Genomic DNA, 54772 nt, shown 5'->3' on the forward strand with positions numbered 1-54772 from the left:
GCACCGATCACCAGCGCGTGGCCGGCCAGGATCCGGGCCTGCCCCTCGACGCCGATCTCGTCGAGCAGGATGTGCCGCGAATAGCGCAGCAGCTGTTCGTCATTCATGCGGCAAGCATAGCGCCGCACCCAGGGCGTGCCGCAAAGAAAAAGACCCGCCGGCCACAGGGCTGACGGGTCTCCTGGCGAGGGCCGGGATGCGGCTTATTCGCCGGTCTTGGCCTCGGCCTTGCGCTCGGTGGCTGTCTTGGAGACGACCACCGGCTTGCCCTTGAGCTGGTTGAGGGCCTGCTGCAGCGGGAAGTCCTCGGCCGAACCGAACTCGGGCAGGGGCTTGATCGAGTCCTTGTTCTTGGCGTACTCGGCTTCCAGCTTGGCGCGGGCTTCCTCGCGGGCCTTGGCGCGGGCCTCGTCCTTGTCCTCGGGGCCGTTCTGCAGGTGCTTCTCGAGGTCGGCCTCGCGCATGCGCAGGGCGGCGAAGACGTTGCCCTCGGCGGTCTCGTCCAGCATGACGTCGGGCACGATGCCCTTGGCCTGGATGGAGCGGCCGCTGGGGGTGTAGTAGCGCGCGGTGGTGATCTTCAGGGCCGTCTCGGGGCTCAGCTGGCGCACGGTCTGCACCGAGCCCTTGCCGAAGGTCTGGGCGCCCATGATGACGGCGCGCTTGTGGTCCTGCAGGGCGCCGGCCACGATCTCGCTGGCGGAGGCGGAGCCTTCATTGACCAGCACCACCATGGGGATGCTCTTGAGCGCGTCGGGCAGCTTCTTCAGCGGGTCGGAGCCGCCGCGGCGCTGGTAGTACTCGGGGTTGGCCTTGAAGCTGGCCTTGGACTCGGCGATCTGGCCGTTGGTCGAGACCACCTCCACGTCCTTGGGCAGGAAGGCCGCGGACACCGCCACGGCACCTTCCAGCAGGCCGCCCGGGTCATTGCGCAGGTCCAGCACCAGGCCCTTGAGCTTGGGGTCCTGCTTGTAGATTTCCTCGAGCTTCTTGACGAAGTCGTCCACCGTGCGGTCCTGGAACTGGCTCAGACGCAGCCAGGCATAGCCGGGCTCGATGACCTTGCCGCGCACGCTGACCACCTTGATCTCCTCGCGCGTGATGGTCACGGGGAAGGAGCGGTTCTCCAGCTTGCGGAAGATGGTCAGCTGCACCTTGGTGGCGGGCTCGCCGCGCATGCGCTTGACGGCCTGGTCCAGGGTGAGACCCTTGACGGCGGTCTCGTCGATGCGGGTGATCAGGTCGCCGCTCTTGAGGCCGGCCCGGAAGGCGGGCGAGCCTTCGATGGGGGAGACGATCTTGACCAGGCCGTCTTCCATGCCGATCTCGATGCCCACGCCCACGAAGCGGCCGGTCGTGCCTTCACGGAACTCCTTGAAGCTCTTCTTGTCGAAGAACTGCGAATGCGGGTCCAGGCCGGAGACCATGCCGGCGATGGCGTCATTGATCAGCTTCTTTTCGTCGACGGGCTCGACGTAATCGGACTTGACCATGCCGAACACGGCGGCCAGCTGCTGCATCTCTTCGAGGGGCAGCGGCGAAAGGCTGCTCCTGGCGTTCGCCTGCAACTGCATGGTGGTCAATGCACCTGCCACGGCCCCCAGGGCCACCCATCCGGCGACTTTCAGTTTGGCACTCATGATGCGAGTGTTTCCTATCGGTGAGATCCAGTCATTTCGCCGTCATTTCACAGACGGCATCCCAAGTGAGGGGACGCTTTAAGTATAGGTCCCGCCCCCCGTGCCACGGCACGATGAGCAGGGCCCGAAGCGCCCAGATCAGGGGTTTATGCCGCCCCCTGCCGTGGGGTGCGCGCGACGCCTCGCCGTGCAGGGGCCCGGTCGAGCCGGGCAGTGCTGGATTCCAAGCAGTTCAGGACCATCGTGTGCTCCATCGGCGGCCATGAGTTGGCGGCTTGGCGTCCATAGTGCGCCTGCGGTGGGCGCTGTGCGGAAAGTCAGGGGCGGCGGATTGTTGAAAATCACACGACGCGGCGGCGGGTGCATGCCTCTGATCTGCACTCCAAGCTGTGTGGCCGCCCGGCCCACTCTCAGCTCAGCAGCCCATGCCCATCCCCGTCCTCGCCAGCGATCGCCTGTCTCTGGTCCCGTCAGACGCCTCCTGCGCGCCCGCCTACGAGCGCTTCTTCACGGACGCCAGCGCGTCGGACGGCTACGGCGGTGCGCCGCTGGCGGCAGAGGCCGCGAGGGCGCGGCTGGAGGCCGACCGGCAGGCCTGGGCGCTCCATGGCTTCGGCCTGTGGGTGATCCGCCATGAAGGCCGGCCGGTGGGAGCCTGCGGCTTTGCGCAGAAGCCGGGCTGGCCCCGGGAGCTCACCGGGTGGCTGCTGCCGGCGCATCGAGGGCAGGGCCTGGCCCGCGAAGCGTCGCGGATCGCCATCGGCCAGGCCTACGCCATCGTCGGCGGGCCCAGCGTCGAGACCTGCATGAAGGATTCCAACGCCGCGGCCCGTGCGCTGGCGCTGAGTCTGGGAGGCATCAGAATCGGCAGGCCCGTCTTCGCCGACGGGCTGGCCCGGGACCTGTTCCGGCTGCCGCGCGGTGCCCACGCTGGCCGCGCTCTGCTCGAGCGCACCTGCTCAAGGCGTTAGCCTGTGAGCGAGGCCCGTCGCAGTCAGGGGCATGCCCGCAGGCGCTGCCGCCTTGCAGAAACCTCGGGGAACCCGGAAATTTCCGGTTTTTACTGATCCGGTGTATATTCAACGGATGCCGGACAGCGCCGCATCCCTCAGTGGCGAGCTATTCCTCCAGTCCGGTGCGTGCGACGCCAGTCGCCCCTTTGACCGCAGAGCTTCGGTCAACTGAGCCAAGTAGCTCACTCAGGCATTCAACAACGCCTGCGTCTCTCAAACTGATTGATCCCCATTTCAACAGCTATTCCCATGGGCCAATACGTCGTCTTGCCCTCGACACACTCGACTGACTGCGGTCGCTTCAGAGCCGCTGTTGCGGTTCGGCGGATTCAAGGTGGCGACGGCTCACCCAGAACGCACGCCCTCGACAAGACTTTCGCTTCCCGAGAAGCCGCCAAAGTCATTGCGGTCACCCAAGGGTGGTTTCAAACGCCAATGCCCAACGCTGCGGCATTCTGATGCGTGATCGCAAATCAATGCGATTCATCAGACCGCTTATTCAGATTCAAAGTCTGCTTGCACACATCGAGACGATGTGAATCAACCATCCGAAAGGTATTCCAATGACCAGCAAGATTTACGTGGGAAATCTCCCTTACTCCGTCACGGACGAGACGCTCAAAAGCAACTTCCGCGAATTTGGTGAAGTCGCCTCGGCCAAGGTTTTGATGGACCAAGATACCGGTCAGTCCAAAGGCTTTGGCTTTGTGCAGATGGCAACCGCCGAGTGTGCGCAAGCGGCCATCAAAGGTCTGAACGGCCTTTCCGTTGAGGGCCGCGCCATTGTTGTGAACCTGGCTCGCCCTCGTGAGGATCGCGGCGCCGCGAAGTCGGCTGGCCCGGCTGAATTCCGCGCAAGCAAGCGTCAAGATGTTGGCTATGGGAATGGCGGGTTCGGCGGCGGTCGATACTGATTCAAGCATCGAATAGCCGTTTTCTATTGCCCATGACCGTGACTCGGCATTGAGTGCCAGTGCGGGACTCAGGGTTGCCGGCTTGCTGCCATACGCTGAGTGAAAACCCAAGCGATGGATGGCAGTCGTTGGCTTTTGCCGCGGCAAGGAACTGGCGAACCGTTTTTCAGTCAATAGAGCCACCGCCCTTGAATGTGGCGGCTGGCCTGCTCTCACGAAATCGCGAGCTATCGTGATGATGTTCCATTTCTGGTTTTTAAATGCAAAGGCATGCCCCTTTTGGGGCGGTCGAAGGTGCTGCAAATAAACTTGCACAGCTGGCGTTTTTAGGACTACTATGGCTTCGCTGATATGCACAAGACCGTCCGCTCTCAGGACTTTCCACTTGGTCCGGCCTTCTGCCAGGACCCCAGTTGAATCCCCAGAAGATTTTCTTGGCGTCTCTTCGCTGAGTGCAATTTCGCGCTTTGCAACTTGAAAGGAAATCAATATGACGACTCAAACTGGAACCGTGAAGTGGTTCAACGAAGGCAAGGGTTTTGGCTTCATCACGCCGGATGACGGTGGCAAGGACCTCTTTGCTCACTTCAAGGAAATTCAGGGTGGCGGCTTCAAGACGCTCAACGAAAACCAGCGCGTGGAGTTCGAGGTGACTCAGGGCCAAAAGGGTCCGCAGGCATCACGCATTCGCTGCGTGAGCTGAGCATCGCTCACCCAAGGATGCGGCCAGGCCAACTGGCTGCGTCGATGAAAGCGCGGCTATGCCGCGTTTTTTTTTGCCCATCTGGAGCGTGCTTTGAAAAACCTTCAAGAAGCCACGGAGCGAATCTGCGAACTGAAAGGCGGCATGGTGGCATTGGATGCCCTGTTGCCTGCCGTCATTGATTCCCTCTCGGCAGCCGGGCTGCTGAGGCTGTCAGCTTCGTTCGATGCACACGCGGAAACCGCGCGGACGCTCATGCTTCATTCAGAGATGTCAGATATCGTCCTCGCCGCCTTTGAGCGGGAGGTCGCCCGGCATCATGCGGTTTTGCAGCGAGGTCTGCGGATGACACCCGCGCCCCCGAAGGTCGCGTCCATCGATCCCATGTGGCTCGCCGTGACGCCCCTGGAGGCCTTTCGGGGCACACAGCGCCTCTCCAGGGGCAGTGCCTTCTTCTATCGGAAGGGCGACGCGCTGTTCCTCGTCAGCACGCAATCGGCGTTTGCGGGGCGTTGCGGGCAGCCCGTGGCTGATCGCCTCGAAATAGAGGTGGCCATGGATGCGCACGATGCCAATTTGCGGGCGCGCTGTTCACTCCCACTCCTGTCGGAGGGGCTGCCCCGTTGGCATGCGGTTCAAGATCAGGCCGGGCCGACCCCTGTGGCAGCATTGCCGATCGCGAGCACTGATCTGCCGGAACCTGCGGTCATCCTGGCATTCGACGAGACGCACATCGCAGATTTTGGCGAGGACATTGCCATCGGCGACGTGATCTCGATGATTGGCTTTCCAGAGAGCCTTTCGCATGCGCCTCATGCGGTGCCGATCGCAAGATCAGGTGCCATTGCCTCGCCCCACACGTGGTCCTTTCAGGGCCGCGCCTGTTTTCTGACGGACGTGGTGTCAAGCGCTGGCTGTGGCGGTGCAGCCGTCGTGCGTCGGCGCGCGATCAGCCGCTCGGCTTCAGCTCCGCTCGCCTGGCAGCTGCTCGCAATTCATTCGGGTGAGCCCTTGGAGGGGGCTGAGGCGGGTGCGTCTGGCGCTGATGCCAGGCTTTATCGCGCGTGGTCCGCACAGTCTCTGCGCGAACTCCAGTGGCCGTGATGCTGGACGGGTGAAAGACTCGCGTGGTGCTTGGCGGGCAGCCTTCAAGCTGACCTCCGCAGAGCCCGCCAGGGCCTGGCGACTTTCCTTGCCTGCGGTCTTCAACGCGTGGCTGACACGCGAGCTCAAGTGCATGGAGCTCCCGCGCAAGCGACGAGCGCAGGGGTTCTCGGCCCCTATCTGTGCGGCAAGAGCTCATGAATCCGGTTGGCTGGCTGCAACGGCATCGTTCCAGTACGTCGCACAGGTACGCATACGGGTCATGCCCGTTGGTGGGTAGGGTCCAAGGTTCTCTGGCTTGCTCTACATACTGGCTCAGCTATTGCAGCGGGCCACGACGAAGTGAGGCGAAGTCCGGAAGGCCTTGATTCGATCACCGAGGTGAACATGGTCAAACTTCGAACCCATGCGATCCATCTCGTCTGCGCAATCCGCCAAGAACTGGGCCATCGCCCGAAGTTCGGCAGCGGATGCCACCAAGGTGATCTCGGCTAAGGCCGACGGAACGATGTTCTCAGGCAGGGGATCCGTGTGCTCATACCCAAAAAGTCGCATGCGTTCTTTCCTTCGTGCTCGCTTACGCCGCGTAGATCAAGCTCGATACCCACTGAGTAAAGCGACCGCATGGCAAGCATAGAGATGCCCTGCCAGACATCGAAGCCTCGGTGCCGACATAGAACAAGCATCCTACGAATCGGTCAGACGCAGGCGTGGCGGATCAACGCAGCTTGCGAATCGCCATATTGGCGGCATTGATGCTGAAAGCCCTGGCGTCGAAGGGTCCCCCCCACCAACGCCAGTAGTCCGCCTGCTGCTCATGCTGCGGGTTGTGCATGGCCTCCAGGAAGTCCATGTAGCCCGGCGGCCCGCCCACGTCCTCCGGCGGACAGGCATTCTCGCCAGCCAGGCACATGGCCCAGTCGTTGCGGCCTTCCTGGATCGGTAGCCGTTCCTCGACCGTGATGCGGTGATCCCAGCCATCGCCGAAGTCGTAGCTGTAGAGGAACTCGTGGACCTGCTCGCCGAGCACCGCACCGACGGTGAACTTGCGTTCGTCAAGGACGTCACTGCTGCCCCAGTTGTCATCGGGCATGCCGTAGCGCCGCTGCTCGATCTGCCACTCGTGCAGGTGGCTGTTGGTCCAGCCCATGGCCGCCTGGACGAGGCGGTCCAGCTTGGCGAGCTTGACGGTGTCGGGCACGACGATGCGCCGCCAGATCAGCGGCTCGATGTGCTGCAGCTCGATGCGCAGTTGGTATGCGAACTGGGGCTTTGCGCGCTGGAACTTGGTGCTCATCCGCCAAGTGTCGCAGCACTGCTGTGCCACCGATGTGGCAGCAACCCGGCAATGCGGCTGGCCGGCTGCGTGGGCAGCCGCTCCAACACATCACGGATGTAGGCATAGGGCTCAAGCCCGTTGAGCTTGGCCGAGTGGACCAGGCTCATCACGGTCGCCGCACCATGGTGCGCTCTCCGGCGGCCCTCAGGCTTACCTCCGTAGAGCTCCCCAAGGCAAGACGCTTTTCTTTCCCCTCAAATCGGTACTTCAGGAACCAGCGCGTTGACCTTGACGCACTGACCTTCAGGTACAGGCCGTGGCGTCAGAGAAGCGTGCCTGCTACTTGTCAGCCGGGCAGCTTGCGTTGTTGCAGGCGGTAGTCGTCAGCATTGGGGGAGCAATCTCCGATGAGTCGGAGAGGTGGACTTCTGTTCCCCTGCCTGTTCCCCCGCTTTTGATGAGCTGTAAAGCGTCCGATTGACACGCCCTGAAATGACAAAACCCTCTAAGTCCTTGATGCACTTAGAGGGTCTGCAATGGGGCGACATCGGATGAAATGCCAACGTGGTCCCCCGACAGGGATAGAAAAGTCCTACTAAGCGGATGTCAGGCAAAGCGCATCGAGCAAACGGCGCGTTCATGTTCCCCGGATTGTTCCCCGGTAGGCGTGGTTCAGTCATGAGCGGTGCAAATTGGAATCAGTGGCGTTTTTCCCGTCGAGTCGGCTTGACCCACCGATAGCATCGACTCGGGAGGTGCCTGAATGTCCAATTTCTTTACTCGCCAGGCCGCACGCTTCAACAACGAGATGGCGCGCTCCTGCGGTGCGCTGATCGGGATCGCCCAGGGCATCCTGGCCGACAGCATGCTCAATGACGCAGAGATCGTGTTCCTGTCCAACTGGCTGGAGGCCAATGAGTCGATTGCCAGCGCTTGGCCCGGCAACGTGATCTATGAGCAGGTCCGGGCGATCCTTGCCGACGGCCGGGTGACAGAGGAAGAGCGAGCCCACCTCTTTGACGTGCTGCAGCGCCTCGTAGGTGGGGCCCTGGACGACGTAGCCAATGCGCCCCAAGTCACAGAGCTGGCAATCGACGAAGTGAACGGGCTCGAAGTCCCAGGCCGACGCTTCTGCCTGACGGGTGACTTTGCCTACGGTGCCCGGGGCCAGTGTGAGCGCCTGATCGAGGAGCGAGGCGGTGAAGTCTCATCCTCCGTCTCGAAGAAGGTCCACTATGTGGTGGTGGGTGGCCTGGGCAGCCCGGAGTGGAAGCATGGGAGCTTCGGCACCAAGATCGCCAGGGCCATGGAACTCAAGCAACAGGGCGTGCCGCTTCTGATCGTCCATGAGGATGCCTGGGTGGCTTCGATCAGGGCATAGCGGGCGGGGCCACGGGTCTGCTTTGATTTGCTGAATATTCAAACAATCAAAGATCGCCTAAGTGGTTGTCCTGAAAGAGAAATATTTCCCCATTTGCTGCTGAATTCAATTCATAGGGGGAAAATTTTCTGCGCGTGGGTAACCCAGCGGTCAGGAGAAGCGACTGCCTTAGACTTTCGATGCCCCCCTACCCTGTGACGTGCCCACAGGTCCGGCCTGGTCGGTCTCGGGGTCAGTCCAATTCTGGGCATACCCGGGACATCGGCTGAATTCCCAGCACATGTGCAGGTGCCAATGCCTCGTCCAGGCCCCCCACCGCGTCGTGAGTCATCAGGAGACGCCTCGCACAAGGGAGCCGGGGGGGGCTCAGTTTTGAGCAGGCCGTGTCAATTCCGGGGATGAGTCCCTCGCGCGCGTGCGCGCGCTCAACGGCTGGCGGTCCCGGCGCTGCATCTTGGGCGTTTTTCCGGGTTAGCGTTGCAGCGATAGGCACATCCCGGTCATTCGCAGGGCGCTGCCAACTTTTTGCCCCCCTGAGGTGCATCCAGAACTGGATACACCCAATGGAGCGTCGTAGTGCCGGCACATAGGATTCGGCACATTCAGGAATCAGGGAGCGTGCAGATGGGACCTATTGACAAGGCGACCGCATGGTCACTTGGCCTGTGGTTGGTCACGGTTGGGCTTATCGCAGAACAGCACTCTCCATGGCTGTGCAAGCTTGGTCCATCAGAATGGGCCGCGTGGGTACAGGCGCTCGGGTCAATTGCCGCAATCTCCGCATCCCTGGCAGTTGGCCGCAATCAAGCGGAAGCCGTTCGCTGGGATCGGGAGCGAACTCAAGCAAGTGAAGAGTACGAGAGAGGGGCTGCGTTGCTGGCTCATTTGACATTCATCACAGGAGAAGCAAATGCAGTCGTCGAGACGATCAGGCGCATGAATTCGGCCGGCCTTCCTCGCAGTGATCCGGGATTGCGAACTCTGCTCAGATGCAATCAAACGCTGGTTGAACTACTGACAACTCCACTTGGCCCGGTCGAAGTGATAGCGCTCAGCAAGGTACGGTTTCCGATTGCTCAACTCATCGAAATTGCCGAGGGGCTGGCTGATTCGGCCAGGACGGGGACAAACTCCACTAGAGTCACCAAGGCCTTAGACGTCTACCAGCGCAATGCCGAAGCTGCCTTCGAGTCTCTGAAGGCTCACACGGAGAAGGCTTATCAGAGAACTTTGGGCGCCCGTGCCGTATAGCTATCGAGGTGGCGCCGTACAGCAGGTCTCTCGCCCTGCGTCCGAGGAGCCTCCCCTCCGCGGGAGCGGAGAGCGGTGTCTGCCATGGGTCCGAAAGGGCCAGCCCGGCATGAGAACCCGGGCCAGCAAGCGGCGCAAGCTATGGCAGGCAGTCTCGCCTGCGCCGCAATCTCGTCAGGCCTTGATGCCGGTGATCACGGCGAAGGCCGCCGGGTACAGCACCGCGAAGTCAGCGCGGCAGTGGCACATGAAGGCCAGCTGGCCGTTGCCGGCGAAGACCTCGGACAGCAGTTGTACGCTGAGGCTCTCGCGCAGCATGAGTGCCATCTTGGTGAAGTCGCCCAAATAGATCTCGGTGCAGTCGTTCGAGGTGCCCACGGTCAGGTTCGTGGGGATCTGCCTGGTACTGAGCATCGGCAGATCGGCGATCAGCGAAGGGCGGCTGAGGGGCTGCCCCGTGCTGTCGGCCAGGCCGGCGAACTTCACCAAGCTGCGCGGCGCCATGATGGCCGCGGTGGGCATCGGCGCATCGGCATTCAGCAGGGCCTGCACTGCGCTGAGCAGGTTGGCATAGCTGGTAGGCGAAGCGCCATTGGCGCCGTTGGTGATCGACTGGATGCCGGACGTGTTCAGGATGCCGCGCGGCTGGGGCGCAGTGCCAGTGCCGCGTAGGCCGGCCCGGTCCAGCTCCTTGGCCATGGCCTGGCCGATGGCCGTCAGCAGTGCCTGCTCGATGTTCGGCGAATCGGCCAGCAGCTCACGGCTGATCTTGAAGAAGAAGCTCAGCGACTGGGGCACCACCTGAGATGCAGAGAACACCGGATCAGACTCAGCCACCGCGCCGTTCTCAGCTCGCCAGGCCGCAGTCGGGACACCGCTCACGATGGCCGTGGTGTAGCTCTTGGCGCCATCGTTCAGCGGGACCACCGGCATGCCGGCCTGCAGCAGCGAGCTCGCTGGCACCAGGGCGCTGAGGATTTGAGGCATGACCACGCTAGGCAGAGTGAAGCCGCCCGAGGTGTTGGTGCCTTCGCTCAGTGCATTCCGGACCGCGGGTGTGGTGGGCATGTTCGCCACGCCGCGGAAGAAGTCGCCGAGCGAGATGCTCTCGCTGCGAGAGTTGGCGGCCTTGCCGCGGTAGTACCCATCAATGTCAGCCGCATTGCGCAGGACCTTCATCGGCTGCCCCTTGGCATTGCACCAACCGGTCGAGTCCTTGCCTCCCCGGCCCTCGAGCTGCTCGATGCCATCCAGCATCGATTCAATCGATGCGACCACCGTGGTTGCATGGCTGATTGCGAGCGACTCGTCCTCGGTCATCTCGCGGACACCCATGTCCTCGACCAGACGGTTGAGCGCGCGACGCATGGTCTTGCGCTTCTCATGCAGTTCGGCATCGGTGCCGCCTGCGCGAATTTCGCCGGCTCCGGGTTGGCCCAGCTTCGCGCAGATGGCGCGCCAGGCGTTGTGGGCCCTGACCTCTTTCAGTGCTTCGGGATTGATGTTTCGTTCCATGGTGAAACCTTTCAATGGGGCCTGGCGCAAAAGCGAAAGCGCGCGCAAGCCGGGTTGTGATTACCTGCTCGACGCGCGCTCACCCGTGGGGTTCACCGCAATCCGCCCCGGCAGAATCAGACCGTTGGTCTTTAATCGCGCGGGATGAGCGCGAGTCTATCATCAGTGTTTTGCGTTGTGCAACAGCTCGGCCGCTTCGCGCTCGGCCAACATGCTGTCGCGCAGCCGGTGGATGACCATCTGGGCCACCATCAGACCGAGGAGCCGCGCACCCTCGGGCCTGCCTGCCTGGGTCAGTGCTGAGACAGAGCCCAGCAGCTTGGGCACAAGGTCAGACTTGAATGAAGGCGGCAGACCGCCGTCCAACGCGTCAGAGAGAAAGGCTCGGACCGTTTCGAGGTCTTGCTCGTGCGGGTTCTTCGTGGCTTGGTCGTTCGTCATCGTGTTTCCTTCAGAGAGCCCTGGCGGGCGGATTGGGCGACCTGCTGCAGGTGCTGGATCAAGTCGGGCAGCAGGTTCTCGGGGGTATTGAGGACATCGCGGGCCATGTCGTCCCGGGCTTCGTCGGTGTCGCCGTGCAGGTCACAGACCACCGCCGCGGCAGTCAGGGCCTCCGCCGTCAGTCGTGACTCAGCCAGGAACTGGCCAATGGCTTCGCGGTGCGGGCGGAGCATGGGCAACAGCACGTCGATGGCCGACCTGGGGCCGGACGCCATGACCGCACCGGACCCGTCCAGCGACAGGCGGACGCCGCGGGCGTTGGCCCGCAGGATCAGATGGGCCGGCGTCACAGCAGCACCTCTTCTTCGGTGTCGAGCTCCGAAGGGAGCGCCGAAGAGTGTGAAGAGCGCATGTTTCTTTGTTTGCTCCCTTCGCTCCCTTCGTGCTCCCTTGGGGAACTCAGCGCCCAGATCCAGCCTCCTCGCAGACCGTCTTTGCGCTTCTCCACACCGATGCGATTCGACGCTCGCTTGGTCTGATCCCAGGAGTACCCGGCGCCGTCAGCGTCGGCCCTGATGGCCTGCACCGGCAATGGCCCGTCTGCCAGCAAGGCTCGGAGGAACGACTCGACGTCTTGCGCCTCGCCATCGTTGTTGTCGGCCTCCACCTCAGCCAGGAGCTCGCGGGCGGTGCCTGCGATGGCCGCACCCCAGCTGATGATCGAGGCCTGGATGCCTGGCAGGGCGTCCAGCTGCTGATGCTCGATGCTGTACTCAAAGCCACCTTCGTCCGGGCCGATGTTGGACTTGGACCGCACCAGGATCCGCCGGTCCTTGTCGTCGCTGTCGCCCTGAACCTTGGCCGCGCACAGCACCACCCGGGCCACCGCGCCGAAGGCCATGGAGCCCACCACGCGCTCGGTCGGGTCGCGGCCGGCCGATCCCTTGCTGAAGTGCGAGATGCCCAGCACAGCTGCCCGAATGGCTGCGCCCAGGTCCACGATGGGCTGCAGAGCTCTGCGAACCTCGGTGGCCTTGTGGCTGTCGCCGGCCACCGCGGAAACCACGGGATCCACCACCAGAAGGCGCACATCACCGATGCGTTCAGCCTCGGCAATCAGCTGCTGCATGTCACGCGCCGGGTCGAAGGGGTGGGCCTCGCCATCCACGCGAGTGGCGGTGATGAAGTAGACGCGGGATGCATCGGCGCCCATGGCGAGCAGGCGCGGCAACAGGGTGTCTGCCGGATCGTCCTCGCCGCTCCAGACCAAGACCTTTCCAGCAGAGCAGCGGCTGCCATCTGGCCAGCGTCCGCCACAGGTGACGGTGGCCGCCATGGCCAGGGCCAGCGTGGTCTTTCCCTGCCCCGGCGCGCCTGCCAGGATGTGCAGCTTGCCCAACGCCAGCCAGTCCTTCCAGAGCCACGCAATGGGCTCGGGGCGCAGATCCGCGCCGCATGTCAGCACCACCCCATCGGTGAGCTGGACGGGGAGTTGGCGCACCGGCGGCGTGTGAATCGCTTCGTCGCTCATGCGCGAACCTCCCTGTAGAGGTTTTCGATGCGGTTGCAGGCCTGGGCCAGGCGCTGGCGATCTCGATCGGACAGGGGCACGCCATTGGCCAGGTTGCCCGCAGCAATGGCGGCGAACTCGGCTTCGAACTTGAGCGCGCGCAGAGCCTCTCCGGCAGAAAGCAGGCCCCGGTGCCAGCGCTGCGCGGGATGATGGGGAGCGTTGAGACGCTCGGGGAAAAGGTCGGAGATGTCCAGGCCCAGGGCCGAGCAGATGGCTGCGGGATCACAGCCGCCAGCGAAGCACTTCAGCAGCACCGTGCCGGAGTCGGCCTCAGCCACGGAGAGAGCCACACTGCGCTCGGATGTCTTGCAGGCAGGGCATGGGCCACGCCATCCGTTGCCGTTGCAGCGCATCCGGCCGTGCGCACTGAGAAACATGTCGAGGGCGCTCATGCGTCACCGCCGATGCGCTGCAGGAACTGGCGCACGCCGCTCAGGTCGCTGAAGTGGGCCGTGCGGTCCCAGCGGGAGACGAGGAAACCACCGCATGAGAGCTCATGCAGGCTGAAGCCTTTGAGAGCAAGCATGGCCTGCAGGGTGGCGAACGCCTTCAAGTCCAGCTCCGCCTGGACAGCTTCAATGGCCGGGGCGCTCATTGGGCCGCCCGTTGAGCTTGGATCCAGGCCCGGACATCGGCGGCCTGCCAGCGGGTGCAGCGCGTGCTCAGACGCACTGGAGCTGGAAAGGCGCCGGCAGCAAGCCGGCGATAGATCGAGGCCCTGGAAAGGCCAGTGGCCAGGGATACGGTGCTGATTCTCAGCAGCGCGTCCTTCATCTGCAGGAGGTCAGGGGCAGGGCCCTGGGTGTTGATAGCTTCTGCGCTCATATTCGCCTACGTGGTTCAACGTGAGGCGAATGGTTGAGCGTCAGGGAATATCGGTCACTGCAAGGAAATCGCGCAGTTTTTGAGAGTAATGCTCTGGCTTGTCGCGCACCGAACGTGCCAAGCGCTGTCGGTCCGTTGACAGCATGGGGGCCGGCCTCACTTTGGCGAGCTTTCTGCAGACTGCCCAGACGGCTGGCTCTGACAAGCCAAGACCATCTGCAACTGCACGGACTGCTTCAGACTTTGTGGTGACGCTTGCCAGCTCTGACACCGCGCACAGCACCTGCACATCGCGGTCTAGAGTGTCCCCAGCAGGGCGGCCGCGTCGCTTTTCGTAGCCAATTTGGGCTAGCGCTTCGTCAATGGATCCGCCGTGGTTTACCGCGTCGTTCAAGGACAGCAGCGCGTCGCCCAGCCAGTGTTCCAATGCCGGCGAAAGGGCGTGGCCTTCACTGACCTGCGTGGATGCAAGGAGTAGGGCGGCTTTGCGCGATTCAGGATCGCCATCAAGGGCGCCGGCAAGGATCTCCCGCTCGTGTTCGGTTGATTGAGAAAGCAGTAGCGGAGCCAGTGCTTTGAAGCGTTCGAATGCCATGCCGTGCGCCCGTGACTGCAGAGTCTCAAGGCGAGACGTGATGTCCAAGCACCGTTGACTTCAGGCCTGCCTCGAAGATCAGGCGGACGCGTTGCTCTGAAAGTGCTTGGCGTCTTACAGCAGCCTCATTCATGGCGTTGCCCCTTTGCTGACAGCTTGTTGAGCAGTGCGGCTTTGAACTTCATTGCGGACGGATTGCGACGGCGCTCTTTGGACCAGTCAGTCGGTGCGACAGCTGCATCTCGAATGCAGTTCTTTCGCTCGATTGCAATCCATGGGTTGATGACCTCACCGCTTCCCGTAATCGTGATGTACAGCCTCATAGGCTTGTATTCATGGGCCGGCTCTCGCCTCAGTGCTTCCGCGATGCGGCTATTTATCAGGCCCTTCATTCCTTACTCCTCTGGGCAGCTGCGCGCTCCGCCGTGTAGTTGACTGGCGCCGGCCGGTCCAACATCTCTTCCTCTCTCGCCTTGACGTAATTCTTGTGCCACACGTGCCGTTCATCAGAAGGAGGGAAGCAACCACGCCAAAGCGATGTTGCGACCCATTTATCCGAGCTCAGATCGCATGCTTCTACGTCGGCCTGCAAAAGCGAGCGCGCTGTACAGCGCTTCAGCAGCGCACCGAGGAGAGGGTGAAGGTTGCTGGTCAACCTGGGCAATTTCGGAAGCCGCGCATCTGCGTAGTGAGCAAGGTCCAGCGCCCTTTGGGCCGCCCGCACTGCCGCCTGCTTGTCCTGGGCACTCTTATGCGACATGAGCCACCTCCGGCACCGCTTCGCCAGCCATCGGCCTCACCGCTGCCTCAATCCGGCGGGCGCAGGCGATGATTGCTTCAGCAAGGGGGAACACCTCGGGAGCAGCTGTGCTCTCAATCAGGATGTCCGCGATCTTGGTAATGGACTCGGACATGATGTGCGCCTCAAGCATCGCGGAGCTTGCACGCTTCATCCAGTCGGCGGGCACACTAGCCGCTGGCAGTACAGTCTGGGGAGCCATATTCACCTCTCCAATAGGTCGGTTGTGGTCAGGGCCTGGACAAAGTTGCCGCGATGTCCAGGCCCGAATTGCCTGATGCCGTCAGGCACGGTGTTAGGCGGCCTTGAAGGGCACCACCTGTCCGCCGGCTTTGATGCGGTCCAGGTAGTCGGCCCAGACCTGCATCAATTGCTTGCGCTTTTCCATGAACTCGGCACGGTCGTAGGCGGCGCCCAGCGGGCCAGACTTCGAGTGCGCGAGCTGCGCCTCGATCACGTCCGGGTCAATGCCAGCGATGTGCTCGACCATGATGGTGCGCGCCATGGCGCGGAAGCCGTGGGCGGTCATCTGGTCCGAGGAATAGCCGAGGCCGCGCAGCGCGGCATTGATGGTGTTCTCGCTCATGGGCTTCTGCCCAGTTCTCAGGCTGGGGAACACCAAGCGCCCATGGCCGGTGAGCTTCGCCAGGTCGCGCAGGATGGCCACAGCCTGGGTGGCCAAAGGCACGAAGTGAGGGCGACCGTTGACCTTGCCAGCCTTGGTGCGCTTCATCGCCTCCGAAGGGATCGTCAGCAGGGCCTTGTCTAGGTCGATCCAGGCCCATTCAAGGGATCGGATGTTGCCGGGGCGCTGGAATAGCAGGGCTGACAGTTGCAGGGCGGCGCGGGTGCTGGGTTGTCCGCTGTAGCCTTCAATGGCGCGGAGCAGCTCGCCGGCGCGGGCTGGCTCGAGCACCGCGGCCATGTGCTTGACCGTGTGAGTCTTGAAGGCGCCCACCAGATCCCGGGCGGGATCAGAGTCGCACTTGCCGGTGCGGATGCCATGGCGGAAGACCTGGCCGGCGAACTCGCGAAGGTCGCGCACCAACTGGGTCGCGCCGCGGGACTCCACCCGGCGGAGTGCCTCCAGCAGCAGGGGGGCGCTGATGTCGCGTAACGGCAGGGCGCCGATCCAGGGGAAGAGGTCCTTCTCGCAGCAGCGCAGCCATTGGGCCGAGTGCGTGTCGCTCCAGTCCTCGGCCTTCAATGCGTGGTACTCACGGGCCACTGCCTCAAAGGTGACGGCGCTGGAGGCGGCCGCAGCCAGCTTCTTGACCCGCCGGGCCTGGACGGGATTGGCCCCAGCCTGGCGCTCCTTGCGGGCATCGTCGCGTGCCAGGCGAGCGGCTTTCAGACTCACGTCCGGGTAGCTGCCCAGCGCCAGGCGGGACTCCTTGCCGTCGGGGTAGAACTTCCAGAACCACCGCTTGCTGCCCGATGGCGAGACCTCCAGGTACAGGCCGGCGGAGTCCGTCAGCCGGCGGCGCTTCTGGTCAGGTGGGCATGTGGCGTTCTTGCAGGCGACCTCAGTCAGCATGACTGTCTCCGGGCTCAGGCTCCCGAGGCGCCGGGGAACAAATCACCCGCTTCGCCCCAACAACCTTGTTTGTTCCCCGGAATGTTCCCCGGTGCAGCCCGAGATGTAAAGAGACGTCCTGAGGCGCTCAGACATGAAAAAAGCCGCTAAGTGCTTGATTCACTTGGCGGCTTCGGACGTTGTGAGATGTCATGATATTTTGAAATGGTCCCCCCGACAGGAATCGAACCTGTATCTGCCGCTTAGGAGGCGGCCGTTCTATCCATTGAACTACGGGGAGCACCGGCCCGCGCCGCGTGAGGCGGTGAGCGAAGCGGCGCGGATTGTCGCATGAGTGCGAGGGGGGGCCGGCGAGACCCTCGGCCAGGCCTCACTGCCAGCGCCACTGCCAGATCAGGTCCAGGGCGCTGTCCTCGCCGCTCTGGGCACGCAGGGTGAAGCGCTGGGCAATGCGGTAGATCAGCTGCCAGCTGCCGGTCGTGGCGTTCAGCCCCCGTTCATAGCCCAGGTAGACACGCTTGGAGAGCTGCTTGCCCACACGGACGATGGCACCGCGGGTGTCGTCCTGGGCCCCCTGGGACACGGACAGCTCGTCCAGCCCCAGGTTCTTCATCAGCTTGCCCGAGGCCGATTCGCCCTCGCCGCTGAGCAGGGCCAGGGCGGCTCGCTGCAGGAGGGCGGTGTCGGCTCGACCCAGCTCGTCGGGGCCACGGCCCAGCAGCAGCCAGGAGAGCTTGTCGGTCTCGGGCAGCTCGGGTTCCGAGAAGAGCTTGATGCGCGGATTGATGGCGGTGCCGCCCACGGTCACGCCTACGCGGATGTCGGTGTTGGGCCGCACGGCCAGCACGTCCAGGCGGGGGTTGTCCAGCACGCCGGTGAAGAGGATCTCGCCCTTTTCCACGGTCAGCTTCTGGCCGTAGGCGTCGTAGGTGCCGCCCTCGGCACGCACGGTCCCGACGAGGCTGGGCTTGCCGTCCCGGTGCTGCAGCTTGAGCTGGCCCGTCAGCCGGGTGTCCAGGCCACGGCCACGCAATTTCATCTGCTCGCCCAGGTCGAGGTCCAGCTGAACGGCAATCTTCATCGGCGGGCTTTCGTGCCGCGCCGCCACGGGGGCCGCGACAGGGCGGCGCACGCGCACGTCCTCGTCCAGCGTGGGCGCGTCGCCCTTGCTGAAGTCGAACAGGCCTTCGTCGACGCGGAAGGCGCCCTGCACGTCCACGCTGGCCGGCGTCAGGTGCAGCTTGCCCTGGCCGCTGGCGATGATGCGGCGGTCCACGCGGGTCAGCAGGCCGAACTTCTCGGCCTGGAGGTCCAGGCGCAGGTCGGGCTGCGCGCCCAGGTGGGCCTCGCCGCTGAGCCGGAGCTCGCCGTCGGCGGCATGGGCGCTGAACTGCTGCAGCCGCGCCTGGCTGCCCTCGAGGGACAGCTGGAAACGGGTGTCCCGCACGTCCACGCCCAGCAGCGGGTTGCGCACGGCGAGGCCCTCGCCCTGGGCCAGGCCGCGCAGCTGCGGGTCGCGCAGGGTGCCGCCCAGCATGAAGCCCGCGGTCATGGCGCCGCTGACCCGCCAGCCGGCGGGGATCCAGCCGCCCCAGGTGGCGAGGTTGGCGACATTAGCCTGCACCGTGCCCTCCAGCGGCGCATCCAGCGGCGGCAGCAGGGCCTGCGGGTCGGTGCGCGTGATGAGGGCGCCGCCCAGGCCGCCGAGGTTGGTGCCCGCCAGGGCCTGGGTCAGGGACCACAGGCCCTGCCGCGCCTGCAGGCGCAGGCCGAAATCGGTGAGGCCCAGTCGCTGCACGCCGCGGTCTTCGGTCACGCTGAGGTCGCCGCTCTGGCGCTTCAGCTCGAAGCTGAGGAGGGTGCCCTGGCGGGTATCCAGCTGCAGATGGCCGTCGACCAGCAGGTCGCCGCCCCAACCGAAATCGGGCTGGGCCTTGGCCAGCAGGGGGGCCAGAGCCAGGGGCTCCAGCTGGGCGTCCACCTGCAGGGACAGCGGGGCGCCGCTGTGCTGGGGCGCCTGGTAGCGCACTTCCTTCCAGCGCACCCGCGCCTGCCCGCCGGCCAGGGTGGCCCGGCCCTCCTGCAGCTCGGCGCTGAGCAGCCGGGCCTCGGGGCTCAGGGCCAGGCGGGCCTGCAGGGGCTCGATCTGCAGCCAGGGGTCCTGGCTGGTGCTGGGCAGCGGCCGCAGCCGGGCCTGCTGCAGGCTCAGGCGCCAGTCCAGCGGCTCCGGCGCACCGGACAAGCCCCAGGGCAGGGCGTTGAGCTGGCCTTCCAGCGCCAGCAGCAGGGCTGCGCCGGGCTGGGGCGGGTCGCCGGCCGAGCTGCTCAGCGGGCGGCCCTGGCCCTGCAGCTGCAGCTGGTGGCGTGCCCAACTGCCGCTCAGGCGGGCCTGCAGGCCTTCCAGCTGCAGGGCGCGCTGGCCCTGGGCGAGGCGCAGCGGGCCGGCCTCCAGGTTCAGGGCCAGGGTCTCGCCCAGGCCGGTGCCCAACTGCCAGTTCAGCTTGCCCTGCTCCAGGCCCAGCAGGCGCCCGGGCTCGCGCACCAGCAGCTTCTGCAGGCTCAGCTGGCCCTGGCTGGTCCAGCTCCAGCGGGTGGAGGACCGGGCGCGAGGGCTGGTGGAGGGCAGCTCCTGGCCGCGTAGCGTCAGGTCGCCCTGCAGCCCGCCGTCCAGGCTCATGCCGGGCGTGAGGGCGGCCAGCAGCGGGTCGAGGGCGGCCAGGCGGGGCCACTGCACCTGCAGCCGGGCCTCGGGGCGGCGGTCTTCCAGGCCGAGGACTTCCCCGTGCAGCTGGTTGCGCTCTTGCTCCAGGCTCAGCAGCAGGCGGGCAGGCTGGGCGTCGCGCAGGTACTGGATCTGGCCCTGCAGCGGCTGGCCCGCCCACTGGCTGGGCAGCAGGCGCAGGCTGGCCTCGCCCTGGGGCCAGGGGCTGCCGGCGCTGCGGTGCAGCTGGGCCCCCAGCTGCAGATTGAGGCTGTGCGGCGCCGTGGCGCCGGCCGCGGGCTTCCACAGCAGGCCGGGGTCCAGCTGCTGGCTCTGAGCCTGCAGGCTGGCCTGCCAGTCGCCCTGCTCCTGGCGTATCCACTCGCCCTGCAGGCTGGCCGTGGCCTTGCCGGCGCTCAGCTCGGCGCGGTGCAGTCGCAGGCCCTGCTCACCCAGCTGGGCCTTGAGCTGCAGCTGGGGCGTGGCCAGGGGCTTGCCGCCGGAGGTGGCCAGGCGGGTGCTCAGCTGGCCTTCCAGGTCCAGCCAGGGCAGGGGCGGCGGCGTGGCGGGCTTGCGTTCGCCCTTGGGATCAGCCTTTGGATCGATCTTCGCGGCCGGCGGTGCCTCGCGGCGCAGGCGCAGCTGGCCATCGAGGGCCAGGGCCAGCAGCTGGCTGTGCAGAGCGTCCAGGCGCAGGCCGTTCAGGTGCAGCTGCAGGTCCGAGGCCTGCTCAGGGCTGAGCCGGCCCTGGGCCTGCAGACTGCCGGCCGCCTGGCCCTTGGCATCCACCAGGCCCAGCTCCAGGCTGCGGATCTGCAGGGACTGCCACTGCGACGGCGCGAACTGCAGGTCGGCCTGCAGTCGGCCCAGGGGCAGGCGCTGCTGGTCCCAGGGGCCGGCCAGGGCGTTGCTGATCTGGCCCTTGAGGTCCGCCGGCTTGTCCCAGTGCTGGGCCTCCAGGGCCAGCTGGCCGCTGAGGGCGGTGCGCGGCCATTGGGGATTCAGTGCAGCCAGGTCGAACTGCTTCAGCGTGGCCTGCAGGCCGGCCAGGGGCCAGTCCGCCATGGGCTTGGCCCGGGCCTGGAGCGCCACGGACTGGCCGGCGGCCTTGAAATCGAGCGTGAGGGCGTGGTCCAGCAAAGGGCCCTGGGCCTGCAGCCGGGCCTGCCAGTCGGGCCCCTGCGGCAGCTGGCCGCGGGCATCCAGGCTGGCCTGCAGGGTCATGGGCCCCTCGGCCTCGGCCCGCAGCCGGCCCTGCAGCTGCACCGCCTGCCACTGCAGGGAGCGCAGCTGGAGCTCGTGAACCTGCTGCTGCCGGGCATCCAGCTGGCCCAGGCTGACGGTGGCCTGCAGGCGGTTCAGCTGCACATTCGCCGTCGGCAGGTCCAGCTGGCCAAGCTCCAGATGGCCAATGCTCACCGACAGCGGCAGGCGCAGGTCGGTGAGCGGCGCGCCGGGCTTGTCAGACGGCGTCCAGCGGACCTGGAGGCGGTCGGCGCGCAGGCTGTCCGCCTGCAGCCGGGCCCAGAACTGGGGCGAGTCATGCCAGCCCAGGCGCAGGCCCTGCCAGCGCAGGCCGTCGAACTGGAGGTCGGTGCCGCCGGGCAGATGAAGGCGCAGCTGGCGGGCCGAAAAATCGCCCAGCAGGCGGCCCTGGGGCGCATCGGCGCTGATGAGGTCCGGCGCCTGGCGCAGCAGCCAGGCGGTGCCGGTCTCGGTGCCCATGAGCCAGACGCCGCCCAGCGCCGCGGCCCCCAGCAGGCTCGGCAGGACCAGGCCCCAGGCCAGCCAGCGGCCCAGGCGGCGCTTCGCCGGCTTCGGGGGGGCGGCCGGGGCGGGGGTCTTGTCGATGTCGCTCACAGGGCGATCCCCACGCTGAAGTGCAGGCGCCACTTGCCGGTCTGATGCGCACGCGCCAGATCCAGGCGTAGCGCGCCCACGGGGCTGCGCAGCCGGGCGCCGACGCCATAACCCACCACCGGTCGCAGGGACTGCCAGCTGTCGGCCACGTTGCCGGCATCGACAAAGGCGGCTCCCCACAGCATGGGCAGGCTGTCCATCACGGGGCGGGCGAGCTCGACGCTGCCCGTCCAGAGCTTGCGGCCGGCGCTGAGGGGGCTGCCATCCTCCTTGTCCACGCCCAGGCTCTGGTAGGCGTAGCCGCGCACGGAATCGTCGCCCCCGGCAAGGTAGAGCATCTTGGCGGGCAGGCCCACGCGATCGCGGGCCATGATCTGGGCGAGGTCGGTGCGGGCGCTGAAATGCCAGCCCGAGGGCAAGGGCTTGAAGTACTCGATGCGCAGCCGGGCCCGGCCGAAGACGCCGCTGTCCTGGTTGGGGGCGTTGTTGTCGGCGCGGCCGGCACCCAGCAGCAGCTGGGCGGTGTAGCCCTGGGTGGGGAGCAGCAGGCTGTCCAGGCGGCGGCGGGTCCATTGCACATTGCCCGACCAGGCGCCGGAGCGCAGGGACTCGCCCGCCTCGCCGGACTCGATGGAGCGCAGCATCTCGGCGAAGACTAGGCGCTCGTCATGCCCTGCCTCGCGCAGGCGGCCGAGACGGGCACTGAGCGTGCGGATGTTCTTGTCGTTGTTGAGGTCCTGCTCCCACTGCAGCGAGCCCAGGTTGCGCTGCATGTCGGGCTGAGGGTGGGAGCTCAGCTCCAGCTCCGCCTTGCGCAGCAGCTGGCCCAGCTGGAACTTGCTGCGAGCACGCAGCGGCAGGCCCGCGGGCAGGCGGTGCAGGTGCTCGACGCTGGCGTTGTAGCCGTTCATGGCGCTGTAGCCGATGCCCGTGGTGGCCTGCTGGCGCGGCGCCTCCTTGACCCGTACCCGCACCGGCACCGCCGCGGCCTGCGCGGCCTCGGGCTGGATGTCCACGGTGACGCCGTCGAAGAGCTGGGTGCGCAGCAGGCGCTCCTGGAAGTCCAGCAGGGCCTGCTCGGAGTAGGGCTCGCCCGCCTCGTAGCCGGCCAGGCGGCGCACGGTGTCTTCCGACTGATGCATCAGGCCTTCGATCTGCAGGCTGCCCAGGCGGAAGAGGGGGCCGCTGTCCAGGCTCAGCTTGAGGCTCACGAGATGAGCTTCGGTGTCCACGTCGGCCTCGCTGGCCGCCCATCGGGCCAGCGGATAGCCCTGGGCGCGCGCCCGGGCCAGCACCTCGGACTTGGCGGAGGCCCAGGCGGCCTGGGTGAAGGCGCGGCCCTTGCCCAGCGGCCACAGCTGGCGCAGCTCCGCCTGCAGGGCCAGGGCCCGGGGCGACTCGGGCTGGCCGGCCTCGGCATCGAGCTCGCCCTGGAACTGCAGGTCCAGCTCGCCCACGACGCTTCGCGGGCCGGGGTCGACGATGAGGGTCAGGTCTTGCTGGGTGTGGTCGGCGTTGGCCTGGCGCTGGACCTCGACATGGGCGTCGAAGTAACCCAGCGTCTCCAGCAGGCCACGCGCCTGCTCGGGCGCGACGGCCGCCAGGCGGTCCAGCTCCACCGGGCTGAGGCTGTCGCTCTCGGCGATCTGCTGGAAGCGCGCGAGGTCCAGGTGGCGTGCGAGCAGCTCCTGCACTTCGCCGCTGGCACGGATGTCCAGGCGGTAGGCGGCCTTGACGCGGGCGCTGCCGGCCTCCGGCGGCCGAGGCTTGCCGCCCAGCGCCTCCTGAAGCCCGCCCAGCGTGCCGCAGGCGCTCAGCAGCAGGCTCAGGCCCAGGGCCGCGAATGCGCGCAGGGCCGCCCTCATTTGCTCAGCAGCCGCATCGCCGACTCCAGCCCCGTGATGGAGAGCGGGAACATGCGCTGGTGCATCAGCTGCTGGATGATGGAGATGCTCTGGCGGTACTGCCAGACGCCCTGGGGCTCGGGATTGATCCACGCGTATTTCGGGAAGGCATGCGTGAGCCGCTGCAGCCATTCGGCGCCGGGCTCCTCGTTGTTGTACTCGACGCTGCCGCCGGGCTGCAGGATCTCGTAGGGGCTCATGGTGGCGTCGCCCACGAAGATCAGCTTGTAGTCCTTGTTGTACTTGCGGATGACGTCCCAGGTGGGCATCTTCTCGGCGAAGCGGCGGCGGTTGTTCTTCCACATGAAGTCGTAGACGCAGTTGTGGAAGTAATAGAACTCCAGGTGCTTGAACTCGCTCTTGGCGGCCGAGAACAGCTCCTCCACGCGGTGGATGTGCTCGTCCATGGTGCCGCCGACGTCCATCAGCAGCAGCACCTTCACCTTGTTGTGCCGCTCGGGGATCATGCGGATGTCCAGCATGCCGGCGTTGGCGGCGGTCTTGTGGATGGTGTCATCGAGGTCCAGCTCGAGCTCCGAGCCCTCGCGGGCGAAGCGGCGCAGGCGGCGCAGGGCGACCTTGATGTTGCGGGTGCCGAGCTCGAGGTTGTCGTCGTAGTCGCGGTAGGCGCGCTGGTCCCAGACCTTCACCGCGCTGCGGTTGCGGCCGCGGTCCTGCCCGACGCGCACGCCCTGCGGGTTGTAGCCGTAGGCACCGAAGGGGCTGGTGCCGCCGGTGCCGATCCAGCGGTTGCCACCCTCGTGGCGCTCCTTCTGCTCCTCCAGGCGCTGACGCAGGGTTTCCATCAGCTGCTCCCAGCCCAGCTTCTCGATCTCGGCCTTCTGCTCGGGCGTCAGTTCCAGCTCGAGGTGCTTGCGCAGCCATTCCTCGGGCAGCTCGCGGGCGAAATCGGTGAGCAGCTCCACGCCCTTGAAGTAGGCGGCGAAGGCGCGGTCGAACTTGTCGAAGTGGGCCTCGTCCTTGACCAGGGTGGTGCGGGCCAGGTAGTAGAAGCGATCGACCGTGGGGCCGCCGTCCTCGGCGTCCAGCACGCCCAGCTTGAGGGCCTCGAGCAGGGTCAGGTACTCCTTCACCGAGACAGGCAGCTTGGCGGCACGCAGGGTGTAGAAGAACTGGATCAGCATGGCAGGCAGTGGGAGTCTCGCGGTGATTATCCACAGAGCAGCGCTTGCTGCAGGCCACGCCGCAAGCCTGACGCAAGGCGGGGGCTTAGCATCGCGGGATCGATTCTTGCCGGAAGCGCCATGAACCAGGACGTGGAGCGGACCATGCAGGCCCTCTATGCCGCCATCCAAGAGGAGGACGGGCGCTGGGTGGGCCAGCACCAGGGTTTGCGCATCAGCAGCCAGTTCCAGCCCATCTACAGCCTGCCGCACCGCAGCCCGGTGGGCTACGAGGCCCTGGCGCGCTTCGCGACACCGGCGGGCGAGGCGCTCGATCCGGGTCAGGTCTTTGCGCAGGTCCAGGCGCAGGGGGAGGGCGCGGGCTCGCAGATGCAGCTGGACCGCCTGTGCCGCCTGCTGCATGTCCACAACTTCGTGACGCAGCAGGTGCCCGACTGCTGGCTCTTCCTCAACATCCATCCCGAGGTCTTCGTCAGGGCCGCGCATGAGGCGCCGATGCTGGCCCGCGCCGTCAGCACCGTCGAGCAACTGGGCCTGCCCATGCACCGCCTGGTCTTCGAGGTCACCGAGGAGATCATGGCCCAGGGCGCACGCTTCGAAGACGCCGTGGAGCGCGCCCGCGCCACGGGCTGCCTGCTGGCCCTGGACGACTTCGGCGCCGGGCATTCCAACTTCGACCGGGTCTGGCGCATGAAGCCAGAGATCGTGAAGCTGGACAAGAGCCTGCCCCAGCGCGCCCTGGCCTCGCCGCGCATTGCCCGCATCATGGCGCAGATGGTGGCGCTGCTGCACGAGTGCGGCGCGCTGGTGCTGCAGGAGGGCATCGAGGGGCGGGACGACATGCAGCTGGCCCTGGATGCCGACGTGGACCTGCTGCAAGGCTTCGGCCTGGGCCGGCCCGCCGCCGACCTGCTGGCGCCTCAGGCCAATCCCACCATCGACGGCTTCTGGGACCTGATCGAGGACCGCCAGATGCTGGGCCGCGAGCGCGACGACGAGCTCCTCCAGCCCTTCCGCAGCGCCGTGCTGGCCGCCGTGGGCCGGCTGCAGGCCGGTGACAGGCTGGACCAGGCCTGCCAGGGGGTGCTCTCGATCGCGGGAGCGCAGATGTGCTTCCTGCTCGACGAGCACGGCCATGATCTGGGCATGCGCATCCACCCGGACGTGCAGTCCGACAGCCCCGACCTGCGCTTTGGGCCGCTGGACGCCTCGGGCGATGCGCGCTGGTCGCGCCGGCCGTATTTCCGTCGGGCCATGGCCGCGGTGGGCACGCTGCAGGTGACGCGGCCCTACCTGAGCCTGCACGGCGCGCGCATGTGCGTGACCCTGTCCCTGGCCTTCTGGCAGGATGCGCGGCTGCGCGTGCTCTGTGCCGATGTGGACTGGGGCGAGGGCGAGGAGCGCGGCCTCGGCCGCCCGCGCCGCGTCGCCCGCTGAATCCACTGAACCCGCTGAACCTGCCGAACTAGCTAGCCGCGCCTGCGCGCGGGCGCCCGAACCGTCTTGCGTGCCGCCCCGCGCCGTGCCGGGTCATGCGTCGCCAGCCAAGCCAGGAACTCGGCATACCAGAGCTGGCTGTTCTGTGGCTTCAGCACCCAGTGGTTCTCGTCGGGGAACCACAGCAGGCGGGCGTCCACGCCGCGGGCCTTGAGGGTGTTGTAGTAGGCCAGGCCCTGCGCATCCGGCACGCGGTAGTCCTGGGCGCCGTGGATGACCAGGGTGGGTGTTTCCATGCGATGGGCAAAGGCATGCGGGCTCTGGGCCGCCACGCGGGCCGGGTCGTCCCAGTACCAGGCGCCCAGCTCCTTGGCGTGCCAGGTGTAGGCGTCGTCCGCGAACATGGCCTGCCAGTCGTAGCAGCCGGCGTGGCAGACATAGGCCTGGTAGCGCCCGGCCTTCACGTGCCCGTTCATCCAGGCCACCAGATAGCCGCCAAAGCTGCCGCCGCCGGCGAAGACACGGTCGCGGGCGACCCAGGGCTTCTTCAGCAGCCAGTCGGTCGCGGCCTCGATGTCCTGCAGCTCCAGCTCGCCCCAGCGCTGCGTGATGGCGTCCTTGAAAGCCTGTCCGTAGCCCGAGGAGCCGTGGTAGTTCACGCAGGCCACCACATAGCCCTGCGCGGCCAGCAGCTGGGCGTTCCAGCGGAAGTGCCACATGTCGCCGAAGGCCGAGTGCGGGCCGCCGTGGATCAGGTGCAGGACGGGGCGCCTGCGCTTGGCGTCGAAGCCGGGCGGGTAGGTCAGCCACATCTGGACCTCGTCGTCCTGCGCGCCCTTGAAGCTCACCGGCTCGACACGGCCCAGGCGCAGGGGCTTGAGCAGGGCATCGTTGAAGGTCTCGATGCGCAGAGGCGTCTCGCCCTCCATCACGCTGAGGCGGGGCGGATGTTGCGCGCTGTCATGCAGCACGACCAGGGTACCGGCCTGCAGGTCGAAGGCCGCGGCATGGCCGCCCTCGAACTGCGTGAAGGCGGCGCAGGTCTTGACGTCGAAGCGCCAGAGGTGGCGCCGGCCTTCGTCCTCGGCGCAAAAGAGCACGCCCAGGTCGTCTTCGTCCCAGCGCAGCGGGGCCTGGACCTCGCGGTCCCAGTCCTCGGACAGCACGGCCCAGTTGCCGTGGGTGTCCAGCACGCCCAGCTGGTCGGGCATGGTGTGCCTGAGGCCGCGGTGGCAGGCCAGGAAGGCCAGGTGGTGGCCCGCGTGGCTGTAGACCGGCGCATGCAGATGCCAGCCGTCCTCCTGCAGCAGCGTGCGCACCTGGCGGCTGCGGACCTCCACCTCGGCCAGCGCGAAGCAGTGATCCAGGCGCTTCTCGGCGGCCGGGTCGAAGGCGAAGACGATGCGCCGGCCGTCGGGGGAGATGTCAAAGCAGTCGGCGTCGGGTTCGGAGCGGCTGAGCTCCCAGTCCGTGCCCTCGAACAGGTCGCGGAACTTGCCGCTGCGCGTGTCCAGCACGTGCAGATGGGGCACGCGGTCCATGGGAACGTGGTGGTCCCAGAAGCGGTAGAGCGCCTCCGAGGTCACATAGCCGCTGGTTTTGCGGGCCTGGTGCGCGGCCCAGGCTCTGGCCTGCGCGGCCGCGCCCTTGAGCTGCGGCCAGACCCAGGCCACGAAGGCGATGTGGCGGCCGTCCGGGAACCACTTGAAGGCCTCGACGCCCATGGGCAGGGAGGTGGCGCGCCGCGCCTCGCCGCCGTCGGGGGCGATGAGGTAGAGCTGCGGGCTGTCGTCCCTGACCCCGTCCTGCTCGCGGCGGGCGATGAAGGCGATCTGGTCGCCCAGCGGGCTCCAGCGCGGGCTGCCGTCCTTGTCGCCGGACTGGGTCAGGCGGCGGGGTTCACCGCCCAGCGTGGAGAGCAGCCACAGGCTGCTCTGGCTGTTGTCCTTCTCGAGCGAGGGGCTCGTGAGGCTGGCCACGGCCTGCGCACCGTCGGGCGAGAGGCTGGGCGCGCCGAGGCGCTCGATGGCCCAGAGGGCCTCAATGCTGAAGGTCTTGCTCGTGGCCATGCGCCTTGCTCCTCGTCATGCGGCACGCTGGTGTGTGCACCGGGCCGCAGTGTAGGGGCGACGAGGCAGGGAAATCTGCCGCGCTGGCGCTCAGCGGTTGCGGCTCTGCATGAAGACCAGCTTCTCGAAGAGGGTCAGGTCTTGCTCGTTCTTCAGCAGCGCGCCCACCAGGGGAGGGATGGCGACCTTGTCGTCCTGCGCCCTGAGCGCGTCAACGGGGATGTCCTCGGCCAGCAGCAGCTTGAGCCAGTCGATCAGCTCCGAGGTGCTGGGCTTCTTCTTGAGGCCGGGCAGGTTGCGCACGTCGTAGAAGGTCTTGAGCGCCGCGGCCAGCAGCTCCTTCTTGAGGCCGGGGAAATGCAGGTCGGCGATGCGCTGCATGGTCTCGGCCTCGGGGAACTTGATGTAGTGGAAGAAGCAGCGGCGCAGGAAGGCGTCCGGCAGCTCCTTCTCGTTGTTGGAGGTGATGAAGACCAGGGGGCGGTGCTTGGCCCGGATCATCTGCCGCGTCTCGTAGCAGTAGAACTCCATGCGGTCGAGTTCGCGCAGCAGGTCGTTGGGAAACTCGATGTCGGCCTTGTCGATCTCGTCGATCAGCAGGGCCACGGGCGTGTCCGACTCGAAGGCCTGCCACAGCACGCCCTTGACGATGTAGTTGTGGATGTCCTTGACGCGCTCGTCGCCGAGCTGGCTGTCGCGCAGGCGGCTGACGGCGTCGTACTCGTAGAGGCCCTGCTGCGCCTTGGTCGTGCTCTTGATGTGCCACTGCAACAGCGGCAGGCCCACGCTCTGGGCCACCTCCTCGGCCAGCATGGTCTTGCCGGTGCCGGGTTCGCCCTTGACCAGCAAGGGGCGTTTGAGGGTGATGGCGGCGTTCACGGCCAACATCAGGTCGGCGGTGGCGACGTACTGCTCGGAGCCTTGGAACTTCATGCTGTGGATCAATGCGGGTAAGCCTGCAAACCAGTATAAGGTCCGTCCCTATAATGCGCCCCGGTGTCAGATCAAGAACTTCGGGACCATGAACAAACTGTTGAAGCTCACCTTCGCCGTTCTCGCTGGCCTCACTGCTGTCAGCGCGCAGGCGCAGGACGTCAAGGCGGGTGAGAAGAAGATCGCCATGTGCATCGGCTGCCACGGCATCGTCGGCTATCAGGCGACCTTCCCCGAAATTCACAAGGTGCCGATGATCGCTGGCCAGAATGCCAAGTACATCGCCTCGGCCCTGAATGCCTACGCCAAGGGCGAGCGCAAGCACCCGACCATGCGCGGCATCGCCCAGTCGCTGAGCGAGCAGGACATCGCGGACATCTCCGCCTACTACGAGCAGCAGGCCCAGGCCCCCGCCGCCGGTGACGCCGCTGCGGCGCCGGCCAATGTGGCCGAACTGCTGAACAAGGGTGCCTGCGCTTCCTGCCATGGCGCCAACTTCAGCAAGCCCATCGACGGTGCCTACCCCAAGCTGGCCGGCCAGCACGCCGACTACCTCTACGCCGCGCTGAAGTCCTACCAGACCGAAGGCAACCCTTACGTGGGTCGCGGCAACGCCATCATGGCTGGCCAGGTCAAGCAGTTCAGCCATGCCGAGCTGAAGGCCATCGCCAAGTACCTGGCCTCGCTGGGCGGCGAACTGCGCACCGTGCCCCAGAGCAAGATGCGCTGAGCGCCCGCACTGTGTCGGATCAAGCCGCCTCGCTAGGCGGCTTTTTTGTGTCCGATTTGGCTTTTCATCGGGAGGGGCACCGTCGATACTGGGCAGCAGATTTCCGCTCCAGTTCCCACCCGCCTCCCATGCTCAAAAGAATACCGACCCAGCACGTCCGGCTCGGCATGTTCTTGCAGTCCATGGAAGGTTCATGGCTGTCCCACCCCTTCTGGAAGACCAAGTTCGTGCTGCGCGAGCAGAGCGAGGTCGACGCCTTGCTCAAGAGCGGTGTGGTCGCCGTCTGGATTGATGTGGAGAAGGGCCTGGACATCCAGGAGGCCGAGCCCAGGGTCGAACCGGTGCCTGAGCCCGCGCCTGAGCCCGCGCCCCAGCCTGCCAAGCCCCAGGAGCCTCGGCCGCTGGTCGCCGCCCCTGTGCCCGCCGCAACGCCGCCCGGCATGCGCGCCAGCCTGCACGACGAGATGGGCCGCGCCGCGCAGATCGTCAGCCGCTCCCGGGCCGCGGTGATCAACCTCTTCGGCGAAGCCCGCCTGGGCAAGGCCATCGATGCCGAGCAGTGCCTGCCGCTGGTGGAGGAGGTCGCCAATTCGGTGTCGCGCAACCCCTCCGCGCTGATCAGCCTCGCCCGGCTCAAGACCAAGGACGACTACACCTACATGCACTCGGTGGCGGTGTGCGCCCTGATGGTGTCCCTGTCCCGGCACATGGGCCTGGACGAGGCCCAGACGCGTGAGGCCGGTCTGGCGGGTCTGCTGCATGACGTCGGCAAGATGGCCATGCCCATCGACGTGCTCAACAAGCCCGGGCAGCTGACCGACGACGAGTTCGCTGTCATGCGCTCCCACCCGGTGCGCGGCTACGAGATGCTGCTGGAGGGCGGCGCCGTGCCGGCCGCGGCGCTGGATGTCTGCCTGCACCACCACGAGAAGATCGACGGTTCGGGCTATCCCAAGAAGCTCAAGGGAGAGGAAATCTCGCTGCTGTCCCGCATGGGAGCGGTCTGCGATGTCTACGACGCCATCACTTCCACTCGCCCCTACAAGAACGCCTGGGACCCGGCCGGCTCCATCCAGCGCATGGCGCAATGGACGGGCCACTTCGACCCGGCCGTCTTCCAGGCCTTCGTCAAAAGCGTGGGCATCTACCCGGTGGGGACCCTGGTGAAGCTGCACTCCGGGCGGCTGGCCGTGGTGGTGGAGCAGAGCCCCGTGCGCCTGACGGCACCGCTGGTGCGGGTCTTCTTCTCGACCAAGTCGCAGCTGCCCATCCCCACGGAGCTGGTCAACCTGGACCTGCCCTCGGCCACGGACCGCATCGTCTCGCGCGAGAACCCCGCCGACTGGGGCTTCAAGCACCTGGACGAACTCTGGATGAAGGCGCCGGGGCAGGCCTGATCTTCCGGCCCTGTCTGAGGGGCAGCCGTCGGCCAAGGCGCGCGATATCGGCTGTTTAGCGGCGCTTTTGAGCCCTTCGCACGGCGGCTGCTGCCGGGATACTGCCTCCATCCGTCTCCTGACGATGGCCCAGCCCCTGCCCACCATGCCAGCCTCGCCCCTGCACTCCCCGCGTCCTTCCACGTCCTTGCGCCTCCTGCCTGCGGCCGGTCGATGGCTCAGCTGGAGCCTGGCCTTCGCATTGGCGGCCTGCGGTGGCGGAGGAGGCGGGGGCAGCAGTGGCACGGACACCGGCAGCACCACGCCGCCGGTGCTCAGCGGCGTGGCCGCCACGGGCGCCCCGCTGGGCTCGGCCAGCGTCACAGTGCTGGACGCCAGCGGCGCCACGGTGGGCACAGGCAGCACCCATCCCACCGATGGCAGCTACAAGATCACGCTCGGCAAGCAGAGCCCGCAGGCGCCGCTGCTGGTGGAGGTGCGGGGGCTCAACGCCCTGGGCGACATGGTGCTGCTGCACTCGGCGGTGCCCAAGACCTCGGCCAGCATGGTGGCCAATGTCTCTCCCCTCAGCGAGGCCCTGCTGGCCCTGACCCTGGGCGATGCGCCCCGCACCGTGTTCAACGACGTGGCGGGCAACAGCAGCGCCGTGGCCCTCGTCGGCACCCAGCTCGCGGCTGCCTCGGACTTCCTCAAGACCTTGATCAAGTCCAATATCAGCGACGCCAAGATCACAGACGCCACCACCCTGGACCTGCTCGGCGACGCCAGCTTCGCCGCGAACAAGGGCGCGCTGGACCTGCTGATCGAGGCCCTGCGGGTGGACCTGGGCAGCGGCAGTGCCGGTGCGCCGCAGCTGCTGCTGGCCAACAAGCTCAAGCCGGGGGCGCCTGTCGAGGTGGTGGTGGACCTGCCCGCCCTGAAGGCCGAGCTGGCCAAGGGCAGCTCGGCCACGCCGCTCAATGCCGTCACCAGCACGCTCAAGGCCACGACCGGCGCCACCACCCTGCTGCCCAACGCCGCCAGCCTGGACGAGCTGCCGGCCGCGATCAACAAGATGCTGGCCCAGGGCCTTTCGGCCAGTGCGATCAGCAGCCACAGCCTGCTCTCGGCCTTCACCGTCAATGACAGCCGGGACAAGAACTCCATGGCCCTGTACTTCGCGGACCTGGCCAGCAAGAACCAGCAGCTGGGTCGATTCCAGATCGTGGCCTGCCTGGACGATGTGTTCGCCTCCGGCAACTGCACCCGTCTGCAGGTCAGCGCCTACGTGACGGACAGCGCTGGCAAGGTGCTGGACATCTTCCAGACCACGGTCAACTACCTCAAGTCGACCACCGCGGGCGTGCCGTCCTGGCGGCTCTACGGCAACGGGCGCTCGCTGGAGTTCAACGTCATCCCCATGACAGTGGCGAGCTTCGGGGGCGATGGCAGCCTGAAGTCCGGTACCACGGTCAATCCGCGCGCTGGTGTGCAGCTGGACCTGCAGGGCCAGACGCTGGACGCCCCCATCACCAGCGCCCTGGACAGCGGCGTGGTGCAGACGCCCAACGGCTTCGCGATTGCCATGGCCTACTGCGCCCGTGCCCGCATGTGCATCACCAAGGTCCCCGGTGCCACCAGCACCACGGCCACCGGGCAGGCCACGGACTACGCCCTGCTGCAGGACAGCGTCGGCTGGATCGGCGGGGCGGACGCCCAGCGCTCGGCCAAGTACAGCGTCAGCTTCACGCCGCCCGGCAGCACGGCCCGGACCCAGCCGGCCTACCTGCGCGCCGAGGTGCCCGTCGCCCCCGCGACCAGCCGCTTCCCGATGATCGACGAGCTCGGCACCAGTGCCCTGCTGGGCCGCCAGCTCAGCTTCGGGCGCAAGTACAGCTGGGCCAAGTGGGCCGCCGACAACCCGGACATGCGAATGCTGAGCATGCGGCTCGTGCAGGGCACCGACCCGGCTGCGCCCTCCATCCGCGAGATCAAGCTGGCCCTGCCGGTGAGCACCGAGCAGACCCTGGGCCCCAGCGTGCTGCCCGGCGGCGCCACGCCGACGACCAGCGAGCTCTGGCTGACCGCGGCGGACTCGCAGGGACGGCGTTTCCAGAGCCGCTTCGTGCTGAACTACTGAGTCTGGCCTGCTTGCCGGGGCCGTCCCGGGCGCATGCCGCTACAGTTGCCGCATCCGCCCCCGAGGCCCCATCTTCCCGGCCCTTTATCGCATGACCGAGGCGCTCCAAGCCCAGAACGACCAGCTCCGTCGACGCCTGGAATCCCTGCTGCAGCAGGCGCGCAGCAACGAGGAGAAGCTGCGGCGCTTCGAGCGCCTGGAGCATGCCCTCATCGGCGCTGGCTCGCTGCCGGATCTGCTGCGCGTGATCCTGCAGGACTACCGCGAGAGCTTCGAGCTGGACGCCGTGGGCCTGTGCCTGCTGGACGCCGGCGGCGATCTTCAGCGCTGCCTGGACGAAGCCGGCACGGATCTGGCGGCCTCGCTGCCTGGGCTCCAGCTCTTGGGCACGGCCTCCGAGCAGCCTTTGCTGCTGCAGCTGGGTCAGAGGCCCGCTCTGGGGCAGTTCCAGTCCTGGCGCCATGCGGCCCTGTTCGGACCAGAGCGCGTGCCTGGCCTGGCTTCCTGCGCTGTGCTGCCCCTGGTGCGGCAGGGCCAGCTGATCGGCAGCCTCCAGTTCGCCAGCCGGGACGTCTCGCGCTACGAGGTCGACGCCGGCACGGAGTTTCTGGAGCGCCTGGCGGCCGTCGTCGCGATCTGCCTGGACAACGTGCTCAACCAGGAACGCCTGCGCCAGGCTGGCATCACCGATGCCCTGACCGGGCTGCACAACCGGCGCTACTTCGAGCAGCGCTGCCCCATCGAGGTGGGGGAGGCGCAGCGCCACGGCCATGGGCTGGCCTGCCTGTTCCTGGACGTGGACCACTTCAAGCGCATCAACGACAGCTACGGCCATCCCGTGGGCGACGAAGTGCTGCGCCAGGTCGGCCAGCGCATCCGCCAGCAGCTGCGGGCCGGTGACACCATCGCCCGCTACGGCGGCGAGGAGTTCGTCGTGCTGCTGCCGCGCTGCCCTGACGAGCATGCCCTGGAAACCGCCGAGCGCATCCGCCGCGCCCTGTGCGAGACCAGCGTGGAGCTGCCAGACGGCGTGCGTCTGCCGGTGACGCTGTCGGCGGGCCTGTCCCTGCTCTCCCTGCTGCTGTCCAGCTCACAGCTGCCGCAGCTGGCCAGTGGCCTGGTGGCGGCGGCCGATGCGGCGCTCTACGCCGCCAAGGCGCAAGGGCGCAATCGCATCGTGATGGCGGGCCGGGGCGCCTTCAGTCCAGGCGGCTGAGCGCCGGATCCAGCGCCGCGCCCCTCGCGCCCGGCCCGTGGGGCTGGCGCGCAGGCAGCAGGCGGAACCCCAACCAGGCCCCCACGACGATGGCCAGGCTGTTCTGCAGGCCCCAGAAGGGCGGCATGCGGGCCGAGGTGAGCAGGGTGAAGGGCGACCAGACCTTGGTGACATCCAGCTCGGCCAGCAGGAAGAAGCCGGCGGTGAAGGTGAACACCATGGCCAGCCCCATGCCGATGCGGTACCAGAGCCAGCTGCTGCGCCGGCTGCGCTGGCGGGTGCGCAGGCTGAAGTAGGTCCAGGCCACGGCAAGCAGCAGCGAGGGCAGGGCCAGGCCCAGCAGGCGCAGGAAGACCGCGAGGCCATCCAGGCGTCCGACCAGGAGCCAGTTCAGCGGTGTGGAGGTCGCGGCCACGGCAGCGGCGAGCCCGCCCACGTAAACGACGAATCCGGAAAGAAAGGCCAGGGGGCGGCGATGGCTTTGCATGCGTTGAACTGCTGCGCTGCGTCAGCCGCAGGATGCGGCCGGGGCCATGCTAGCGCCGCGGTGTTCGGGCGCCACGTGAATTGTTGGCGGAGACGGTGAGATTCGAACTCACGGAGGGGATAAGCCCTCGGCGGTTTTCAAGACCGCTGCCTTAAACCACTCGGCCACGTCTCCCGGTGGAGAGCTGCGGATTCTAGCCTTCAATCGCCACGGCTCAGGTCGCCGGACCGGCTTCCAGGCGTTCGCGGCGGCGCATGGCCAGGGCCAGCGCGTGCTGGCCGTAGCGTTCGAGGCCGGCGTAGGTGTCTTCCATCACCTCGGGCGGATCACCCTGGCCGAGCTTGAACTGCGCCTGGGTGTCCAGGATGCGGGCCCTGAAGGCCACGATGTGCTGGGCGAGCTGCGCCTTGCGGGCGCCCATCTCGCTGGCATGCCATGGGCGAGGGTAGGGAGCCTCGACGTGGGCGACCAGGGTGTCCAGGGCGGCTGCCGCGGCCTCGGGGCTGTCCTCCAGCGTGATGTGGACCTGCAGGTGCACGGCCTCGTAGTTCCACGTGGGCGCGTAGCGGCGGTCGCGGAACCAGCTGGTGGAGATGTAGCCCTGAGCACCGCTGAAGGCCACGAGGGCACGCGGCTGGCGCCGGATCAGCGCCAACTGCGGGTTGTGCCGGGAGAAGTGGCCGATGAGTACGCCTTCGCCCCGGGTGTCGCGCTGCAGGACCAGCGGCAGGGGCGAGGCCTCGATCTGCGTGCCCTCGCTGCTGATGACCAGGGCCAGGGGGTGGTGGGCGATCAGGCGGTCGATCTCGCTGGCATGGCGGGGGCGGAAGATCTCGGGGGTGTTCATGGCGCGGCTTGGCGAGTGGGGGGATGACTGAATTCTTGGCCTTGCCGCGCGTTGATCGCACAGCAGATTTGCAAGCATGGCTGGCAAAATTGCTGTTCTGTTCTGGCCGCGTCGACGGCAGCCAGGGAAGGAGCGGCGATGAAGGACTCGATGCCGGACTGGGATGACCTGCGCCTGCTCGCCCAGCTGGCCAGGGCGGGCGGGCTGGAGGCTGCGGCGGGAGCGCTGGGCATCAGCGCGGCCACGCTGTACCGGCGGCTGCAGGCCGCGGAACGCCAGCTCGGCGTGCGCCTCTTCGAACGGGGCCGGGCGGGCTACAGGCCCACGAGTGCCGGCCAGGAGGTCGTCGCGCTGGCGCAGCGCATGGCCCAGGAGGTGCAGGCGCTGACGCACAGCGTGAGGAGCCGCCAGGCCTGGCCCGGCGGCCTCGTGCGCCTGAGTGCGGGTGACACCTGGATGAGCGGACCGCTGCCCGCCCTGCTGGCGTCCTACCAGAGCCGGGCCCAGGTGCAGCTGCAGGTCGGCACGGCCAACACGCTGACCGACCTGATCCACGGGGATGCCGACGTGGCCCTGCGCACCGGCGGCGTCTCGCCCGAGTCCCTGGTGGGGCGGCGCCTGGGCTGGGTCGCGGCCACGGTCTATGCCTCGAAGAAGCTGGGCGGGGTCCGGGCAGACCGGCTGGACACCCTGCCGTGGGTGGGGGTCGACGAGACGCTCGCCCACCTCGATTCGGCGCGCTGGCTGGAGCAGCAGGGCCTGGGGCAGCAGGTGTGCATCCGCACCCATTCGCTGGTGCACGTCCACCAGTTTGTCCGCCAGGGGCTGGGCCTGGGGGCGATCCCCTGCTTCCTGGGCGATGCCGATCCGGGCCTGCGCCGCGTCTTCGACCCGCCCCGGGACTGGCGCAGCGAGCTGTGGCTGCTGACGCGCCCGGAGCTGCGCAAGGTGCCGCGCATCCGCCTGCTGCTGGACGCGCTGTACGAAGGAACGCGGCCGTTGCTGGACCTGATCGAGGGGCGGGGCGCCTGAGGACCCGCCTCAGCCCGGCTGCTGCGCCTGCGCGCAGCGCACCTGGATGATGTCGCTGACGCGGCCCTGGGCGTCCAGCGCCGCCGCGCTCAGCGAGCCGCCCCAGACGCAGCCGGTGTCCAGCGCCAGCAGGTCGTGCCGCTGCTGAAGGCCCAGGGTGGACCAGTGGCCGAAGGCGATGGGCTGGCCCGCGCTGCGCCGGCCGGGCACCTCGAACCAGGGCATGAAGCCCTGCGGAGCCTCGCCGGCGCCGTCCTTGGTCTTGAACTCCAGCTGGCCCTCGGCCGAGCAGAAGCGGATGCGGGTGAGCACATTGACGATGAAGCGCAGCCGGGCCGTGCCCTGGAGGCCGTCCTGCCAGCGGTCCGGCTCGTTGCCGTACATCTCGTGGAGGAAGCCGGCGAGCTCCGGGCCGCGCAGCAGGGACTCGACCTCCGCTGCCAGCGCGAGCGTCTGTGCGCGGTCCCACTGCGGCACGACGCCGGCATGGACCAGCAGCCAGCCCTGCGCTTCGGCCGCCATGCGCTGGTGGCGCAGCCAGTCCAGCAGGGCCTCGCGGTCGGGAGCCTCGAGGATGTCGCGCACGGTATCGCTCTTGCCGGGCTTGCGCACGCCGTGCGCGGTGGCCAGCAGGTGCAGGTCATGGTTGCCCAGCAGGCACTGCGCGGCATCGCCCATGCCCTGCAGGCGGCGCAGGGTGCGCAGCGAGGCGGGGCCGCGGTTGACCAGGTCGCCCAGGCAGTGGATGCGGTCGCGCGAAGGGGAGAAATCCAGGGTCTGTAGCAGGCGCTCCAGCGCATCGCAGCAGCCCTGCAGGTCGCCGATCAGGTAGTTCATCACCGGGATTGTGCGGTCGGAAACGCCACGGGCTTCTGCTACGCTTGCGCGCTTCGACTGGTTTTTTCGCGCCTGGCCAGGGTTTCCCCCGAAATGCTCCTGCCGCCCGGCGCCCCCCATGGATACCGCCTTACTTCTCTTTCTGCTGCTGCTCAACGGTTTCTTCGCGATGTCTGAAATGGCCCTGTCGGCCAGTCGCAAGGCGCGGTTGCAGGTGCTGGTGGAGTCGGGTGAGTCCGGGGCGCAGGCCGCCATGGACCTGCACGACGACCCCACCAAGTTCCTCTCGACCGTCCAGATCGGCATCACCTCGATCGGCGTGCTCAACGGCATCGTCGGCGACGCGGCCTTCTCCGCACCGCTGGCCGCCTGGCTGAAGACCGTCACGCCCTTGCACGACCGCGCCCTGGAGGTCACCGCCACCGCGCTGGTGGTGTTGATCATCACCGTGGTGACCATCATCTTCGGCGAGCTGGTGCCCAAGCGCCTGGGCCAGATCTACCCCGAGACCGTGGCCCGCATGGTGGCGCCGCCCATGGAGTTCCTCTCGGTGGTGGCCCGCCCGCTGGTGCGCTTCCTGAGCTTCTGCACCGAGGCCACGCTGGGTCTGATGGGCCTGCGCGGCAAGGCCCAGCGCAGCGTGACCGAAGAGGAGATCGCCGCCAGCCTGGAAGAGGGCCTGGACGCTGGTGTCATCGAGCAGCACGAGCACCAGATGGTGCGCAACGTCTTCCGCCTGGACGAGCGCCAGATCGGCTCCATGATGATCCCCCGCGGCGAGATCGCCTGGCTGGACGTCGAGGACACGCCCGAGGCCGTGCTCAAGATGCTGCAGGCCCACGGCTACAGCCGCTACCCTGTCTGCCGGGGCGGGCTGGACGACGTGCTGGGCATCGCCACCGCCCAGGGCCTGCTGGCGCGGGTGCTGGCGGGGCAGGACCTGGCCCTTGGCGAAGACCTGGAGCCCTCGGTCTTCGTGCCGGAGACCCTCTCGGGCATGGAGTTGCTGGAGCACTTCCGGGCGTCCAATGCGCCCCTGGTCTTCGTGGTCGATGAATACGGTGAAGTGCAGGGCGTGATCTCTGTGCGTGATGTCTTGGAAGCGATCGCGGGCGAGTTCAATGCGCCCGGGGATGGCGATGCCTGGGCGGTGCAGCGCGAGGACGGGAGCTGGCTGATGGACGGCCTGATCCCTGTGCCCGAGCTCAAGGACCGCCTGGGCCTGAAGGAACTGCCCGAAGAGGATCGTGGGCGCTACAACACCCTGGCCGGCATGGTGATGCTGCTGCTGGGGCGCTTGCCGCGCACGGCCGATGTGGTGGAGTGGAACGCCTGGAGATTCGAGGTCGTGGACCTCGATGGCAAGCGTGTGGACAAAGTGCTGGTCAGCCGACTGGCGGAAGACGGAGAGAAAGAATGAGCACCCCCCCGATGTTTGGCAGCGTGGTTCCCCTGGACCGCGAGGCTCACAAGAAGCTGCACCTGCGCACGGACCTGTCCACGGTGGACAAGGTCAAGGGCCTGAACTCGATGTTCCTGACGACGGTCGAGTTCTCGGAAGCCTGCAAGGAATTCCCCATCGTCTTCGTGCGCGCCGGTGAGGCGCCCAAGGACGGCGGCAAGCAGCCCGTGGCCCCCCTGGCCGTGCTGGGCCTCAAGCCCGGCCACAACCTGTTCGTCGAAGGCGACAAGTGGACGGCCAATTACGCACCGGCCTATGTGCGCCGCTATCCCTTCATGATGGCCCACATCGATGACCAGGGGAACATGGCCCTGTGCATCGACGACCAGTGGGCAGGCTTCTCCGACAAGGACGGCCAGGCCCTGTTCGCCGCCGACGGCGAGGCCACCGAGTTCCTGGTCAACGCCAAGAACTTCGTCGAGAGCTACGAGCGCGAAACCGAGCGCACCCGCGCCGCCTGCCACGAGCTGGTCGAGCTGGGCATCCTGCAGGACATGCGCTTCGAGTCCACCAACGAAGCCGGCAACAAGGTCGATGTCGACGGCTTCATGACCGTGGACGAGAAGAAGCTGGCCGAGCTGGACGACGCCACGGTTGTGCGCCTGCACCGCAACGGCCTGCTGGCCCTGCTGGAGATGCACCGCCTGTCCCTGGGCAATATGGCCCGCCTGGCGCAGCTGCAACTGGCTCGCAAGGACTGAAACAGCATCTGACCGCGCCCACGCGGTCGGCAAGGCACCAGGGGCAGGGCAACCTGCCCCTTTTTCATGGGTGTCGCGGGCAGGCGCCGCTTTGCTGCGGCCGCGGCCCGGCCTGTGCAGGCTTGTTGCATTCGTCGGGCTTGTACCGAGGCTGCAGTCACAAGCCGCTGTCAGAATCCAGCGTCCCTTTTCGTTGGGGGTTGACAGGCACATGAACAACATCCTGAGCCGCCGCGGCTTTGTCGCGGGTTCCCTGCCCTTGAGCGCCGCGCTGACGGCTGCCCTGGGTCCCGCCGAGGCATTGCCGGCCGCCCGGCCCGCCGCCCAGTCGCCAGGCCTTAATGCGCCGTGGGACCAGATGGACGTGCGCGAGCTGCAGGCCGCCCTGCGTGAGGGCAAGCTCAGCTGCGAGCGCCTGACGCGCCACTACCTGCACCGCATCGAGATGCTGGACCGCCGCGGCCCGCAGCTGCGCTCGGTGATCGAGCTCAACCCCGACGCCCTGTCCCAGGCCCGCCAGCTCGATGCCGATCGGCACAAGGCGGAGCGCGGCCCGCTGTACGGCGTCCCCGTGCTGATCAAGGACAACATCGCCACCGCCGACCGCATGGCCACCACGGCGGGCTCCCTCGCCCTGGCGGGGCTTCACGCGAAGCGGGACGCCTTCATCGTCAAGCGCCTGCGCGAGGCCGGCGCCCTGATCCTGGGCAAGACCAATCTCAGCGAGTGGGCCAACATCCGTTCCAGCCGCTCCACCAGCGGCTGGAGCAGCCGCGGCGGCCAGACCCGCCACCCCTATCTGCTGAACCGCAATCCCAGCGGCTCCAGTTCCGGCTCCGCCGTGGCCATGGCCGCCGGGCTGTGCGCGCTGGCCGTGGGCACCGAGACCGACGGCTCCGTGACCTCGCCGGCCAGCATCTGCGGCATCGTGGGCCTCAAGCCCACCCTGGGGCTGCTCAGCCGCGACGGCATCATCCCCATCGCCAGCTCGCAGGACACCGCCGGGCCCATGACGCGCTCGGTGCGCGACGCCGCCCTGCTGCTCCAGTGCATGGCGGGCCGCGACAGCCGCGATGCCGCCACGCAAGACCTGCCCCCGGGCGCGGCGCTCGATTTCGAGGGCGCCCTGCGCAAGGACGCGCTGAAGGGCGCGCGCATCGGCGTGATCCGTGCCGCCATGCCGCCCCAGCCCCAGGTCATGGCCCTGTTCGAGCAGGCCCTGGAGGTGCTGCGCCAGCAAGGCGCGGTGCTCGTCGACAAGCTGGAAATTCCCAACCAGGCCAAGTACGCCGAGACCGAGCTGACCGTGTTGATGCACGAGCTCAAGGCCGGCCTGCGCGACTACCTGGCCGAATTCCAGCCGGATGCGCCCGTCAGGAACCTCGGCGAGCTGATCGCCTGGAACCGCCAGCATGCCGGCACCGTCATGCCCTTCTTCGACCAGGAGCTCTTCGAGCAGGCCGAGGCCACCGAAGGCCTGGAGACGGCCGCCTACCGCGAGGCGCTGGCCACCAACCGCCGCTACTCGCGTGCCGAGGGGCTGGATGCGCTCTTCGCCGAGCACCAGCTGGACGCCGTGGTGGCGCCCACCGGCAACGTGGCCTGGCTCACCGATCCCGTGCTGGGCGACCACTTCACCGCGGGCGGCTTCACCACGCCCTTCGCCGTGGCCGGCTATCCCCATATCACCGTGCCCATGGGCATGGCCGCGCGCCTGCCCGCCGCCCTGTCCTTCGGCGGCCTGGCCTGGCAGGACGCCAAGGTGCTGGGCCTGGCCCATGCCTATGAGCAGGCCAGCCGCCGGCGCGTGCTGCCGGCCTTTCTGAAAGACTGAAGGCTCGGCGCTGGACGCGAATGGACGAGGGGGGCACTGGACGAGGGTCAGGCCTTGCCGGGGTCAGGCCTTGCGAGGGTCAGGATTTGTCACAGGAGCCCGGGGACGTGGCGGCAGGCCCACAGGAAAGATCCGGGAAATCCCAGCGAATCCGGTGTTAACCCTGTGCTGATTTGGTCCATGTCAGAGGGGCTGGTGTAAGACTTTGTGTATGTTGTACGAAGCGATGTTTTTAACGGTTTTGATTCCGAATCGTCGCTAGACTGCGTCGACCTTGAACACCTTGAGGGAGTCTTTGGATGTTTGCTGACAGTGCAGGTTTTCTTGCCGCCGGGGCCGTTGACGCCCTGCGTGCGACCCTGCGGTCTGGGGGCGCCAACACCATTGCTCCCGTGCGAGCGTTCCGCATCAGTGCGGCCATGTCTGCCAGCCAGCGCCTGCAGGCGCGCGAGCTGGTGGGGCGCAAGTACGCCGCGCGTGGCTATGCCATCGCCGCCAAGGCCGGGCAGGCCGCTGCCAATGGCCGTGAAGGCCAGGAAGCCGATCTGCTGACCCTGACCGCCGCCCGCGAAGGCACTGTGCTGGGCACCCTCAGCGTGCGCTTCGACGGCAGCGAGGGCCTGGCCGCCGACCAGGTCTTCAAGACCGAGATGCGCCAGCTGCGTGCCGGCGGCCGCCGTCTCTGCGAATTCACCCAGTTGGCCATGGACATCGACGAAGCCTCCAAGCGCGTCCTGGCCTGCCTCTTCCACATGGCCTATCTGCAGGCCTTCCGCCTGCGCGGTGCCGAGCTGCTCGTGGTGGAGGTGAATCCTCGTCACGTGGGCTACTACCAGCGCATGCTGGGCTTCCGCATCTGCAGCGAAGAGCGCATGAACCCCCGTGTGAAGGCCCCGGCCGTGCTGATGTGCCTGGACTTCCAGTACGCCCAGCAGCAGGTGCTCCGCTACGGTGGCCAGCCGCACCTGGGCCCGGTGGCGCGCTCCCTGTACCCCTTCGGCTACTCGCCCTCGGAAGAGGCGGTGCTGCTGGAGGAGCTGACGGCTTCCCGCCAGTGAGCGCCTCCGGCCCCCGCTTGCACGCATGATCAACCGGCTTCGGCCGGTTTTTCATTGCCTGTTTCAGTGCTTCGGGGTCAGGTCTGGTGCCTGCGGGCGGCCCTCAGGGATGCTGGGCTGTCATGCCGCCGTCTCGCCAGCCCAGCTGCCGGGACAGTTCACGGGCGACGCGCTTGAGCTCCCGGGCCGGCAGGCCCGTCTCCTGCAGCTCGAAATTGCCGCTCGGGCCGATGGCCGTGAGGCTGAGCACCATGCGCCCTCCATCATCGAACACGGGCGCTGCGAGGGCGGAAACGCCTGCCACTACCCCGTCGCGGGACTGGGCCAGGCCCACGCTGCGGGTCTCGGCCAGGATGCGCTCGAAGGCCGGGCTCAGCGAGGGTGGCTCGCCGTCTGCGGCCTCATTGAGGCGCAGGGCCTCCAGGACCTGGGCCTGGGGGAGGAAGGCCGCGAACAGCCGTCCCGAGGCCGTGCCGCGCAGGCTCATCACCGTGCCATGCCGCATGCTCACATGCACCGGTGAGGGCGCTTCTGCCACCCGCACGATGGTGGGGCCGCGGTTGCCCCAGACGGCGATCGCCACCGTGTGACCCAGGCTCAGGGCCAGTTCCTCGATGCGGGGGGTGGCCAGGCGCACCGGTTCGTACTGCTGCAGGCTGATCAGGCCCAGCTGCAACGCCAGGGGGCCGAGACCGTAGCGCCCGCCGCCGGCTTCCTGTTCCACCAGTCCCAGCTTGATGTAGCTCACCAGATAGGGGTGGGCCTTGGCGGGCGTCATGCCGGCTTCGCGGGCCAGGTCCTTCAGGGCCAGGGGACGGCCCTGGTGGGCCAGGGCGATCAGCAGCTGGCCGCCCACCTCCACGCTCTGGATGCCGCGCGGGCCGCGGGTTTCGCTGTCTTTGCCGGGGAAATCGGTGTCGTCGGACATGGTGCGCAGATCGGGGTGGCGGCGCATTATCGGGTGCGCTGGTGTTGAGATCTCAAATTAGATATAGTCAAACGCATTCGCAAGGATTGAATTGATCATGAGCAAGACCTTTGCCTCCCAAGCCGATCTGGAAGAGAAGCGCGTCAGCTTCGAGAAGCTCTCGGACCACGCCTACGCCTACACCGCCGAAGGGGACCCGAACACCGGCATCGTGATCGGCGATGACGCGGTGATGGTCATCGACACCCAGGCCACGCCCGTAATGGCTCAGGACGTGATCCGCCGCATCCGCGAGGTGACGGACAAGCCCATCAAGTACGTCCTGCTCTCGCACTACCACGCGGTGCGCGTGCTGGGCGCCTCCGCCTATGAGCCCGAGCACATCATCGCCAGCCAGGACACCTTCGACCTGATCGTCGAGCGCGGCGAGCAGGACAAGGCCAGTGAGATCGGCCGCTTCCCGCGTCTCTTCCGTAATGTCGAATCCGTGCCCGCCGGCCTGACCTGGCCCACCTTGACCTTCACCGGCAAGATGACCCTGTGGCTGGGCAAGCTGGAGGTGCAGATCCTCCAGCTGGGCCGTGGCCACACCAAGGGCGACACCGTGGTCTGGCTGCCCCAGGACCGCGTGCTGTTCTCGGGCGATCTGGTCGAGTTCGATGCCACGCCTTATGCCGGCGACGCCTACTTCCAGGACTGGCCGCAGACCCTGGAGAACCTCGCCGCCCTCAAGCCTGCCAAGCTGGTGCCCGGCCGCGGCGCCGCGCTGCAGACGCCGGAGCAGGTCCGTGCCGGCCTGGAAGGCACTCGCGCCTTCGTGTCCGAGCTCTATGCCGCCGTGAAGGCCGGCGTGGCCGCCGGGCGTGACCTCAACACCGTCTACCGCGAGGCCTATGCCGCGCTGGAGCCGAAGTATGGCCAGTGGGTCATCTTTGCCCACTGCATGCCCTTTGACGTGACCCGTGCCTTTGACGAGGCCAGCGGCCACACCCATCCCCGCATCTGGACCGCCGAGCGCGATGTCGAGATGTGGCGCGCCCTGGAAGGCCAGTGAGCGTCACCCGCAAGACCTGACCCCTGACCTGACGCAAGACCTGACCCCCAACGAGGACCCGAGGAGAAGCCATGAAGATCGAACGCATCCACCACGTCGCCTATCGCTGCAAGGACGCCAAGACCACCGTCGAGTGGTACGTCAAGCACCTGAACATGGACTTCGTGCTGGCCATCGCCGAGGACAAGGTGCCGTCCACCCAGGCGCCGGATCCCTATATGCACCTGTTCCTGGATGCGGGCAACGGCAACATCCTGGCCTTCTTCGAGCTGCCCAACTCGCCCGACATGGGCCGGGACACCAACACGCCTGAGTGGGTGCAGCACATCGCCTTCAAGGTCGACAGCGTCCAGACCCTGGAAGAGACCAAGGCCCGCCTGCAGGCCGCGGGCATCGAGGTGATCGGCGTGACCGATCACACCATCTTCAAGAGCATCTACTTCTTCGACCCCAACGGCCACCGCGTCGAGCTGGCCGCCGATGTCGGCACTCCCGAGATGTACAAGGCCCTGGACGCCTGCAAATGGGAGATGCTGGAAGAGTGGAACCAGACCAAGCGCGCACCCAAGCACGCCGCCTGGATGCATGACAAGGCGCTGGCCGCACCGCAGTAAGCCCGCCACCCAGCGCCATCGGCACCCTGCAGGACCGACCATGCTCAGCACCTACCAGTACCCCGTCTTCGACTACTACCAGAGCGAGGAGCAGCGCCTCGGCCAGCCTCAGGCGCACACCGTGGTGGTGGTGGGTGCCGGGCCCATAGGCCTGAGCCTCGCGCTGGACTGCGCCTCCCGCGGCCTGCGTGTGGTGGTGCTGGATGACAACAACAGCGTGAGCATCGGCTCCCGCGCCGTCTGCTACGCGAAGCGGACCCTGGAGGTCTGGGACCGCCTGGGCGTGGCCGAGCCGCTGGTGCAGCAGGGCGTGAAGTGGAAGGTCGGCAAGGTCTTCCATGGCGAAGGTCTGGCCTACCAGTTCGACCTCCTGCCCCAGGACCGCCACAAGCTGCCGGCCATGATCAACCTGCAGCAGTACTACCTGGAGGAACGCCTGGTTGCGGCCTGCGAGGCTTCGCCCCTGGTGGAGCTGCGCTGGAAGCACAAGCTGCTGTCCTTGACGCAGGACGATGACGGCGTGAGCCTGCAGGTCGAGACGCCCGACGGCATCTTCCCCATGCGCACCCAGTGGCTGCTGGCCTGCGACGGCGCAGGCAGCGACACCCGCCGGATGCTGGGCGCGGAGTTCCGCGGGCAGGCTTTCCAGGATCGCTTCCTGATCGCCGACGTGGTGGTCGAGCCTCAGGCTGCCGATGCCGCCGACGACGGCTTGCGCGGCCACGGCGCCACCCTGCGCCGCCTGGGCGCCGAGCCGGAACGCTGGTTCTGGTTCGATCCGCCCTTCCATCCGGGGCAGTCGGTGCTGCTGCACAAGCAGTGCGCCAACGTCTGGCGCATCGATTTCCAGCTGGGCTGGGGCGCCGATCCGCAGGAGGAGAAGAAGCCCGAGCGCGTGATCCCGCGCATCGAGGCCATGCTGGGACCTGACGTGCCTTTCACGCTGGAATGGGTGTCCATCTACCAGTTCGCCTGCCGCCGCATGGAGCGCTTCCGGCATGGCCGCGTGCTCTTCGCGGGCGACGCGGCACACCAGGTGTCGCCCTTCGGCGCGCGCGGTGCCAACACAGGCGTGCAGGACGCCGAGAACCTGGCCTGGAAGCTGGCGGCCGTCGTCCACGGCGATGCGCCTGCGACCCTGCTGGACAGCTACGACCACGAGCGCACCTTCGCGGCAGACGACAACCTGCTGAACTCCACCCGCTCCACCGACTTCATCACGCCCAAGAGCCGCGCCTCGCTGCGCCTGCGCAATGCGGTGCTGGAGCTGGCGCGCACCGAGTCCTTCGCGCGGCCGCTGGTGAACAGCGGTCGGCTGTCCACGCCCACGCCCTATCTCGACAGCAGCCTCAGCACGGCCGATGCGGCCGATGCCGGCTTCCCGCAGGGCAGCCCGCGCCCGGGGCATACGCTACTGGACGCGCCGCTGCGCGTGGGCGGGCAGTCCGGGTGGCTCAGCGAGCAGCTAGGGCGCGGCTTTCAGCTGCTGAGCTTCGGCCCGGCCCGGCCGCTGCAGGTGGGGCGCGTGGCGGTGGAGGTGCTGGAGGTGGGGCGCGACCTCATCGACAGCGAAGGCCTGCTGGCCCAGCGCTATGACGGACGCCCCGGCACCGTCTACCTTTTCAGGCCCGACCAGTACGTGGCGGCCCGCTGGCGGCATTTCGATGCGGCCCGGGTCGAAGCGGCCGTTCGCAAGGCCCTGGCACAGGAGCTCCCGGCATGAATACGACCCACCTGATTCGCACACCCAACCTGCCGGACCCGGACGGCTTCTACGAGCAGCTGATCGATGCGCAGCGCGACCTCTCCGACGAGCAGGCCGACCTGCTGCTCGCCAAGCTGGTGCTGATCCTGTCCAATCACATCGGCGACCGCCACGTGCTGGCCGAGGCCCTGCAGCTGGCGCGCGCCAACACGCTGGGCGCCTGAGACCTGCGATCGATTTCCCCGCCGGACCGAGGGCCGGCTTCCCCTGAAAATCCAAGCGACGACAAGACCAAGACTGCCATGAGCCTCATCGACCACACCCACGACCCGGCGGCACAGAGCTGGGTGGCCAGCGCCAACACGCCCGACACCGAGTTCCCGATCCAGAACCTGCCCTACGGCCTCTTCCGCCGCGCCGGCAGCAATGACAGCGCCCGTGTGGGCGTGGCCATCGGCGACCAGATCCTGGACCTGCGCCTGGCCGCCGCGGCCGGCAAGTGGAGCGCCGCGGACGCCGTGCTGCTGCACCACCTCGCCCAGGGCGACCTCAACGCCGTGATGGCCAAGCCCGCCGCCCAGCGCCGCGCGCTGCGCCATGCGCTCTTCGCCGCCCTCCAGGCCGGCTCGAAGCAGGAGACCGCCCTGGCCACCTGCCTGGTGCCGCAGGCCGAGGCCCAGATGGCGGTGCCCTGCCGCATCGGCGACTACACGGACTTCTACACCGGCATCCACCACGCCACCACGGTGGGCAAGCTCTTCCGTCCGGACAATCCGCTGCTGCCCAACTACAAGTGGGTGCCCATCGGCTATCACGGCCGCGTGTCCTCCATCGGTGTCAGCGGTACCAGCGTGCGCCGCCCCCTGGGGCAGCTCAAGGCGCCTGATGCCGCCGTGCCTGTGCTGGCCGCCTGCAAGCGCCTGGACTACGAGCTGGAGCTGGGGCTGTTCGTCGGCCCGGGCAATGCGCTGGGCGAGCCCATCCCCATGGCCGAGGCCGAGTCCCATGCCTTTGGCGTGACCCTGCTCAACGACTGGTCCGCCCGCGATGTGCAGGCCTGGGAGTACCAGCCCCTCGGCCCCTTCCTGGCCAAGAACTTCGCGACCACGATCTCGCCCTGGATCGTCACCATGGACGCGCTGGAGCCCTTCCGCTGCGCCTTCGAGCACCCGGCCGAGGACCCCCAGCCGCTGCCCTATATCGACAGCGAGCAGAACCGCCGCGAGGGTGGCTACGACATCGAGCTGGAAGTCTGGCTGCAGACCGAGGCCATGCGGGCCGCCGGCCAGCCAGCCGCCCGCCTCATGCGCTCCAACTTCAAGCATGCCTACTGGACCCTGGCCCAGATGCTGACCCACCACGCCAGCAACGGCTGCAACCTGCAGCCGGGCGACCTGCTGGGCACCGGCACCCAGTCCGGCCCGAACCCGGAGGAGGGTGGCTCCCTGTTGGAACTGAGCCTGGGCGGCAAGCAGGCTTTGTCCCTGCCCAACGGCGAGACCCGCACCTTCCTGCTGGATGGTGACACGGTCATCCTGCGCGGCTACGCCGTGAAGGACGGCGCGCGCCGCATCGGCTTCGGGGATTGCGCGGCGACCATCACGCCGGCGCCGATGCTCTGAGGATGCATTGATGTCTGGCAGGCAAGGGGCGCGCTGCGCTGGTCGGCTGGGCCGGTCCCCGAAGCGCGCCAGGTCCTCGCCCCTCTTGCCGTCCCGCTGGTGCTCTCCCGGGCCTGCAGAGACACTTGCACCGGATCGAGAGCTGGGACAGGATCCTCCCACCGCTGGTGCGGGGGGCTTGCCTCAGCCCGATCCATCTGCTTCTCCCCAGCAACGACTCCTGCCCCATGCCGCTCAATCCACACCGGAAGGCGCGTCTGCGGATCGTCGTTCTGGTCCTCGCCCTGCTCATCCTCCTCGTCTGGCTGGGGGTGCTGCTGACGCGGCGTAGCTCGGCTGAACCGGACGAGGTCCAGGCGTACCGCCAGTCTCGGCCCGTGTCGTTGCCGGCCCTGGACTTCCGCTTCGACGAGCTGTCCGAAACCTGGACCGAGGCGGACCTGCGGCGCCAGTTCCCCCAGGTGCAGTTCGACTGCGGCAAGGTCCCGCCAACGTCAGATCTCGGGGAGTGGGGCTGCGGTGCGGAAATATTCACTCACAATGGGGTGGAGGCCATGCGGGTGTCCTTCTTCTTCCATGACGGACACCTGGACAGCGCCAGCGTCAACGTACCCAAGTGGACCCACAAGAAGGCCCTGCATTCCGTTCTGGCCTTGTACGGCCAACCGGCCGGCCTTCAGTCCCCGCCCTCTGCCGATGGCCTCCGCCTGGTGGCCTGGCGGCTCAAGGACGGCAGTGCCCTGTTCTACAACCGTGACCGGCCGATCGCCATGCCCTGGAGCGCCATGTTCTGGGTCAGCCAATCGCGGTGCAAGCAGCGCGGTTGCATCGTCGACCGCGCGGCCGATGGGCGCTCGGCGACACCCGATCTCCCTGATGCCGCGAGCGCGATCCGGCCTTGAGGCTGCACCGGCTGGCCTGCTGCCGCGGCGAGTGCCTCGTGGCCCAGGCCCTGAGGAAGCTATCCTGCGAGACGATCTCGCTCCTGGACCGATGTGAGGAATCCTTCATGAGCCTGGACTCCTTGCCGCGTATCGCTTCGCTGTGCCTGCTGCTCGCCTGCGCCGAGACCCTGCATGGCATCGCCCGCACGACCCTGCTCATTCCCCGCATCGGCAAGGCGCGCGCGATCAAGCTCAGCGCGCTGACCGGCACGCTGCTGGCGTTCCTCATCTGCTGGTGGTGGGTGCCCGGCGTCGGCCTGCGCTCGGCGGGCGCGCATCTCGCGCTGGGCCTGGGCCTAGCCGCCTTCATGGCTTGCTTCGACATGGCCATCGGGCGATGGCTGATGCGGAAGTCCTGGGCGAAGATCTGGCCTGACTTTGATCCGCGCAGCGGCAACTACCTGCTCCTGGGCCTGCTGAGCCTCAGCTTGATTCCGCTGCTGGTGTGGCTGGGGCATTGAGTCGGGCCCGCATGCCTGCCCGGCCTCGGGGCTGTGAAGGACAGCCGTGATCGCGGGTGGCGCCATGAGCCGCCCACAGGCCTGGCAAGCGCGCCCGGCGATCGAGCCTGGAGGGAGCGCCTGGCAATCCCCCGTGGCCCGGGAGCATGGAAAGCGGCAGTGGCAAGCGCACTCGGCAAACGCACTCGGCAAACGCCACGGAAGAGCCAAGCGGCAAAAGCAAAAGCGGCAAATGCTGGTGGCAAATGCAGGCGGCAAATGCAGGTGGTTATGGCAGATGGGGAATGCAGAGGGGAATGCAGTGGGGACATGCAGTGGGGACATGCAGGCGGCACATGCACCGTGCGGGCAGCGGTGTGACTGGAGCTCAGCCGGGGGCGCTCTGCATGAGGTCCGACCGGCCAAACCGCGTCGTTCGGGCCTTCGACAGGCTGTGCTCCAGCATTCATTTCCTGCAATCGTGAGACTGTGAGAAATAGCCTCGGGCGTGTGACGCCCTCGGCAGGGGCTTACTTCGTGGCCACCGCGCGCAGCTTGCCGTCGTTGGTGGGCTCGAACTCGCCGAAGCCGGTGGAGCCGTCCGCGAAGAGAACCAGCAGGCGGGACCCCGTGAAGTCACCCACGCGCACGCCGGAGGAGACGTCGCCCTGGAAGTCAGGGTCGATGCCGGCGAACTGCACCGACTTGTCCGGCGAGAAATTGGCGAAGCGGGCCGTCACCACCTCGGTGTCGACGCCATCGACGCCCACCAGGGTGGCAGGCCCGGAGAAGCCGCCGAAGGTGTCGAAGAGGATGGGGAACTTCGCCGTCCTTGCACTGATGCCGACCTCGCGGATGTCCGCGCTGCTGGCGTTCTGCAGGTTGAGATTGATGCTGAAGCTGTTGAGCGGCCCGTCAAAGGTCGCGACCAGTTCCTGTGCCATGATGAGTACCTCACTGTTTGGCTGTGAACGGCAGGCTCAGGGCCTGCCACCTCTTTACGGCCAGCGTCATGCACTGCCCGTTCCCACACTATTGGCGCTTCGGTGACGGCCCGCATCCCCAATACTGACCACTGACTGGCTCTGGCCCTGGATGCCGCGATGGGCACAGCCCGGGCGCGGTCCAGCAGGCCGGGCGCCTCAAGCCCATGAAAAAGGGGGCCTCTCGGGCCCCCTGGCTGTCAGGATGCGCGGCTGCCTAGCGCGCGATCCATGCATCCGCCCAGGCGGCGCCCACGCCGGGTTCGTAGGCATTGTTGCTGCTGCTCCAGATGTTGCACCAGCCGCTATAGGGCGAGGGGCGGCATTCGTAGACCTTGCCGTTCTTGTTCTGCAGCACGCGCGTGCCGGCCTTGTAGCTGCCCAGGCCGGTCGGGAAGACATGGTCGTAGCTCGTGCTGCCGGCGGCCTTGAGGTTCACCGCGTAGGTCTTCTGGACCACGGCGCCGCCACTCTTGGGCGTGCCCTTGACGACCAGCTGGTAGCTGCCGGCCGCTGGCTTGCTGAGGGGCAGGCTGAGGCTCTGGCCGCTGTTGTTGAGCGAGGCGTTGGCACTGGCGCGAGCCACGCCGGCGGCATCGAACAGGGTGGCGTTGACGTCCAGCTGGCCGACGGCGGTGACGCTGAATCCGAGCGTCAGGTTGCCGTCACTGCCGATGGTGTATTCGGCGGCCAGACCGCTGACCAGCACGTCGTTGGCGGGCGGCGGGGCCTTGTCGATCTGGATCTCCACGCGGGTGTAGGGGCTGTCGCTGCGGGCGAAGACCTCGTTCTGGCCATAGGCGGGGTTGATGCTGCCGTCCGCGGCCTTCTGGCCCGCCCTGAGCAGGGACTGCTCGGCATTGACCCGCGTCGCGAGGAGGTAGGGCCAGGTGGTCTTGGCGCCGTCCGCGGCGCTGCCAATGGTGATCCGGGTCGAGAGCTCGGGGTGTTCGCCGGCGGCGTCGAAGACGCGGGTGGAGGCCTTGTCCCCCACTGCCAGGTCGACGCTCGGGTAGATGGTGCCCTTGGCGGACCAGCTGTAGACCGGCGGCGTGCCGTCGAACTGCAGGTCCAGCAGGTTGTAGAAGCTGTTGGTGGTGTCCGCGATCTCCCAGACGGCCAGCACCAGCTGATAACCGGCCCGCACGGGCACGTTGCAGCTGTGGGTCAGCGGGCTTGGGGGCTGCTTGCCGCCGCCATCCACCTGGCAGAAAGGCGTGGACTCGAAGCTGGCGCGGCTGAGCTTCACATTGGGATTCCAGTCGGCCCGGGTGATGTAGTAACGCCAGTTGCGGGTGGCGTGGTTGGCGGTGAAGGTCCAGGTGAAGTTCTGCAGGCCGGACTTCATCGGGCGCTTGGTCCAGCGGGTGGCCGTCTGCTCGTCCAGCTCGGCGAACTGGGTCAGGCCGGCGCTGGCGATCCTGCCGTCGGCCGGGCCGGTGGCCGGATAGCCGGATGGCGCCTCCAGGCTCTGGGGCTCGTACTGGATGGCGCCGCAATTGCTGTTGCCGCCTTGCTTGCACAGCAGGGAGCGCGACTCCGGGCTGCTGACGTAACCGTGTGGGTACGCGCTCAGCGGCACGGCGAGCAGAGCGCACAAAGCGAAGCAACTACCCCAGAGACTTGTCCTCATCATGACCTCCATCGTTGTGGTCCCGATTGTGAAAATGGTGCGAATGACGCGCAAGTGGTTCTTTGTTGGTATTTATCCGGTATTTGTTTCGGTCCGTATCGCCTAAGGCAGTTGACGGCTTTCAAACAAGTGACATGCGCAGCCCCTAGGCTCATCCCTGCTCGCCACAAGGGACGACGCAGGGGGAGACCACATGACTCAGGACAGCGCACAGGCGTGCATCGAATGGGCCAGCCAGCGCCAGGCGGAAGCCTTCTGGCAATGCGCCGAGACGGCCCAGGCGGTGAGGCGGCGCCATCAGTTCTTCATCTGGACCCAGGCCAGCCTGCAGCGCCTGCTGCCCCACCAGCTGATGCTGTGCAGTGCCTGGTCGCCCCTGCGGCGGCAGCTGCAGCCCGAACTGTTCAACAGCCTGCCGCTGCCTGAGCCGGTGCTGCAGTGGCTGCAGGATCCGGCCAGCCTGGCCTGGCTGCAGCAGGGCTGGCTGCGCGCGGGCAGCCAGGCCCAGGCTCTGCCGCTGGCCGGGCTGGTGGCATCGGGCGAAGGCACTGCGCAGGCCCTGAGTCTGCTGCAGGCGGCGGGCTTGCAGCACCTGTCCGTCCTGGGGGTGTCGCGTCCGCAGTGCGCCGAGGAGCTGGAGAGCTTCTTCCTGCTGGTCTCTCGGGAGCCCCTGCCGTCGCCCCTGCTGAACCTGATGACGCCGCTGCTGCACTGCGTCTGGCGGCGCGTGCAGGCGCAGGAGCTCCAGCTGCAGCACAGCCCGGCCCAGGGCGGCGCGAGCACGCAAGGCGTGACCGAGCGCGAGCGCCAGGTCCTGGCCTGGATGCGCCAGGGCAAGAGCAACCAGGAGATCGGCCTGCTGCTGGGCATCAGTGCGCTGACGGTCAAGAACCATGTGCAGAAGATCCTGCGCAAGCTCTGCGCCAGCAACCGAGCGCAGGCGGTGGCTCAGGCGATGAGCCTGCAGCTGCTCAAGGAGAACGGGTTGCGCTGAACCGGTCCGGCGGGAGCGGCGTCAGCGCCACTTCCAGCGCTGCTTCATCTCTTCGACCTGGGCGAGCCGGTCGCGCATGAAGTCGCGCATCGCCAGCACCTCGGCGGGGTGCTTGTACGAGGACAGGTACCAGTGCCCGCTGGCATGGGGCAGGTCCGGGTCGAAGACCGGGGCCTCGCCGCTTTCGCTGCCCGCGTGGGCGAAGTAGTACTCGGCGATGCGCGTGTTGAGGTAGGCCCCGTCCACGCGACCCCGCTGCAGCTTTTCATAGAGCCGGTCGTACTGCACCGACTCCTCGATGCGCATCTGGCCGGAGTTGATCAGCTGCTGGTAAGGGTAGGGCGTGAAGCCGTTGGGGATGCCCAGCACCTTGATGCGCGCCACGCCCTTGCCCAGGTCCTGCGGGCGGACCATGACGCCGTCGGTGAACTCCATCATGGGCGCGTAGGCGATGCGCAGATTGCCCTTGAGCGTCGTCACCCAGTTCGGGTTGTCGGGGAAGATGAAGTCCAGGTCGCCACGCACGAACATGGCGTCGCGGCGCTTCAGAGGCAAGACCACATAGCGGAACTCCAGGCCGCGGGTGCTCGCGAAGGCATCGAGCATGTCGCGCCCCAGGCCGCTGTAGACGCCGTTCTTCCATTCCGAATAGGGCAGGAAGTTCTCGTAGTCTTCCACGCCCACGGTGTAGATGCGGCGGGCCCGGGCTGGGGCGGCGGCCGTCGTCAGCAGGGCGGACAGGAGCAGCTGGCGTCGCTTCATGGAACCTCCCGGTGCTGGGTATGGAGCGATGAAGAGGGCGGGTCGACAGCGACAGTGTCGCGCAGCGCGGGCCGGCTGAACAGCGGCAGGGCCGCCGCGGGCGGCGATTCCTCAAGCGACCTTGAAGCGACCTTGAAGCGACCTTCAGCGGCGCACTCGCCCGGCAAGGCGCCGCAGCACCAGCGTCAGCGCGAGGCCCAGCAGGATGCCGATGCCGTCCGCCAGCAGGTCCGCCCACTCGGCGGAGCGGCCCGGTACCTGGGTCTGCAGGATCTCGATCAGTCCGCCATAGCCCAGCAGCGCCCAGGCCAAGCGCCCCAGGCCAGCGGGCCAGGCCAGGCCGCCCAGCAGCACCAGCGTGCCGAAGGCGCTGAAGTGGTTGAGCTTGTCCCAGCCCAGGTCCGCGGCCTGCGGCGGTGCGGGGCTCAGGGCGAGGTAGCTGATCACGACCAGGGCCAGCGCGAAGAGTGCCGAGGGCAGGGCGTGGAGGCGTCGGAGGATGGGCGTCATGATGAGCGTCATCAGGTGCAGGCTCGCAACGCCAGCGAGCCGGGCAAGAAAAAAGCCAGACCCTTGCGGATCTGGCTTGATTCAATTTTTGGTGCCGGTGAAGAGAGTCGAACTCCCGACCTTCGCATTACGAATGCGCTGCTCTACCAACTGAGCTACACCGGCGAAAGACTGCGACTATAGCAGAATTTACTGTGCCTGCTCAAGGTGGTAGCGCGTCACGCGCTCCACCTCGTTCTTCGAG

The 54772-nt window shown here is 67.2% G+C and carries 54 protein-coding genes, 3 tRNA genes and 1 pseudogene (2 of these 58 only partly in view); 24 read left to right on the top strand and 34 right to left on the bottom strand.

Annotation, left to right across the window (positions count from 1 at the left end; genetic code table 11):
• Both ABDJ40_RS05290 and ABDJ40_RS05295 read right to left on the bottom strand, forming a co-directional pair.
• A protein-coding gene (locus ABDJ40_RS05290) for a HesA/MoeB/ThiF family protein (protein WP_347606998.1) crosses the window boundary here: on the bottom strand, positions 1-107 show its 5' portion. It extends 643 nt beyond the left edge of the window; 107 of the gene's 750 nt are visible here — the first part of the coding sequence; its start codon is at positions 105-107; its stop codon lies beyond the left edge, outside the window.
• A gap of 96 nt (positions 108-203) precedes the next feature.
• Entirely contained in the window at positions 204-1640 is a 1437-nt protein-coding gene (locus ABDJ40_RS05295) for a S41 family peptidase (RefSeq protein WP_347607001.1), read from the bottom strand.
• Positions 1641-2065: 425 nt separating this feature from the next.
• On the opposite strand from ABDJ40_RS05295, the gene ABDJ40_RS05300 reads away from it, so the two are divergent.
• The 4 genes from ABDJ40_RS05300 (at position 2066) to ABDJ40_RS05315 (ending at position 5374) form a co-directional block, all read left to right on the top strand.
• Complete coding sequence (locus tag ABDJ40_RS05300; RefSeq protein WP_347607004.1) at positions 2066-2611, top strand: GNAT family N-acetyltransferase; 546 nt, start codon at positions 2066-2068, stop codon at positions 2609-2611.
• 605 nt (positions 2612-3216) lie between these two features.
• Positions 3217-3567 (top strand): RNA-binding regulator, encoded by a 351-nt coding sequence (rbp, locus tag ABDJ40_RS05305; protein WP_347607007.1) that lies wholly within the window; start codon positions 3217-3219, stop codon positions 3565-3567.
• Positions 3568-4057: 490 nt separating this feature from the next.
• Positions 4058-4270, top strand: coding sequence for a transcription antiterminator/RNA stability regulator CspE (gene cspE / locus ABDJ40_RS05310; protein ID WP_285981844.1), 213 nt, complete (start codon positions 4058-4060; stop codon positions 4268-4270).
• 93 nt (positions 4271-4363) lie between these two features.
• Positions 4364-5374 (top strand): serine protease, encoded by a 1011-nt coding sequence (locus ABDJ40_RS05315; RefSeq protein ID WP_347607011.1) that lies wholly within the window; start codon positions 4364-4366, stop codon positions 5372-5374.
• A 315-nt stretch (positions 5375-5689) separates the two neighbouring features.
• Here the strand turns inward: ABDJ40_RS05315 and ABDJ40_RS24730 are convergent, their stop codons facing one another.
• The 4 genes and pseudogenes from ABDJ40_RS24730 to ABDJ40_RS05330 all read right to left on the bottom strand — a co-directional run bounded on the left by ABDJ40_RS24730 (position 5690) and on the right by ABDJ40_RS05330 (position 6966).
• Complete coding sequence (locus ABDJ40_RS24730; RefSeq protein ID WP_430765597.1) at positions 5690-5929, bottom strand: Imm32 family immunity protein; 240 nt, start codon at positions 5927-5929, stop codon at positions 5690-5692.
• A gap of 163 nt (positions 5930-6092) precedes the next feature.
• Positions 6093-6671, bottom strand: coding sequence for a plasmid pRiA4b ORF-3 family protein (locus ABDJ40_RS05320; RefSeq protein ID WP_347607014.1), 579 nt, complete (start codon positions 6669-6671; stop codon positions 6093-6095).
• Positions 6668-6832, bottom strand: a pseudogene (locus ABDJ40_RS05325) (transposase domain-containing protein); the annotation flags it as partial. The pseudogene ABDJ40_RS05325 and the gene ABDJ40_RS05320, both read right to left, overlap by 4 nt.
• A complete protein-coding gene (locus ABDJ40_RS05330; RefSeq protein WP_347607400.1) occupies positions 6820-6966 on the bottom strand; it encodes an Arm DNA-binding domain-containing protein in 147 nt (48 codons plus the stop codon). The gene ABDJ40_RS05330 and the pseudogene ABDJ40_RS05325, both read right to left, overlap by 13 nt.
• Positions 6967-7416: 450 nt before the next feature.
• Between ABDJ40_RS05330 and ABDJ40_RS05335 the strand changes: the two genes are divergently transcribed.
• Together ABDJ40_RS05335 and ABDJ40_RS05340 are read left to right on the top strand one after the other, a co-directional pair.
• Positions 7417-8034, top strand: coding sequence for a BRCT domain-containing protein (locus ABDJ40_RS05335; RefSeq protein ID WP_347607017.1), 618 nt, complete (start codon positions 7417-7419; stop codon positions 8032-8034).
• A gap of 624 nt (positions 8035-8658) precedes the next feature.
• Complete coding sequence (locus ABDJ40_RS05340; protein ID WP_347607020.1) at positions 8659-9285, top strand: hypothetical protein; 627 nt, start codon at positions 8659-8661, stop codon at positions 9283-9285.
• 174 nt (positions 9286-9459) lie between these two features.
• On the opposite strand, the gene ABDJ40_RS05345 is transcribed toward ABDJ40_RS05340, so the two are convergent.
• From ABDJ40_RS05345 to ABDJ40_RS05415, 15 genes are all read right to left on the bottom strand, one after another.
• Positions 9460-10800 carry a phage major capsid protein gene (locus tag ABDJ40_RS05345; RefSeq protein WP_347607023.1) on the bottom strand — a complete coding sequence of 447 codons (1341 nt, stop codon included), beginning with the start codon at positions 10798-10800 and terminating at the stop codon, positions 9460-9462.
• Positions 10801-10962: 162 nt separating this feature from the next.
• Complete coding sequence (locus tag ABDJ40_RS05350) at positions 10963-11241, bottom strand: hypothetical protein (protein WP_347607026.1); 279 nt, start codon at positions 11239-11241, stop codon at positions 10963-10965.
• Positions 11238-11591: a hypothetical protein gene (locus tag ABDJ40_RS05355; RefSeq protein WP_347607030.1), complete on the bottom strand. Its 354-nt coding sequence runs from the start codon at positions 11589-11591 to the stop codon at positions 11238-11240. Before ABDJ40_RS05355 ends, ABDJ40_RS05350 begins: the two co-directional genes overlap by 4 nt.
• Positions 11588-12772: an AAA family ATPase gene (locus tag ABDJ40_RS05360; protein WP_347607033.1), complete on the bottom strand. Its 1185-nt coding sequence runs from the start codon at positions 12770-12772 to the stop codon at positions 11588-11590. Before ABDJ40_RS05360 ends, ABDJ40_RS05355 begins: the two co-directional genes overlap by 4 nt.
• A complete protein-coding gene (locus tag ABDJ40_RS05365; RefSeq protein WP_347607036.1) occupies positions 12769-13092 on the bottom strand; it encodes a hypothetical protein in 324 nt (107 codons plus the stop codon). Before ABDJ40_RS05365 ends, ABDJ40_RS05360 begins: the two co-directional genes overlap by 4 nt.
• 110 nt (positions 13093-13202) lie before the next feature.
• Complete coding sequence (locus ABDJ40_RS05370) at positions 13203-13367, bottom strand: hypothetical protein (protein ID WP_347607040.1); 165 nt, start codon at positions 13365-13367, stop codon at positions 13203-13205.
• Positions 13368-13405: 38 nt separating this feature from the next.
• Positions 13406-13639, bottom strand: a complete 234-nt coding sequence (locus ABDJ40_RS05375; RefSeq protein WP_347607043.1) for a helix-turn-helix transcriptional regulator — start codon at positions 13637-13639, stop codon at positions 13406-13408.
• Between the two features lie 40 nt (positions 13640-13679).
• Positions 13680-14234, bottom strand: coding sequence for a hypothetical protein (locus ABDJ40_RS05380; protein WP_347607046.1), 555 nt, complete (start codon positions 14232-14234; stop codon positions 13680-13682).
• Positions 14235-14359: 125 nt separating this feature from the next.
• Positions 14360-14626 (bottom strand): hypothetical protein, encoded by a 267-nt coding sequence (locus tag ABDJ40_RS05385; RefSeq protein WP_347607049.1) that lies wholly within the window; start codon positions 14624-14626, stop codon positions 14360-14362.
• 357 nt (positions 14627-14983) lie between these two features.
• A complete protein-coding gene (locus ABDJ40_RS05390) occupies positions 14984-15148 on the bottom strand; it encodes a hypothetical protein (RefSeq protein WP_347607052.1) in 165 nt (54 codons plus the stop codon).
• A gap of 180 nt (positions 15149-15328) precedes the next feature.
• Positions 15329-16570: a tyrosine-type recombinase/integrase gene (locus ABDJ40_RS05395; RefSeq protein ID WP_347607055.1), complete on the bottom strand. Its 1242-nt coding sequence runs from the start codon at positions 16568-16570 to the stop codon at positions 15329-15331.
• Positions 16571-16775: 205 nt separating this feature from the next.
• Positions 16776-16850: transfer RNA gene (locus ABDJ40_RS05400), tRNA-Arg, on the bottom strand.
• Between the two features lie 90 nt (positions 16851-16940).
• Positions 16941-21131, bottom strand: coding sequence for a translocation/assembly module TamB domain-containing protein (locus ABDJ40_RS05405; RefSeq protein WP_347607059.1), 4191 nt, complete (start codon positions 21129-21131; stop codon positions 16941-16943).
• Positions 21128-22996, bottom strand: coding sequence for an autotransporter assembly complex protein TamA (locus ABDJ40_RS05410; protein ID WP_347607063.1), 1869 nt, complete (start codon positions 22994-22996; stop codon positions 21128-21130). Before ABDJ40_RS05410 ends, ABDJ40_RS05405 begins: the two co-directional genes overlap by 4 nt.
• Positions 22993-24180 (bottom strand): vWA domain-containing protein, encoded by a 1188-nt coding sequence (locus tag ABDJ40_RS05415; RefSeq protein ID WP_347607066.1) that lies wholly within the window; start codon positions 24178-24180, stop codon positions 22993-22995. The genes ABDJ40_RS05410 and ABDJ40_RS05415 overlap by 4 nt, the downstream gene beginning before the upstream one ends.
• Positions 24181-24300: 120 nt before the next feature.
• Here ABDJ40_RS05415 and ABDJ40_RS05420 point away from each other — a divergent pair, with 120 nt between their 5' ends.
• On the top strand, positions 24301-25617 hold the full coding sequence (locus tag ABDJ40_RS05420) for an EAL domain-containing protein (protein WP_347607069.1): 1317 nt from the start codon (positions 24301-24303) through the stop codon (positions 25615-25617).
• A 32-nt stretch (positions 25618-25649) separates the two neighbouring features.
• Here ABDJ40_RS05420 and ABDJ40_RS05425 read toward each other — a convergent pair whose 3' ends face one another.
• Together ABDJ40_RS05425 and ABDJ40_RS05430 are read right to left on the bottom strand one after the other, a co-directional pair.
• On the bottom strand, positions 25650-27686 hold the full coding sequence (locus tag ABDJ40_RS05425) for a S9 family peptidase (RefSeq protein WP_347607073.1): 2037 nt from the start codon (positions 27684-27686) through the stop codon (positions 25650-25652).
• 90 nt (positions 27687-27776) lie between these two features.
• Complete coding sequence (locus tag ABDJ40_RS05430) at positions 27777-28619, bottom strand: AAA family ATPase (RefSeq protein ID WP_269631482.1); 843 nt, start codon at positions 28617-28619, stop codon at positions 27777-27779.
• 88 nt (positions 28620-28707) lie between these two features.
• Between ABDJ40_RS05430 and ABDJ40_RS05435 the strand changes: the two genes are divergently transcribed.
• From ABDJ40_RS05435 to ABDJ40_RS05450, 4 genes are all read left to right on the top strand, one after another.
• Positions 28708-29349 (top strand): c-type cytochrome, encoded by a 642-nt coding sequence (locus ABDJ40_RS05435; protein WP_347607077.1) that lies wholly within the window; start codon positions 28708-28710, stop codon positions 29347-29349.
• Positions 29350-29477: 128 nt separating this feature from the next.
• A complete protein-coding gene (locus ABDJ40_RS05440; RefSeq protein ID WP_347607080.1) occupies positions 29478-30746 on the top strand; it encodes an HD-GYP domain-containing protein in 1269 nt (422 codons plus the stop codon).
• Between the two features lie 187 nt (positions 30747-30933).
• Positions 30934-32865 carry a hypothetical protein gene (locus tag ABDJ40_RS05445; RefSeq protein ID WP_347607083.1) on the top strand — a complete coding sequence of 644 codons (1932 nt, stop codon included), beginning with the start codon at positions 30934-30936 and terminating at the stop codon, positions 32863-32865.
• A 91-nt stretch (positions 32866-32956) separates the two neighbouring features.
• Entirely contained in the window at positions 32957-34081 is a 1125-nt protein-coding gene (locus ABDJ40_RS05450) for a DUF484 family protein (protein ID WP_347607086.1), read from the top strand.
• Here ABDJ40_RS05450 and ABDJ40_RS05455 read toward each other — a convergent pair.
• The 3 genes from ABDJ40_RS05455 to ABDJ40_RS05465 form a co-directional block, all read right to left on the bottom strand.
• The gene (locus ABDJ40_RS05455) at positions 34065-34568 is read right to left on the bottom strand and encodes a hypothetical protein (RefSeq protein ID WP_347607089.1); all 504 of its coding nucleotides are present in this window, start codon (positions 34566-34568) and stop codon (positions 34065-34067) included. The genes ABDJ40_RS05450 and ABDJ40_RS05455 overlap by 17 nt on opposite strands.
• 84 nt (positions 34569-34652) lie before the next feature.
• Positions 34653-34742 (bottom strand) — tRNA-Ser (locus tag ABDJ40_RS05460).
• Between the two features lie 40 nt (positions 34743-34782).
• Positions 34783-35415 carry an FMN-binding negative transcriptional regulator gene (locus ABDJ40_RS05465; RefSeq protein WP_347607092.1) on the bottom strand — a complete coding sequence of 211 codons (633 nt, stop codon included), beginning with the start codon at positions 35413-35415 and terminating at the stop codon, positions 34783-34785.
• Positions 35416-35553: 138 nt separating this feature from the next.
• On the opposite strand from ABDJ40_RS05465, the gene ABDJ40_RS05470 reads away from it, so the two are divergent.
• Positions 35554-36447 carry a LysR family transcriptional regulator gene (locus ABDJ40_RS05470; RefSeq protein WP_347607095.1) on the top strand — a complete coding sequence of 298 codons (894 nt, stop codon included), beginning with the start codon at positions 35554-35556 and terminating at the stop codon, positions 36445-36447.
• A 9-nt stretch (positions 36448-36456) separates the two neighbouring features.
• Here the strand turns inward: ABDJ40_RS05470 and ABDJ40_RS05475 are convergent, their stop codons facing one another.
• Positions 36457-37284: a symmetrical bis(5'-nucleosyl)-tetraphosphatase gene (locus tag ABDJ40_RS05475; RefSeq protein WP_347607098.1), complete on the bottom strand. Its 828-nt coding sequence runs from the start codon at positions 37282-37284 to the stop codon at positions 36457-36459.
• Positions 37285-37402: 118 nt separating this feature from the next.
• On the opposite strand from ABDJ40_RS05475, the gene ABDJ40_RS05480 reads away from it, so the two are divergent.
• The 4 genes from ABDJ40_RS05480 to ABDJ40_RS05495 all read left to right on the top strand — a co-directional run bounded on the left by ABDJ40_RS05480 (position 37403) and on the right by ABDJ40_RS05495 (position 42339).
• Positions 37403-38704, top strand: coding sequence for a hemolysin family protein (locus ABDJ40_RS05480; RefSeq protein WP_269631473.1), 1302 nt, complete (start codon positions 37403-37405; stop codon positions 38702-38704).
• A complete protein-coding gene (locus ABDJ40_RS05485; protein WP_347607101.1) occupies positions 38701-39447 on the top strand; it encodes a SapC family protein in 747 nt (248 codons plus the stop codon). Before ABDJ40_RS05480 ends, ABDJ40_RS05485 begins: the two co-directional genes overlap by 4 nt.
• Before the next feature lie 211 nt (positions 39448-39658).
• The gene (locus ABDJ40_RS05490) at positions 39659-41281 is read left to right on the top strand and encodes an amidase (protein ID WP_347607104.1); all 1623 of its coding nucleotides are present in this window, start codon (positions 39659-39661) and stop codon (positions 41279-41281) included.
• 419 nt (positions 41282-41700) lie between these two features.
• On the top strand, positions 41701-42339 hold the full coding sequence (locus ABDJ40_RS05495) for an N-acyl amino acid synthase FeeM domain-containing protein (RefSeq protein ID WP_347607107.1): 639 nt from the start codon (positions 41701-41703) through the stop codon (positions 42337-42339).
• 103 nt (positions 42340-42442) lie between these two features.
• On the opposite strand, the gene ABDJ40_RS05500 is transcribed toward ABDJ40_RS05495, so the two are convergent.
• Positions 42443-43267: an IclR family transcriptional regulator gene (locus ABDJ40_RS05500; protein ID WP_347607110.1), complete on the bottom strand. Its 825-nt coding sequence runs from the start codon at positions 43265-43267 to the stop codon at positions 42443-42445.
• A 94-nt stretch (positions 43268-43361) separates the two neighbouring features.
• On the opposite strand from ABDJ40_RS05500, the gene ABDJ40_RS05505 reads away from it, so the two are divergent.
• The 7 genes from ABDJ40_RS05505 to ABDJ40_RS05535 all read left to right on the top strand — a co-directional run bounded on the left by ABDJ40_RS05505 (position 43362) and on the right by ABDJ40_RS05535 (position 49667).
• Complete coding sequence (locus tag ABDJ40_RS05505) at positions 43362-44321, top strand: MBL fold metallo-hydrolase (RefSeq protein WP_347607403.1); 960 nt, start codon at positions 43362-43364, stop codon at positions 44319-44321.
• 71 nt (positions 44322-44392) lie between these two features.
• Complete coding sequence (locus ABDJ40_RS05510; protein WP_269631468.1) at positions 44393-44935, top strand: VOC family protein; 543 nt, start codon at positions 44393-44395, stop codon at positions 44933-44935.
• A gap of 40 nt (positions 44936-44975) precedes the next feature.
• On the top strand, positions 44976-46658 hold the full coding sequence (locus tag ABDJ40_RS05515) for an FAD-dependent oxidoreductase (protein ID WP_347607113.1): 1683 nt from the start codon (positions 44976-44978) through the stop codon (positions 46656-46658).
• Complete coding sequence (locus ABDJ40_RS05520) at positions 46655-46864, top strand: DUF2783 domain-containing protein (protein ID WP_347607116.1); 210 nt, start codon at positions 46655-46657, stop codon at positions 46862-46864. The genes ABDJ40_RS05515 and ABDJ40_RS05520 overlap by 4 nt, the downstream gene beginning before the upstream one ends.
• A gap of 78 nt (positions 46865-46942) precedes the next feature.
• Complete coding sequence (gene fahA / locus ABDJ40_RS05525) at positions 46943-48262, top strand: fumarylacetoacetase (RefSeq protein ID WP_347607119.1); 1320 nt, start codon at positions 46943-46945, stop codon at positions 48260-48262.
• A gap of 227 nt (positions 48263-48489) precedes the next feature.
• Positions 48490-49164, top strand: coding sequence for a hypothetical protein (locus ABDJ40_RS05530; protein WP_347607122.1), 675 nt, complete (start codon positions 48490-48492; stop codon positions 49162-49164).
• 107 nt (positions 49165-49271) lie between these two features.
• Entirely contained in the window at positions 49272-49667 is a 396-nt protein-coding gene (locus ABDJ40_RS05535) for a hypothetical protein (protein ID WP_347607125.1), read from the top strand.
• Between the two features lie 509 nt (positions 49668-50176).
• On the opposite strand, the gene ABDJ40_RS05540 is transcribed toward ABDJ40_RS05535, so the two are convergent.
• Together ABDJ40_RS05540 and gbpA are read right to left on the bottom strand one after the other, a co-directional pair.
• The gene (locus ABDJ40_RS05540) at positions 50177-50590 is read right to left on the bottom strand and encodes a hypothetical protein (protein WP_347607128.1); all 414 of its coding nucleotides are present in this window, start codon (positions 50588-50590) and stop codon (positions 50177-50179) included.
• A gap of 256 nt (positions 50591-50846) precedes the next feature.
• The gene (gene gbpA, locus ABDJ40_RS05545) at positions 50847-52262 is read right to left on the bottom strand and encodes an N-acetylglucosamine-binding protein GbpA (RefSeq protein WP_347607131.1); all 1416 of its coding nucleotides are present in this window, start codon (positions 52260-52262) and stop codon (positions 50847-50849) included.
• Positions 52263-52455: 193 nt separating this feature from the next.
• Between gbpA and ABDJ40_RS05550 the strand changes: the two genes are divergently transcribed.
• A complete protein-coding gene (locus ABDJ40_RS05550; RefSeq protein ID WP_347607134.1) occupies positions 52456-53256 on the top strand; it encodes a helix-turn-helix transcriptional regulator in 801 nt (266 codons plus the stop codon).
• Positions 53257-53277: 21 nt separating this feature from the next.
• Here the strand turns inward: ABDJ40_RS05550 and ABDJ40_RS05555 are convergent, their stop codons facing one another.
• The 4 genes from ABDJ40_RS05555 to ABDJ40_RS05570 all read right to left on the bottom strand — a co-directional run.
• Positions 53278-54018, bottom strand: coding sequence for a substrate-binding periplasmic protein (locus tag ABDJ40_RS05555; protein WP_347607137.1), 741 nt, complete (start codon positions 54016-54018; stop codon positions 53278-53280).
• Between the two features lie 144 nt (positions 54019-54162).
• Positions 54163-54528, bottom strand: a complete 366-nt coding sequence (locus ABDJ40_RS05560) for a VanZ family protein (protein ID WP_347607140.1) — start codon at positions 54526-54528, stop codon at positions 54163-54165.
• A gap of 89 nt (positions 54529-54617) precedes the next feature.
• Positions 54618-54693 (bottom strand) — tRNA-Thr (locus ABDJ40_RS05565).
• A 24-nt stretch (positions 54694-54717) separates the two neighbouring features.
• Positions 54718-54772, bottom strand: partial view of a class 1 fructose-bisphosphatase gene (locus ABDJ40_RS05570; RefSeq protein WP_347607143.1) — the 3' portion only. Its footprint extends 959 nt past the window's final position; only the last 55 of its 1014 coding nucleotides appear in the window; the start codon falls outside the window, past its right edge; it ends in the stop codon at positions 54718-54720.

Source organism: Roseateles flavus, from assembly GCF_039872765.1.
Lineage (GTDB): Bacteria > Pseudomonadota > Gammaproteobacteria > Burkholderiales > Burkholderiaceae_C > Roseateles_B > Roseateles_B flavus.

Bases quoted from the DNA above. Each gene is read 5' to 3' on its own strand.
- ABDJ40_RS05295 (WP_347607001.1), bottom strand. From the start codon at position 1,640: ATGAGTGCCAAACTGAAAGTCGCCGGATGGGTGGCCCTGGGGGCCGTG.
- ABDJ40_RS05300 (WP_347607004.1), top strand. From the start codon at position 2,066: ATGCCCATCCCCGTCCTCGCCAGCGATCGCCTGTCTCTGGTCCCGTCA.
- rbp (WP_347607007.1), top strand. From the start codon at position 3,217: ATGACCAGCAAGATTTACGTGGGAAATCTCCCTTACTCCGTCACGGAC.
- cspE (WP_285981844.1), top strand. From the start codon at position 4,058: ATGACGACTCAAACTGGAACCGTGAAGTGGTTCAACGAAGGCAAGGGT.
- ABDJ40_RS24730 (WP_430765597.1), bottom strand. From the start codon at position 5,929: ATGCGACTTTTTGGGTATGAGCACACGGATCCCCTGCCTGAGAACATC.
- ABDJ40_RS05320 (WP_347607014.1), bottom strand. From the start codon at position 6,671: ATGAGCACCAAGTTCCAGCGCGCAAAGCCCCAGTTCGCATACCAACTG.
- ABDJ40_RS05335 (WP_347607017.1), top strand. From the start codon at position 7,417: ATGTCCAATTTCTTTACTCGCCAGGCCGCACGCTTCAACAACGAGATG.
- ABDJ40_RS05340 (WP_347607020.1), top strand. From the start codon at position 8,659: ATGGGACCTATTGACAAGGCGACCGCATGGTCACTTGGCCTGTGGTTG.
- ABDJ40_RS05345 (WP_347607023.1), bottom strand. From the start codon at position 10,800: ATGGAACGAAACATCAATCCCGAAGCACTGAAAGAGGTCAGGGCCCAC.
- ABDJ40_RS05350 (WP_347607026.1), bottom strand. From the start codon at position 11,241: ATGACGAACGACCAAGCCACGAAGAACCCGCACGAGCAAGACCTCGAA.
- ABDJ40_RS05360 (WP_347607033.1), bottom strand. From the start codon at position 12,772: ATGAGCGACGAAGCGATTCACACGCCGCCGGTGCGCCAACTCCCCGTC.
- ABDJ40_RS05375 (WP_347607043.1), bottom strand. From the start codon at position 13,639: ATGAGCGCAGAAGCTATCAACACCCAGGGCCCTGCCCCTGACCTCCTG.
- ABDJ40_RS05380 (WP_347607046.1), bottom strand. From the start codon at position 14,234: ATGGCATTCGAACGCTTCAAAGCACTGGCTCCGCTACTGCTTTCTCAA.
- ABDJ40_RS05385 (WP_347607049.1), bottom strand. From the start codon at position 14,626: ATGAAGGGCCTGATAAATAGCCGCATCGCGGAAGCACTGAGGCGAGAG.
- ABDJ40_RS05390 (WP_347607052.1), bottom strand. From the start codon at position 15,148: ATGTCCGAGTCCATTACCAAGATCGCGGACATCCTGATTGAGAGCACA.
- ABDJ40_RS05395 (WP_347607055.1), bottom strand. From the start codon at position 16,570: ATGCTGACTGAGGTCGCCTGCAAGAACGCCACATGCCCACCTGACCAG.
- ABDJ40_RS05410 (WP_347607063.1), bottom strand. From the start codon at position 22,996: ATGAGGGCGGCCCTGCGCGCATTCGCGGCCCTGGGCCTGAGCCTGCTG.
- ABDJ40_RS05415 (WP_347607066.1), bottom strand. From the start codon at position 24,180: ATGCTGATCCAGTTCTTCTACACCCTGCGTGCCGCCAAGCTGCCTGTC.
- ABDJ40_RS05420 (WP_347607069.1), top strand. From the start codon at position 24,301: ATGAACCAGGACGTGGAGCGGACCATGCAGGCCCTCTATGCCGCCATC.
- ABDJ40_RS05425 (WP_347607073.1), bottom strand. From the start codon at position 27,686: ATGGCCACGAGCAAGACCTTCAGCATTGAGGCCCTCTGGGCCATCGAG.
- ABDJ40_RS05430 (WP_269631482.1), bottom strand. From the start codon at position 28,619: ATGAAGTTCCAAGGCTCCGAGCAGTACGTCGCCACCGCCGACCTGATG.
- ABDJ40_RS05435 (WP_347607077.1), top strand. From the start codon at position 28,708: ATGAACAAACTGTTGAAGCTCACCTTCGCCGTTCTCGCTGGCCTCACT.
- ABDJ40_RS05440 (WP_347607080.1), top strand. From the start codon at position 29,478: ATGCTCAAAAGAATACCGACCCAGCACGTCCGGCTCGGCATGTTCTTG.
- ABDJ40_RS05450 (WP_347607086.1), top strand. From the start codon at position 32,957: ATGACCGAGGCGCTCCAAGCCCAGAACGACCAGCTCCGTCGACGCCTG.
- ABDJ40_RS05455 (WP_347607089.1), bottom strand. From the start codon at position 34,568: ATGCAAAGCCATCGCCGCCCCCTGGCCTTTCTTTCCGGATTCGTCGTT.
- ABDJ40_RS05465 (WP_347607092.1), bottom strand. From the start codon at position 35,415: ATGAACACCCCCGAGATCTTCCGCCCCCGCCATGCCAGCGAGATCGAC.
- ABDJ40_RS05470 (WP_347607095.1), top strand. From the start codon at position 35,554: ATGAAGGACTCGATGCCGGACTGGGATGACCTGCGCCTGCTCGCCCAG.
- ABDJ40_RS05475 (WP_347607098.1), bottom strand. From the start codon at position 37,284: ATGAACTACCTGATCGGCGACCTGCAGGGCTGCTGCGATGCGCTGGAG.
- ABDJ40_RS05480 (WP_269631473.1), top strand. From the start codon at position 37,403: ATGGATACCGCCTTACTTCTCTTTCTGCTGCTGCTCAACGGTTTCTTC.
- ABDJ40_RS05485 (WP_347607101.1), top strand. From the start codon at position 38,701: ATGAGCACCCCCCCGATGTTTGGCAGCGTGGTTCCCCTGGACCGCGAG.
- ABDJ40_RS05490 (WP_347607104.1), top strand. From the start codon at position 39,659: ATGAACAACATCCTGAGCCGCCGCGGCTTTGTCGCGGGTTCCCTGCCC.
- ABDJ40_RS05495 (WP_347607107.1), top strand. From the start codon at position 41,701: ATGTCTGCCAGCCAGCGCCTGCAGGCGCGCGAGCTGGTGGGGCGCAAG.
- ABDJ40_RS05500 (WP_347607110.1), bottom strand. From the start codon at position 43,267: ATGTCCGACGACACCGATTTCCCCGGCAAAGACAGCGAAACCCGCGGC.
- ABDJ40_RS05510 (WP_269631468.1), top strand. From the start codon at position 44,393: ATGAAGATCGAACGCATCCACCACGTCGCCTATCGCTGCAAGGACGCC.
- ABDJ40_RS05515 (WP_347607113.1), top strand. From the start codon at position 44,976: ATGCTCAGCACCTACCAGTACCCCGTCTTCGACTACTACCAGAGCGAG.
- ABDJ40_RS05520 (WP_347607116.1), top strand. From the start codon at position 46,655: ATGAATACGACCCACCTGATTCGCACACCCAACCTGCCGGACCCGGAC.
- fahA (WP_347607119.1), top strand. From the start codon at position 46,943: ATGAGCCTCATCGACCACACCCACGACCCGGCGGCACAGAGCTGGGTG.
- ABDJ40_RS05530 (WP_347607122.1), top strand. From the start codon at position 48,490: ATGCCGCTCAATCCACACCGGAAGGCGCGTCTGCGGATCGTCGTTCTG.
- ABDJ40_RS05535 (WP_347607125.1), top strand. From the start codon at position 49,272: ATGAGCCTGGACTCCTTGCCGCGTATCGCTTCGCTGTGCCTGCTGCTC.
- ABDJ40_RS05540 (WP_347607128.1), bottom strand. From the start codon at position 50,590: ATGGCACAGGAACTGGTCGCGACCTTTGACGGGCCGCTCAACAGCTTC.
- gbpA (WP_347607131.1), bottom strand. From the start codon at position 52,262: ATGAGGACAAGTCTCTGGGGTAGTTGCTTCGCTTTGTGCGCTCTGCTC.
- ABDJ40_RS05550 (WP_347607134.1), top strand. From the start codon at position 52,456: ATGACTCAGGACAGCGCACAGGCGTGCATCGAATGGGCCAGCCAGCGC.
- ABDJ40_RS05555 (WP_347607137.1), bottom strand. From the start codon at position 54,018: ATGAAGCGACGCCAGCTGCTCCTGTCCGCCCTGCTGACGACGGCCGCC.
- ABDJ40_RS05560 (WP_347607140.1), bottom strand. From the start codon at position 54,528: ATGACGCCCATCCTCCGACGCCTCCACGCCCTGCCCTCGGCACTCTTC.